We start from the raw sequence: 57671 nt of genomic DNA, 5'->3' as shown, positions 1-57671 counted from the left end.
ACAGTTTCAGTACGATTGGCACGTGTACGCCCTTTAACAAGCATCAGCATATAATCAAAACGACGATCTAAGGCTTGCTCATGCACATAGATGTTATCTAAGGCATCTGCCCCAAGCATACCACCTTGTTCCATGATTGGAATGCCCTCTGATGTTTCTCCTACTTTATGCCAACCTGTGAAGTAACCTTGTTCATTTTTTCTTCCGATAACGAATTTACCTTGGGTTCCATCTTTGTCAATGGCATGCCAACCACCAAAGTCATGAAGTTCTCTAATTTCACCCGGTTTAAGTGGTACACCCTCTGGATTCTCAGCGGTCTTATCAAATCGAAGTTCCTTTCCTAGAGTATCCATGTTTCTTAAATAAGAACGCTCGTTATTTTGGAAGTCATCCGGCATATGTTGGATAATTTTCCACATTTCTTCAACTGTAGCAGTATGACCAGGATCATCGAAACTTATGTGAGCATTCGGATCATGTGCTCCAGGCTCATTTCCTGTTGGTATAGATATCCCCGGTTGATCTGGTTGTACTGTAGACCCCTTACGTTCGGTTAGAGCGGAATTTAATGCTTCGTTATTTTCAGTTGAAGCTCCAGTTGGAGTCTCAGTTCCAGTAGAAGTATTAGAAGTTCCGTCAGCAGGAGGATTTCCTACATCTCTTTTTGAACGGCGACCTCTATTAGGCGTTGTTCCTGAATTTGATGGTGCAGATTCCTTTTTATAGTACACCAGCACTTCTTCAGATTCAGTTGACGATGTAACTTCTTTTGATTCTATAGTTGACTTGTCTGGCGCACCAAAACCATTTACTGTTGGTGAAGTTTGTGCTTCCCATTTCCCTGTTGACCACTCTTCTGTGCCTTGTTTACGTGTTAAGGTAACTGTTTGAATGACTGTAGCAGATACTTCTTTACTTTCATCAGAAGCATCTACATATTTAATGGTACGTGTAATCGTTTTCGTCTCTTCCTTAACAGAATGAACCGCTCCAGCTTGAAGCCCACCTGGATTTTGAGCAGCCACCGCCCCATAGCCATAGGAAGTCAGACCGTTAGGTCGGCTTGGCTCCGGGTCTGGAGACGGACTAGAGTGACTTGCACCTCCATCAGTATTAGTAGTATTCGTTTCCGCGTGTACCACACCTGCCCCCATGGCAAGGTAAAAAGCACCAATGACAACACTAGCTGCACCGACACTTACTTTTCGAATACTATATTTTAGTTGTTTATCAAATTTACCCATTTCAAACTCCATTTATATATATATATATATATTGTTATGCTATTTTCTGCATGATAGCATACAATCTCATCTAAATATTATACATCAAACAACTGTAAATTTCAAATTTTTTGATTGAAATGGAAGCTTAGCAGATAGACGATCTTTTTACCAAAACCAAAGATAGATTAGGAGTCCCTCATCAGTAAACCAACAGCAAAGATGAAGCCCCATCAGCCTTGCCCAGTCGTGTGCATCTAATGGGCTTGCTTCCTCCTATCAGAAAGCTCAGTCCTGTGCTTTGAGACCTTCCCAGCTTGCTTTAGGATTTTTACATTTATTTCTTTAAAAATGAGACAATTTGAGATTTTTTCTACCCTTTTTCTTATTTTTCCGAATAAATAGATAGAAGCATCAAATTTAGTAAAACTAGATTAAAAAATGTGCTATAATGAAAGGAGAGAAAGTATGACATTACGTCATCCGGGCATCAGCCCGACCAACGATTTGGTTGCTAAGAAAATCTTTAGCAACCCAGAAATCACTTGTCAATTTATTCGCGATATGCTGGACTTACCAGCTAAAAATGTAACTATTTTAGAGGGAAGCAATATTCACGTCTTGCCTTCTCTGCCCTATTCAGCACAAGATTTCTATACCAGTATAGATGTCTTGGCGGAGCTGGACAATGGGACACAAGTAATCATTGAGATTCAGGTACATCATCAGAATTTTTTCATCAATCGCCTATGGGCTTATCTATGTAGTCAGGTCAATCAAAATCTCGAAAAAATTCGCCAACAAGAAGGAAACACTCACCAGAGTTACAAACACATCGCACCAGTATACGCTATCGCAATCGTGGATAGCAACTACTTCTCAGATGACTTGGCTTTCCACAGTTTCAGCATGCGAGAGGACACGACGGGTGAAGTCTTAACCATCACAAACAATGGACAAGAAAACCATCTAGTCAAGATGGCATTCTTAGAACTAAAAAAGTACAGAGAAACCAGCAAAGACGAGGTTCGCAAACCGTGGTTGGAGTTTTTCGGCAACAAACCCTTTACCCAACAACCCGAGCGAGCCATCAGCCAAGCAGACCAACTGCTAGACTACAAGAGCTGGTCCGAGGAGGACAGGAAGATGTTTAGTCAATTACGTATGCGTGAAGAACAAGCCTTGTTAGCACAGGACTATGCCTTGGAACAAGCTGAGGAAAGAGGATTAGAACGTGGTCGCGCAGAGGGGATTGAACAAGGTTTAGAGCGTGGTCTTGAACGTGGTCGCGCAGAGGGGATTGAACAAGGACTTGAACGTGGACGAGCTGAAGGCATCGAACAGGGATTAAAAGTAGGTTTAGCAAATCTAGTTCGTCAAGGTATTCTGACTTCCGAGGTTGCCAGCCAGCAGTTAGGTATGACTGTCACTGAATTTGAGGCATTATTGTAAAATCATCACAATAATGAGTTCTTGGAACTAAAAAATACAGATAAACCAGCAAAGACAAGGTTCGCAAGCCATGGTTGGAGTTTTTCGGCAACAAGCCCTTTACCCAAGAACCCGAGCGAGCCATCAGCCAAGCAGACCAACTGCTGGACTACAAGAGCTGGTCCGAGGAGGACAGGAAGATGTTTAGTGAACAACGCAGACGCGAAGAACAAGCCTTGTTAGCACCGGACTATGCCTTGGAACAAGCTGAGGAAAGAGGATTAGAACGTGGAAAACTCTTTGCCTTCCTAGATATGGTCCGCCAAGGTCTTCTGACTTCTGAGATTGCCAGTCAGCAATTAGGTATGTCAGTATCCGAGTTTGAAGCATTGTTGGAAAAACATGAGTGAGAAATCTTTAAGCGTTATGCAATCTTAAAACAAACTAAAAGATAGCTAAATTTCTTGATGTAAAGAGTTTGGCTATCTTTTTTTACTTAATGTATTGTTATTTTCAAGAAAATTTGAACTTTTCCCTTTCTTTTCCGAATAAATAGATAGAAGCATCAAATCTAGCAAATTAGATTTAAAAATGTGCTATAATGAGAGGAGAAGAAATATGACTGTACGTCATCCGGGCATCAGCCCAACTAATGATTTGGTTGCTAAGAAGATTTTTAGCAACCCAGAAATCACTTGCCAATTTATCCGCGATATGCTGGACTTGCCAGCTAAAAATGTGACGATTTTGGAAGGGAGCAATATTCATGTCTTGCCTTCCCTGCCGTACTCGGCCCAGGATTTCTATACCAGTATAGACGTCTTAGCGGAATTGGATAATGGAACGCAAGTAATTATTGAGATTCAAGTGCATCATCAGAATTTTTTCATTAATCGCCTGTGGGCTTACTTGTGCAGTCAGGTTAATCAAAACCTCGAAAAAATTCGCCAACAAGAAGGAAACACTCACCAGAGTTACAAACACATCGCACCTGTTTACGCAATCGCAATTGTAGATAGCAACTACTTCTCAGATGACTTGGCTTTTCACAGTTTCAGCATGCGCGAGGACACGACAGGTGAGGTTTTAACCATTACCAATAACGGACAAGAAAACCATCTAGTCAAGATGGCGTTCTTGGAACTAAAAAAATATAGAGAAACCAGCAAAGATAGTATTCGCAAACCATGGTTAGAGTTTTTCGGGAATAAACCCTTTACTCAACAACCCGAGCGAGCCATCAGCCAAGCAGACCAACTGCTGGACTACAAGAGCTGGTCCGAGGAGGACAGAAAAATGTTTAGTCAACTACGTATGCGCGAAGAACAGGCCTTGTTGGCACAGGACTATGCCTTGGAACAAGCTGAGGAAAAAGGATTAGAACGTGGTCGTGCAGAAGGTATTGAACAAGGTTTAGAGCGTGGACGAGCTGAAGGCATCGAACAGGGATTAAAAGTAGGTTTAGCAAATCTAGTTCGTCAAGGTATTCTGACTTCCGAGGTTGCCAGCCAGCAGTTAGGTATGTCAGTATCTGAGTTTGAAGCCTTGCTGGAAGATTATCACCAATAACGGTCAAGAAAAACATCTAGTCAAGATGGCATTCTTGGAACTAAACATCTAGTCACAGATTACTCCAAACACTGTTTTGAGGTTGTGTATAAAGAGGCTGGGTAAAAGTCTTCTCATAATAAAACGTTTGGTATCAATGTTTTATTATGAGAAGACTTACTTTTTTACTGAGATTGAATTTTTCCTAGCCTCAACATCATATAAACCCAAAATTCAATCTGACCTGGTTTGAAGAGATTTTCGAAGCAGATAAGGTTTTACTAAAACTAAAAAAAATGATATAATCAAACTGATTAAATGTTTTAAAAATAAAGGAGAATTTTAATGTCTTACCAAGAAAATTACCAGAAATGGGTTGATTTTGCGGAGCTTCCTGACTACCTTCGTCAAGATTTGGAAAATATGGACGAAAAAACAAAGGAAGATGCCTTCTATACAAATCTTGAATTTGGTACTGCAGGTATGCGTGGCTTGATTGGCGCTGGTACAAACCGCATCAACATTTACGTTGTTCGCCAAGCTACTGAAGGATTGGCTCGTTTGATTGAGTCAAAAGGTGGAAACGAAAAAGAACGCGGTGTAGCAATCGCCTACGATAGTCGTCACTTCTCACCTGAGTTTGCCTTTGAATCTGCGGCAGTTCTTGCTAAACACGGTATCAAATCTTACGTATTTGAAAGCCTTCGTCCAACTCCAGAACTATCATTTGCAGTTCGTCATCTCAACTGCTTCGCAGGTATCATGGTTACAGCCAGCCACAACCCTGCTCCATTTAACGGTTACAAGGTTTACGGTGAAGACGGTGGACAAATGCCTCCACATGACGCGGACGCTTTGACTACTTATATCCGTGCAATCGAAAATCCATTTGCAGTTGAAGTTGCTGATGTGGAAACTGAAAAAGCTTCTGGCTTGATTGAAGTTATCGGTGAAGCTGTTGACGTAGAATACCTCAAAGAAGTGAAGGACGTTAACATCAACCCAGCCTTGATTGAAGAATTCGGTAAAGACATGAAGATTGTCTACACACCACTTCATGGTACTGGTGAAATGTTGGCTCGTCGTGCTCTTGCCCAAGCAGGATTTGACTCAGTTCAAGTTGTTGAAGCGCAAGCAACTGCTGATCCTGACTTCTCAACTGTAAAATCTCCGAACCCAGAAAGCCAAGCAGCCTTTGCCCTTGCTGAAGAACTTGGTCGTCAAGTTGGTGCAGATGTTCTTGTGGCAACTGACCCAGACGCTGACCGTGTTGGTGTTGAAGTTCTTCAAAAAGATGGTAGCTACCTCAACCTTTCAGGTAACCAAATCGGTGCTATCATGGCAAAATACATCTTGGAAGCCCACAAAAACGCTGGAACTCTTCCAGAAAACGCAGCCCTCTGCAAATCAATCGTATCAACTGACTTGGTAACGAAGATCGCTGAAAGCTACGGCGCAACTATGTTCAACGTCTTGACTGGTTTCAAATTTATTGCTGAAAAAATCCAAGAATTCGAAGAAAAACACAATCACACATACATGATGGGATTTGAAGAAAGCTTCGGTTACTTGATTAAACCATTCGTACGTGATAAAGATGCTATCCAAGCCGTTCTTGTCGTGGCTGAACTTGCTGCCTACTACCGTTCACGTGGTTTAACACTTGCAGACGGTATCGAAGAAATCTACAAAGAATACGGCTACTATGCAGAAAAGACAATCTCTGTTACTCTTTCTGGTGTTGACGGTGCTGAACAAATCAAAGCGATTATGGCTAAATTCCGTAACAATGCTCCAAAAGAATGGAATGCAACAGCTATCACGGTCGTAGAAGACTTCAAAGCTCAAACAGCTACTGCTGCTGACGGTACCGTTACAAACTTGACAACTCCTCCAAGTGATGTGTTGAAATACACACTTGCTGACGGTTCATGGATTGCCGTTCGCCCTTCAGGGACAGAACCAAAAATCAAGTTCTACATTGCAGTTGTAGGGGAAACCAACGAAGAATCACAAGCTAAGATTGCTAATATCGAAGCAGAAATCAATGCTTTTGTAAAATAAAGTCCTATAAAAGATGAGACAAACCAATCTCATCTTTTTTCGTATCAAATCTAAGCAATTTTAGAAACTTTATGGCATACTAGACTTATCAATGAAAGCGAGGTAATCTCATGGAACAATTTTTAGATAATATCAAAGACCTTGAAGTCACTACAGTTGCGCGTGCGCAAGAAGCTCTTGATAATAAAGAAACTGCAACTTTCTTTATCGGTCGCAAAACTTGCCCTTACTGCCGTAAATTTGCAGGTACATTGGCTGGTGTCATAGCTGAAACCAAAGCTCACATTTACTTCATCAATAGTGAAGAACCAAGCCAACTCAATGAGTTACAAGCATTCCGCTCACGCTACGGAATCCCAACTGTACCAGGCTTTGTTCACGTTGCAGATGGACAAATCAATGTCCGTTGCGACTCTTCAATGTCAGCACAAGAAATCAAGGACTTTGCTGGATTGTAAAAAATCAGCTAACAAGTCTTAAAATTACAAAAACGCATAATGTAAGGTGCAAAAACCTTGATATTATGCGTTTTATTGTATCAAGACTTGCTTGATTCCTCCTCAAATCAAGTTTTGTTTTGTCTCACCTTTATTATATTTTTTCAACTAAGTCTTTTATCATTCGATGTAATTCTTCTATCTTTTCAGATTGTTTCTCTAGTAATATTCTCTGACTAGACAATTCATCTTGAAGTTTATCAAGTTTTATCTGTTCATCTGGATTATCTTTTACAAAAAAGTTCGTCAAGGCACTTGTTAACATCCCTATTGTTCCAATACCGACAAGCATCAGTAAAACTGCTATCTATTTCCCAAAAAGGGAAACTGGAACAATATCACCATAACCAACAGTAGTTACTGTCACAAGAGCCCACCAAAGACTATCTGAGAATGATTTTTCTTCAACTACAGATAAAATTGAACTTCCTACTAGCGCGATAAATATATTAACATACAAGACATAAATCAGGCCATTTGTCCGTAAGAATCTACTAATTTTTCTTTCTAATTTACCTGTAAGTCCAATTATTCTAAGTAAACGAGTCAGTTTCAGTAATTTTGTCAGCCTTGCTAAGCGAAAGATACGCCCTAATCGAAACACTGTAAAAATAGCATTTAAAGGCAGGATAGCTAGCAGATCAAAGATATTTTCAATTATGAATCGCCATTTCCCTTTACTTAAAAAGAACCGCCAGCCATAATCTACCACAAAAACACCCCAGATTACTAAATCAATAATACTATAAGGCGGATTATCCAAATCAATCATCTCAGAAAATCCAAGTAATACCAGAATAACAGAGATTAAAGCAAGTAAAATAATCGTTGTGTCATAATAATCCTTAAATAACCATTTTCTTTTCACACTACTTCTCCTATGTTATTTTTGAACGTTATACCACAACAAATATCTACTAATTTATAAAAAGAAGGTCAATGCCTTCTTTTCTATATCTCTGTCAAGGGTGTTGCGGTATCTGGTGAGGTATCGTAAACCTTAAAGTCTACTCCAACTCCAAGATCAGCTTGTGCTAGCTGATTGACCATGGTCATGTGAGCCAGCTCCTTGATATTGTTTTCCTTGGATAGATGGCCAAGGTAGATTTTCTTAGTGCGGTTTCCCAAGGTACGAATCATTGCTTCAGCACCGTCCTCGTTAGAAAGGTGACCCAGATCCGATAGGATTCGTTGTTTGAGTCGCCAAGCGTAAGAACCTGCTCGTAAAATCTCTACATCATGGTTGGATTCGATAAGATAACCATCTGCATTTTCGACAATCCCTGCCATACGGTCACTAACATAACCTGTATCTGTCAAAAGGACAAAACTTTTATCATCTTTCATAAAGCGATAGAACTGCGGTGCGACTGCATCATGGCTTACACCGAAACTCTCGATGTCAATATCTCCAAAGGTTTTGGTTTTGCCCATCTCAAAGATATGCTTTTGCGAAGAATCCACCTTGCCAAGATATTTACTATTTTCCATAGCTTGCCAGGTCTTTTCATTGGCATAAAGATCCATACCATACTTGCGAGCCAAAACACCCACTCCATGGATATGGTCTGAATGCTCATGGGTAATCAAGATGGCATCCAGGTCTTCTGGTTTGCGGTTAATTTCAGCAAGTAGGCTAGTAATCTTTTTACCAGACAAGCCGGCATCCACTAAAAGCTTCTTTTTTGGGGTTTCCAGATAAAAGGAATTTCCACTGGAACCCGACGCTAAAATACTGTATTTAAAGCCTGTTTCACTCATTCTAGTCTTCTACTTCATCCTCCCATACTTCTTCTTTCACTGCATCCTTATCATAAGGGAGCACAATGGTAAAGGTCGATCCCTTACCGTATTCACTCTTAGCCCAAATAAAGCCCTTATGTTGTTTGATAATTTCTTTGGCAATAGACAGTCCTAGACCTGTACCACCTTGGGAACGACTTCTAGCACGATCTACACGATAGAAACGGTCAAAAATACGTGGCAAATCCTGCTTGGGAATCCCCAATCCCTGGTCTGAAATGGATAAAATCATCTGATCATCCGTTGTTTTCATGGTCACTGTGATTTTCCCACCATCTGGCGAATACTTGATGGCATTGTTGAGAATATTATCAATCACCTGTGTCATCTTATCTGTATCTATCTCTATCCAGACTGAGGTAATGGGGTAATCTCTCACCAGTTCGTATTTCTTCTCTTCATCCTGCCCTCTTATCTGATCAAAACGGTTGAGGATAAAGGTAATAAAGGCAGTGAAGTTAATCAGTTCCACATCCAAGTGACTGGTGGCGTTATCAATCCGTGAAAGATGAAGGAGGTCCGTCACCATACGCATCATACGGTTGGTTTCATCAAGAGAAACCTTGATAAAGTCTGGTGCTACAGTTTCACACAAAGCTCCCTCATCCAAGGCTTCAAGATAAGATTTAACACTGGTTAAGGGTGTCCGTAGCTCATGGCTAACATTGGAAACAAAGAGTCTTCGTTCGCGTTCTTCCTTTTCCTGCTCCGTCGTATCATGCAAAACAGCCACCAAACCTGAAATAAAGCCAGACTCTCTACGTATCAAGGCAAAGCGAACTCGAAGGTTCAAATATTCACCATTGATGTCTTGGGAATCTAGCAACAATTCTGGACTCTGGGTAATCAAATCACGCAATTCATAGTCTTCTTCTATCTTAAGTACTTCCAAAATGCTTCTATTCAGAACATCTTCTTTAACCAGCCCCAGTTGCTTCTTGGCTGTATCGTTAATCATGATAATCTGACCCCGACGATTGGTCGCAAGGACCCCATCTGTCATATAAAACAGAATACTATTTAGTCTCTTACTCTCTTGTTCTAGATTTTCCTGAGTGAGACGAATAACCTCCGACAAGTCATTCAAATTATTGGTAATATTGGTGATTTCAGACCCACCTTGCATATCAAGAACCTTTGAATAATCTCCTGCAATCAAATCTTTGACCTTTTGATTGATTTGCTTCAACCGAATATTATCACGTCTATTCTCCAGTAATAGGAGGGTCACAACAAGGATGAAACCTAACAAAATCAGGATAAAGATAAAATCTCTGGTAAAAATGGTTTGTTTCAGTAAATCAAGCATTATTTCTCATGTAATACCCTACACCACGGCGCGTCAAGATATACTCTGGTCGGCTAGGCGTATCTTCAATCTTCTCACGCAGACGTCGGACAGTCACATCAACTGTACGGACATCACCAAAATAGTCATAACCCCAGACAGTCTCAAGCAAGTGTTCGCGCGTAATGACTTGACCTGTATGCGATGCCAAATGATACAAAAGCTCAAACTCACGGTGGGTTAAGTCTAGTTCTTCGCCATATTTTTTAGCCACGTAGGCGTCTGGAATAATTTCTAAATCCCCAATTTGGATAGGCTGAGGTTTGCTATCTGCTTCCTGCCCATCTACTGGCATAGGTTGAGAACGACGCAGCAAAGCTTTAACACGCGCCTGCAACTCACGATTGGAGAAGGGTTTGGTTACATAGTCATCTGCACCAAGCTCTAAACCGATAACCTTATCAAATTCGCTATCCTTAGCTGACAGCATGATAATAGGCACACTACTAGTCTTCCGAATAGTCTTCGCAACTTCTAAGCCATCAATTTCTGGAAGCATCAAATCCAAAATAATAATATCTGGTTGCTCTGCTTCAAATTGCTCTAGCGCTTCACGACCGTTAAAAGCAGTTACAACCTCGTAACCTTCCTTGGTCATATTAAACTTGATAATATCCGAGATTGGTTTCTCATCATCTACAATTAGTATTTTTTTCATATGTTCACCTTTTTCTCTACTATTATACCAAAAAAATAACAAGAAGACACGATAGCTAGTCTTTGCTACTGTCTAAGTTGGCTTTTGCATAAGCCTGCCAGATTTTTTGTTGGGGTTTTGCAAGTGGGTAATTCTTAAACTCTTCTGGTGAAAGCCAGCGAACTTCCCTATCTGAAAAGTCATGGAAGTCACTTACCTGACCTGCTGCAATTTGAACATGCCATTTACGATGACTAAAGACATGCTTGACAGTCTCAAAATAAGTATCAAACCAATCAACATCTAGGTCATAGTCCTGCTGGAAACTCTCCTCTGGACTGGGGCCAAAGTTCACACTTTCTTCTGCAACCTGATGAAAGAGGTCAAACTGCTCTTCTTGCGAAAAGTTATCAACTTCTATCAAGGGGAAATGCCAAAAACCTGCCAAGAGCTTTTCACTTTCATTTTTTTCAAGTAAAAATTGTCCCTGAGAATTTTTCACAACTAAGGCTTTAAGATAAATGGGAACTGGCTTTTTCTTTGGTGCCTTAATTGGATAACGGTCCATGGTTCCATTCTGATATGCAGCACTAAAGTCCTTCACCGGACTCTCTTCTGGCCTAGGATTTACAGGAGCCTCAATATCAGACCCTAAATCCATCAAAGCTTGATTAAAGTCGCCTGGCCGTTCTGGGTCAATCAGGATTTCCATCATTGCCTGAAAAATTTTTCGATTACTTGGAATCCCAATATCGTGATTGACTTCAAACAGACGCGCCAAGACCCGCATAACATTACCATCTACAGCTGGCTCAGGCAAGTTAAAAGCAATACTGGAAATGGCTCCTGCAGTGTAAGGACCAATCCCTTTCAAGCTGGAAATTCCTTCATAGGTATTTGGAAATTGGCCACCAAAGTCAGTCATAATCTGCTGAGCTGCAGCCTGCATATTACGAACTCGAGAATAATATCCCAGTCCCTCCCAAGCCTTCAACAAACGCTCTTCAGGGGCAATTGCCAAACTTTCCACTGTTGGAAACCAGTCCAAGAAACGTTCGTAATAAGGAATAACCGTATCCACCCTAGTCTGCTGGAGCATAATTTCAGAAACCCAGATATGATAAGGATTTTTACTTCTACGCCACGGTAAATCTCTTTTGTTTTCATCATACCAAGTGAGGAGTTTCTGACGAAAAGAAACAATCTTCTCCTCCGGCCACATGGCAATACCATATTCTTTCAAATCTAACATATCTCTAGTATAACACAGAAGATTCTAACTGTCCTTTTCCTAGTATTAAAAAGCCTCTTCCCAAAGGAAAGAGGACTAAATCTTATTGATGAACAGCTTGGGCTGCTGTGATAAGGGTCAACTTGTAAACATCATCTGCATTACATCCACGAGAAAGGTCGTTAACTGGCTTGTTCAAACCTTGCAAAACAGGACCTACTGCCGCAAAGCCACCAAGACGTTCAGCCATCTTGTATCCGATATTTCCTGCCTCGATACCTGGGAAGATGAAGACATTTGCTTGACCAGCTACCGTACTTCCAGGAGCTTTCAAAGCTGCAGTTTCAGGAACAAAGGCTGCATCAAATTGCAACTCACCATCGATTTCAAGGTCAGGGCGCAAGTCGTGAGCAATTTTAGTTGCTTCAACGACCTTATCAACGCTTTCACCAAAACCTGAACCTTTAGTAGAATAGCTTAGCATAGCAATTTTAGGCTCGATTCCAAACATCTTAGCTGTGATTGCTGAGTTGATGGCAATTTCAGCCAAAGCTTCTGCATCTGGATTGATGTTGATAGCACAGTCTCCAAATAGGTAACGTTCAGAGCCACGAACCATGAGGAAGGCACCTGAAGTACGAGTTACATTTGGACGAGTTTTGATGATTTGAAGGGCTGGACGAACTGTTGAAGCAGTTGAATGAATCGCACCTGACACCATTCCATCAACCAAGCCCAAGTAAACCAACATAACACCAAAGTAGTTTACATCTTCAACCAAAACCTTGCGTGCCTCTTCTTCAGACATTTTGCCCTTGCGACGCTCCACTAGAGCAGCAACCATTTCTTCAAATTGAGGATAATGTTGAGGGTCAATAACTTCATAACCATCCATAATCCCTTCAATTTCAAGATAAATTTTAATTTTTTCAGGATTTCCAAGCAAAACAGGAATCACTTCTGTTTCTTTTACCAAGCGTTTAGTCGCTTGAAGAATACGTGGCTCTTCCCCTTCAGGGAGAACGATACGAGCATTTTTACCAACCAAGTTGGCTTTGAGACTTTCAAAAACTTCCATGAGTTTTCTCCTTTAAGATAATAATTATACTCTGAATCAGTTTTTATAGAGTATTAGTTGATAACTGGGTAATAAGGTTACTGAAATCATCCGGCAAGGGGCTTTCTAACTGCAAGTCTTGCTCTAAAAATGGATGATAAAAAGATAGGTAATGGCAATGCAGGGCCTGACGTTGGATGCCGTCGTCCAGACTACCACCGTACAAATCATCTCCCAACAAAGGAAAACCAATATGAGAAAAATGGACTCGGATTTGGTGGGTTCGTCCAGTGTGCAGGCGAATGTCTACCAAATGAATATTCCCATAAGATGCTACAATCTTGTAAGAAGTATGAGCATACTTTCCACCTTTAGCTACGCGTCTTGTAATAATGGAGTCTTCATCACGCGCAATCGGGGCAATAATTTCCCCCTCTGACTCCAAGTATCCATCTCCTTTAACCAAAGCAAAGTAACGTTTTTCAATGGACTTCTTCTGCAACTGCTTGTCTAATCGTGCATGGGCATAGCCATGCTTGGCAAAAAGCATCAAGCCAGAAGTGTCCCTATCAAGTCTGGTCACAATGTGAACCTGCTGATTTTCATAATTTTGCTTGACGTAGTAACCCTTGATAAAATTGGCAACGGTATTAGAGTGATTGACACTAGGAATAGAAGCCACTCCATAGGGTTTATTCAAGACTAGAAAATGATCATCCTCATAGAGAATATCCAGTGGGCGCTCGATAGCTTCCAGAGTTTCAAAGCCTTCCTCGGCGGGAATATCAATAGTAACACGGTCCCCGATATCTAATAGATAGGTTGCATTTTGCGGTTGGTCATTGACCAGAATAGCTCCACCTCGAAACTTAATCTTGGCCAGAAGTCCCTTAGAAACCTCGTGCTTTTTTAAGAAGGTCTTAACCTTGACATGTTCATCTGCGATAAATTCAAACCTCATTCGTCCACCTCGCCGATAAAGGCATCCTTAACGCGGTTCCAGAAACTGGTATGGCTAGGAGTCGCGACAAAGTGAATCTTATGATGATCAATTTGATACTCGATTCGCTCGATACTACGAAAAGAATAGACACTATTGTCAACCGAAATGGTGTGGTAATCATTTCTTGTTGGAATGAGTTCAATCTTATCCTTCTTAGGCACAATAATGGAAGAGCCCAGCGTTCGATAGACACGATTATTAAGGCTGGCAATCTCCGTTAATTGCAAAGCTTCAATGGTAGGGTGTAACACTGCACCACCAAGAGACTTGTTATAGGCAGTGCTACCAGTCGGTGTCGAAACTGTTAAGCCATCTCCGCGAAAACGTTCAAAGGGAACACCATTGATGACAATATCTGCCACCATGGTTCGATCGGACCTGCGGATGCTGGCTTCATTGAGGGCACGAAAAATCTTGACCTCTCCATTTCCAAGAAAAACCTTCACATTCAAAACCGGATAAGAAACCCTTGCTCCGGTATCCAACTGCAAATTGGTCATTAACTTATCCAACTCAAAATCACGATAATCGGTATAAAAGCCCAGATGTCCTGTATGAAGACCGATAAAGCGTACCTTATCAAGTTGGTCTTCGTACTTATGAAAGGCCGACAAGAGCATGCCATCTCCACCAATGGAAATGACAATGTCCGGACTGCTATCGTTGAGTATAAACTGATTTCTCTTCAAACGATCTCGCAATTCATACAAAACCCTTTGACTCTGCGGTTTTCTATTGGCTATCAGGTCAATTCGTTTACCTGTATTCTTCATCTGTATCGTCACTGTTTCCTACACCGTCATTTAATTTTCTACTCAAGGGATCAAAAAGTGCCTGAGCTTCTTGGATATCATCTCGAATTTTACCCATTTCTTCATCCAACTGATGGGCGATTCTAGCTGTAATTTCCAGTCGCTTCTTAATCTCCTCTGGGAAATCCCCTTGGTACTTGTAGTTGAGAGAATGTTCTATCGTTGCCCAAAAATTCATGGCCAAAGTACGAATTTGAATTTCTGCCAAAATAGTCTTAGCTCCATTGATGGTATCAACCGTATATTCTACTACCACATGATAGGAACGATAGCCTGATGCTTTTCTATGAGTAATGTAATCTCGCTCCTGTATGATTCGCATATCCTGACGCTTGTGCAAAATCTCCACTACTTCCTTGACGTCATCTACAAACTGAACCATCACACGTAAGCCAGCAATATCCTGCAAATCGTGTTCTAAGGTCGCATAAGTAATGCCACGACGAACCATTTTTTCTTTGATGCTCTCAATTGGCTTGACCCGACCTGTCACAAACTCAATCGGAGAATGCTTATTTTGCTTACGATATTGCTTCCGAATACCACGTAGTTTAATCTTTAACTCACCAACAGCTTGAATGTAAGGATCTAGAAATTCTTCCCATTCTAAGGTCATATATTCTCCCTTGTTCTCATATTATCCTTCAAAAATATCTTTGATTTTTTCTCCAGATTCATATACAATAAATACAATGCTTATTATACCATAAATCCGCTTTCAACGATAAAGAAAAGGTAAGAAAAATGAAACATTTAGAAATTGAATTGAAAACACTCTTGAAAAAAGATGAATACAATCGTCTAAAGGACCAGTTCACAGACGTCACTCCTGTTCTTCAAAAAAATTACTACATAGACACGCCTGATTTTGAACTGCGAGAAAAGAAAGTTGCTATGCGCATTCGAACCTTTGAAGACTGGGCAGAATTGACACTCAAAGTCCCACACAGTGTTGGAAACATGGAATACAATCAAAAATTGCAACTAAAAGATGCTGAAAACTATCTGAGCAAGAAAAAACTTCCTCAAGGGCTTGTGCTAGATGAATTGGCGAAACATGGTATTAAAACAAGTGAATGGCAGATCCTTGGTTGTCTAACGACACTTCGCTATGAAATGCAAACAGCTATTGGTCTCATGGCACTGGACGAGAGTCAGTACTTTGATATTACAGATTACGAATTAGAACTTGAAGTGGAAAATCATGAGCAAGGCAAACAGGATTTCCAACAATTTTTAGAGGAAAATCAGATTTCCTATCAAAAAGCTCCTTCAAAATTGGTTCGATTTGTCAAAAGCATGAAAAATAGCTGAAATAATCTCCATTTTTTGGTAAAATAGAAAAGATAAAAATACACACATCCTAGTTCATATATGTAAGGCAGATATAACTAGGTTTTATAAAGTTTACAGAGGACGGTCTACAATGTCAGATAGAAAAAACATGAAACTTTTCGCACTCAACTCTAACCAAGAGATTGCACAGAAAATTGCTCAAGCTGTTGGTGTCCCACTTGGAAAACTATCGTCACGTCAATTTTCAGACGGAGAAATCCAAGTGAATATCGAAGAAAGTGTCCGTGGTTATGATGTTTACATCATCCAATCAACAAGTTTCCCTGTTAACAACCACCTAATGGAATTGTTGATCATGGTTGATGCTTGTGTGCGTGCAAGTGCCCACAGTATCAACGTTGTCCTTCCATATTTTGGCTATGCACGTCAAGACCGCATTGCTTCACCACGTGAGCCACTTACAGCAAAACTAGTTGCCAATATGCTGGTTAAGGCTGGGGTTGATCGTATCCTGACTCTTGATTTACATGCCGTTCAGGTTCAAGGTTTCTTTGATATTCCTGTCGATAATCTTTTCACAGTGCCCCTATTCGCAAAACATTACTGCGATAAGGGTCTACTTGGGTCAGATGTTGTTGTCGTCAGCCCTAAAAATTCAGGTGTAAAGCGTGCTCGTAGCCTGGCTGAATATCTTGATGCTCCTATCGCCATTATCGATTACCCTCAAGACGATGCAACTCGCAACGAAGGTTATATTATCGGTGATGTTGAAGGTAAGAAAGCCATCTTAATTGACGATATTCTGAATACAGGACGTACCTTCTCTGAAGCTTCTAAAATCGTTGAACGTGAAGGAGCTACAGAAATTTATGCTGTTTCTAGCCACGGTCTCTTCGTTGAAGGTGCTGCTGAACTTCTTGATAATACTAATATTAAAGAAATTCTTGTGACTGATTCAGTAGCAACAAAAGAAAAAACTCCTAAAAACGTATGCTACATCACTGCTAGTGAGTTAATTGGTGATGCCATCGTCCGTATCCACGAAAGAAAACCAGTCAGCCCACTCTTTGCCTACAACAAAAAGAAATAAGGTGATTCTTTGATTTATTTGGACAATGCTGCAACGACTCCTATGTCAGCAGTTGCTATTTCAGCTATGACCAAGGTTTTACAAGAAACCCATGGCAATCCTTCTAGTATTCATGGTCATGGTCGTCAAGCTGGTAAACTCTTACGAGAAGCCCGTCAGGAACTGGCTCAGTTACTGGGGACAAAACCTCAACATATCTTTTTCACTTCTGGTGGGACTGAAGGCAACAATACTGCCATCATTGGCTACTGCCTTCGTCACCAAGAACAAGGAAAACATATCATCACAACTGCCATCGAGCACCATGCCGTCCTTGAAACCATTGATTACTTGGTTCAACACTTTGGTTTTGAAGCAACCATTATCCAACTAGAAAATCAAGAAATCACAGCCCAACAAATTCAAAAGGCTTTACGTGACGATACGATTTTGGTTTCTACCATGTTTGCCAATAATGAGACAGGAAACCTACTTCCCATTGCTGAAATTGGCCAAATACTCAAGCAACACCCTGCTGCATATCATGTCGACGCAGTTCAAGCTATTGGTAAAATACCAATTCACCCCGAAGAATTGGGCATTGATTTTATCACTGCTTCTGCCCATAAATTCCATGGTCCTAAGGGAATCGGCTTTCTCTACGCATCTAGCATGGATTTTGATTCCTATCTACATGGCGGAGACCAAGAACAAAAGAAACGTGCAGGGACTGAAAATCTGGCTGCCATCGTGGGTATGGTTGCAGCCCTAAAAGAAGACCTCGAAAAACAAGAAGAACATTTTCAACATGTACAAAATCTAGAGACTGCCTTTCTTGCAGAGCTAGAAGGAATTCAGTATTACCTGAATAGAGGACAACATCATCTCCCTTATGTTCTCAATATTGGATTTCCTGGTCAGAAAAATGACCTCTTACTCCTTCGTCTAGATTTAGCTGGAATTTCAATCTCTACTGGCTCAGCCTGTACGGCAGGCATTGTCCAATCCAGCCATGTTCTCGAAGCCATGTACGGGGCAAATTCAGAACGCTTGAAGGAATCCGTTCGTATCAGTTTGTCGCCACAAAATACTGTTGAAGAACTACAAACCCTCGCAAAAACCTTAAAAGAAATTATCGGAGGTTAGCCATATGGCATTTGAAAAAACCATTCAGTTAAAAAATTGTCGTTACGACTACACTCTTAGCCCTTCTGTTAAAAAATTTACCCTCAAGGACAACACCTTTTTTGAGACTAAGGTTGGTAACTATGAATTGACTCGCCTTTTGGAAAAAGTTCCAAACAGTGGTGAAGGCTTCCAACTCAAAATCATCATTAACAAGGAACTTACAGGGGCTAAAATCAATATCACTGACAAGTTTGGTCTTCGTCTAGTTGATATTTTCAAATCAGAAGACCACCACATTCATCAGGAAAAATTCTACTTCCTCATGGATAGCTTAGTAGAACGTGGTGTCTTTACAAAATCTGAAAGATAGGTCCCATATGTTTGAACTGACCTATAAGGACAACTATCATGTAGAGCGTACACTCAAGTATGAGGATTATGAGGCACTCATGCTGGCTTTGTCAGGATGTGTGACCCTACCAGATACACTTTATGTAACTTCTCTGACTTTTAATGGCCAGAAAGTTTATCAGGGTCTGGTCGGAGACCTCTACCGTTTTCTATCACATGCAGATTTTTTACATCAAAACTAAGATTTTTCTTAGTTTTTTCTTGTTTTTGTTGATTTTTTCACAATGTTTCTATAAAATAGAAGAATAGAAAGGTTGTGATTTTGTGAAAGATAAACAGTCTGCTATTCCAAAAGCTACAGCAAAAAGACTCTCCCTATACTATCGAATTTTTAAGAGATTTCATGCAGAAAAGATTGAACGTGCCAACTCTAAGCAAATTGCAGAGGCTATCGGTATTGATTCAGCGACCGTACGTCGTGATTTTTCCTATTTTGGTGAACTAGGTCGTCGTGGTTTTGGCTATGATGTCAAAAAACTCATGACATTTTTTGCCGATTTGCTCAATGATAACTCCATTACCAATGTCATGCTGGTAGGTATTGGAAATATGGGTCATGCCCTTCTTCACTATCGCTTCCATGAGCGCAACAAGATGAAGATTATCATGGCCTTTGACCTTGATGACCATCCTGAAGTTGGTAGCCAAACTCCTGATGGGATTCCCATTTACGGAATTTCTCAAATCAAGGATAAAATCAAGGATGCCGATGTCAAGACTGCTATCCTGACCGTTCCCAGCGTTAAATCACAAGAGGTCGCTAATCTCTTGGTGGATGCTGGCGTGAAAGGAATTCTCAGTTTTTCACCAGTCCATCTGCATTTACCAAAAGACGTGGTCGTTCAGTATGTCGATTTGACAAGTGAACTCCAAACCCTCCTCTATTTCATGCGAAAAGAGGATTAGAAAGCGAAAATCATTTTATGAAAAAACCAGTTATAGGGATTACAGGAAACGAAAAAACTCATCCAGATGATGACATCATGATGAGCTACGCAGCAAAAGGCTTTGTTGAAGGCGTTAAAGACGCTGGAGGGATTCCCATCATCCTACCGATTGGTAATCAAGAAATGGCCTGCCACTATATCAGTATGATTGACAAGCTCATCTTGACAGGTGGGCAAAATGTTGATCCAAAATTCTATGGTGAACCAAAAGCGATCGATAGCGATGACTTCCACCTTCAAAGGGATATCTTTGAACTGGCCCTCATCAAGGAAGCTATTAAACAGAAAAAGCCAATTTTTTCTGTCTGCCGTGGAACTCAACTCTTTAACGTTGCCATGGGTGGAACTTTGTACCAAGATATCGAAGACCATTGGCAGGATTGTTCTGCTGAGTACACAACTCAACGCTTGGTGACAGAACCTGATACTGTTCTTCGAGAAATCTATGGAGAAATCTCCCATATCAACTCCTTCCACCATCAGAGCATTAAGGATTTAGCACCAAATTTAAAGATTGCGGCTCATGATCCTAAAGATGGTATCATTGAGGCTGTCATGAGTACGGATGATGTTGCCTTTCTCGGTGTCCAATGGCACCCAGAATTTCTATTTGAAAATCGTCCCAAAGATAAAAACCTCTTTGACTATGTCGTTAATGAACTTTAGATTAAATCTGTTTTTTCACGGTAACTAAAGTAACTAGAATGTGAGACAATCAAATGGTCCAAGAGGACAATTCCCATCAGATCGCAGGCTTCTTTAACAAGTTTAGTGACATGATCATCATTTCGACTGGGCGCTACCGCTCCTGAAGGATGATTGTGAACCAAGATGAGAGAAGTCGCCATATGCTTGATAGCATAGTGAAGGATCTCTCGCGGTTCAGCGATACTACGAGTTGCAGAACCGATAAAAATGGTCTGTTGATGGATGATTTGATTTTGAGTATTGAGATAGAGCGCCACCAGGTGCTCTTGTTTTTTATCCCCCAATTCCTGTTGCATCTTCTTGGCCAACTTTTGACTGCTGAGAATACTTTCCATCTCAATAGTCTCATGCTTGTGAATACGATGGCCCAGTTCAATCATAGCTTGTAATTCTATGGCCTTAACACGGCCGATACCAGACAGACTCTGCAATTCCTGCAGGGTCATTTTTTTCAAATCCGTTAGGCTTGAAAGATTGCTCAAGACTTTCTGGGCAATTTCAAAAACGCTAGCTTGACGTGTTCCTGTCCTGAGTAAAATAGCTAGCAACTCTTGATTACTGAGCGCTTCAACTCCTTCCTTGGCCAGTCTTTCTCTTGGTAATAGTGAATCTTCTTGGAATGAAATACTATACATAAAAATCCTCCTCACTTTATTATTCGTGAGAAGGATGGAAAATTAGATTTTTTTCTCAATTGGAGCCACACTGGCTAAAAGTTTTTTCAGGCCAACTTCTGGGAAATTGATTTTCAATTCCTGCGTAGCACCGCTACCTGAAACTTCCAGAACGGTTCCCTCCCCCCACTTCTTGTGGAGGGCAATATCACCAATAGACCAAATTGCCTCACTAGACGCTGATTTTGCACCAGCTGTAAATTGACCAAATGGGAGACCGCTTGACTGGATAGATTTTGGGGCTGCACTGCGTTTACGATCTTGAAGAGCCTGGGCAAGACTCATACCTTGACCGAAGGCAAGACCACCACTACTATAAGACGCCTTAAAGCTTGTATTTGCTGGGCGCGCCAATCCTTGATACTCAAGCAAGTCTGAACTGATTTCGTTAATAAAACGAGTCGGACGGTTGTAGTTGGTACGACCGAAAAGCAGGCGCGAGTTGGCATTGGTCAGATAGAGAATTTTCTCTGCACGCGTAATTCCTACATAGGCTAGACGGCGCTCTTCTTCTAGTTCATCTTGATCTTCAGCTGCACGGCTAAGCGGAAAGACATTTTCTTCCATCCCAATCAAAAAGACAACTGGAAACTCGAGACCTTTGGCAGCATGCAGGGTCATCAAGATCACTTCTGATGTCTCCTGACTACCTGAATCTGTGTCGGCAATCAAGGCCAAGTCATTTAAGAAACGACTCAGTTTGTCCAGACCAGTTTCCTCTTCTGACACATCAGAGGTGTCATCAAAGTTCTTCGTCACAGAGAGGAACTCCTCGATGTTTTCTACCCGAGCCTTGCTTTCTAAGGTCGCTTGGGCATTAAGAATATCGACGTATCCTGTTTTTTCAAGGACAGACTCAACCAACTCAGTAATGCTTAAATGGTCCAGTTGCTCCCGCAAATCCAGAATCATATTGGCAAAATCCCAGATAGATTGAGCTGCCTTACCCTTGATTCCAGACAACATAATATTTGCAGAAGCATCTAGCATGGACATATTTTGCATATTGGCAAAATCACGGATTTTCTCAACTGTACCTGGCCCAATTCCACGTTTCGGTTCGTTGATAATACGTTCAAAACTAATATTGTCACTCAAATTGGCAATAAGGTTGAGGTAGGCAATAATATCACGAATTTCCTTACGGCTGTAGAACTTAGTTCCTCCGACCATTGTATAAGGGATGTTGGACTTGAGAAGGGCTTCTTCAATAGTACGGGACTGGGCATTAGTCCGATAGAGAACTGCAAAATCCTTGTGAAGGAAGTTTTGACTGCGACCAAGTTCATCAATAGTTTTAGCCACAAATACAGCCTCATCCAGCTCATCATCGGCACGATAGTAAACGATTTGCTCCCCATCAGCGTTTTGGGTCCAGAGATTCTTAGGACGGCGGTTTTTATTATTTTTAATAACCTCATTGGCCGCTTGGAGAATGGTTTTGGTTGAACGATAATTCTCCTCCAACAAAACAACCTTGGCTTGGGGATAATCTTTCTCGAAATCCAAAATATTCTGCATATCAGCACCACGCCAACCGTAGATAGACTGGTCCGCATCCCCAACCACACAGATGTTTTTAAAGCGGGAAGCTAAGAGTTTGACCAGTTGGTACTGGGCATGGTTGGTATCTTGGTATTCATCAACGTGAATGTATTGAAACTTCTGCTGGTAGTAGGTCAAGACATCAGGATTTTGATCAAAGAGACGCAGGGTCAGCATAATCAAATCATCAAAGTCAACTGACTCTGACTGACGAAGCTCTTTTTGATAAGACGTGTAACACTGGGCCACGATTTGCGTATACATATCGCCAGCTTGGGCAGCATAGGCAACATCATCAATCAAATCATTCTTAGCATTGGAAATGGTCCCCAAAATAGTTCGTTCATTCCATTTTTTAGGATCCAAGTTCAACTGCTTGAGAATGCGTTTCATGAGAGTTCGCTGTTCACCGGGATCCACAATAGTAAAATTACGGTTGTAGCCAATATGATCCGCATCACGACGCAAAATACGCACACACATGGAGTGGAAGGTCGCAATCAGACAGTCCTGAGTGGCTGGATTAAGGTTATAAGCACGCTCTTTCATCTCACGCGCAGCCTTATTTGTAAAGGTAATAGCCAAGATATTCCAAGGATTAACCAGCTTTTCATCAATCAAATAAGCGATACGGTGGGTCAAAACACGAGTCTTTCCAGAACCAGCCCCTGCCATGATCAACAAGGGACCTTCTGTCGTTTGCACCGCCTCAGCCTGACGGTCATTCATTCCATTTAATAATGCGTTCATCTTCTCTTCCTTACTCTTGAAGTCAATATTTCTATTATATCAGAATTCAAGGAAAATATCTTTACCTAGACTGGTTACGTGTAGAAGGTAACTCCTTATATCTAGATAAAAATGAGCTTGGATATTATTTCCAAACTCATTTGAATTCAATTTAACTATTAGAACAAGCCTAATACTGTTCCATCGCTTTCAACATCCATGTTGAGGGCTGCTGGTCGTTTTGGAAGTCCTGGCATGGTCATGACATCACCAGTTAAGGCAACGATGAAGCCTGCACCTAATTTTGGCACCAATTCACGAATGGTAATTTCAAAGTTTTCAGGTGCTCCAAGTGCATTTGGATTGTCTGAGAAGCTATACTGGGTCTTAGCCATACAGATTGGCAATTTGTCCCAACCGTTTTGAACGATTTGAGCGATTTGTGTTTGAGCTTTCTTCTCAAAGTTCACTTTGCTACCACGGTAGATTTCAGTAACAATCTTTTCAATCTTTTCTTGGACAGAAAGGCCATTGTCATACAAACGTTTATAGTTAGCTGGGGTTTCAGCGATAGTTTTGACAACTGTTTCGGCAAGTGCTACTCCACCTTCTGCACCATCAGCCCAGACACTAGCCAATTCAACTGGTACATCGATTGAGGCACAGAGCTCTTTCAAGGCTGCGATTTCAGCTTCTGTATCAGAGACAAATTCGTTAATAGCTACGACTGCAGGTACTCCAAATTTACGGATATTTTCAACATGGCGTTTCAAGTTAGCAAAACCAGCACGAACTGCCTCCACATTTTCCTCTGTCAGAGCATCTTTAGCCACGCCACCATTCATCTTAAGGGCACGAAGGGTTGCGACGATAACTACTGCATCTGGAGATGTTGGCAAGTTTGGTGTCTTGATATCAAGGAATTTCTCAGCACCAAGGTCTGCACCAAAACCAGCTTCAGTAACTGTGTAATCAGCCAAGTGAAGGGCTGTAGTCGTTGCCAAGACAGAGTTACATCCGTGAGCAATATTGGCAAATGGACCACCATGTACAAAGGCAGGTGTACCGTAAATTGTCTGAACCAGGTTCGGTTTAATAGCATCCTTCAAAATCAAAGCCAAGGCACCTTCAACCTGCAAATCACCTACAGAAACTGGTGTACGGTCGTAACGATAACCAATAACGATATTCGCCAAACGGCGTTTCAAATCTTCAATATCAGTCGCCAAGCAAAGAATAGCCATGATTTCAGAAGCGACGGTAATGTCAAAGCCATCCTCACGTGGAATACCATTTAGAGGGCCACCAAGTCCAACGGTCACATGGCGAAGAGCACGGTCGTTCAAGTCCACAACACGTTTCCAGAGTATACGACGTTGGTCAATTCCCAACTCATTTCCTTGGTGTAAGTGGTTGTCAATCAAAGCAGAAAGAGCATTGTTGGCAGTCGTAATGGCATGCATGTCCCCAGTAAAGTGAAGGTTAATGTCTTCCATTGGCAGAACTTGAGCGTAACCACCACCAGCGGCACCACCCTTAATCCCCATTACTGGACCAAGAGATGGTTCGCGGATTGCAATCATAGTTTTCTTGCCGATTTTGTTTAATGCATCTGCAAGACCAATGGTAATGGTTGATTTTCCTTCACCTGCAGGTGTTGGGTTGATGGCAGTAACCAGAATCAATTTCCCAACTGGATTGCTCTCAACTGCACGAATTTTATCAAAGCTAAGCTTAGCCTTGTACTTTCCATACAACTCCAAATCATCGTAAGAAATGCCCAGTTTCTCTACAACATCAACGATTGGCTTCAACTCAATACTCTGTGCGATTTCAATATCTGTTTTCATTCAAAACTCCTCTAACCTCTTTTATGATAATTCATTATAACACAAAACAAGATTTTTAACATCCGAAAACTCTCTAAACGTTCGTAAATATCCCTGTTTTTAAGGTTTTTAGAGCCCTTTCTTAAATTTTATATGGCTTTATAGTTTGAAACTATAGAATAATGAAAAAATAATTTAGTCAAGAAAATAGCTGTCAATTTCAGATAAATTATGTAAAATTCTTGTGTTTTCAATTTCTAGTTTTTCTGCCAACTCAATAGAATATTCAAAACTAAGTTTAGTGTTTAACGATAAATCAAACGAGTAATCTTGTAATTCACCCAGTTTTTTATATTTTTCTATGATTTCATTATAAATAGCAAGATAATGCTTATCTAATATTTTTATGTAATTATTCAGATTTTCCTGGTAGTCTTGAATGATTTTTTGTTCGCTATCATTTAATATTCCCTTCCCTATTTCCCAAATGATTGAGCTGGCTATTGAACCTACTACAGAACCTAGAACTGGTATAGGAATCATTGCTTGACCAATACAAGCACCAATTGTTGCAAAGGAAGCATCCATTACATTTAATGTCAAAAGATTCATAAATTCATCTTGGGTTATTTCTGTAGATCTATACTTTAGAACAATGTCTATCATTCCATAAGTTGCCGTAACTAAAGCACTAGCATTTGGAGCACTAATTCCCAAGACATTTGTTAATCCGTAAATGGAATACCCAGATATTGCACCCTTTACAACTCCTTCAACTGTATGCAATCCACAATCTAACCAATCTGATTGTTCGAATTCAAAAATACTTTTTCCTTCTTTATGTTTTCCATACACGCTCGACATCAAAGCTAAACCACCCTGTAAAAAAGCTGCGTTTCTTGCAATCTTATTAGCTTCTTTTAAATTTGGTAATGCATGTTTTTGGGCTACTAATCTTTTTTTATTTAATTCTTGTTGTTTCAGTTTGACTGTTTTATAAATATTTTTCTGTTCAGAGTCCAATAGAGAGTTAATTGAATTCTTTTGAGCGTCTTTATAATCTAGAGCAGAGGATTTCATCCAAGATTTGTATGAAGTAAGTCCCTTGCTTTCAGTGATATCATTAATCATTTGGCGTATATCCGTAATTTGTTTAATAGATAATCTCTTGCCATTAAATTCGACTTCTTTTGCTCCAGCCATTATTTTTTCAAATACTTGAACGTGATCTTTTGGAAACATCATTTTCATTTTTGTATTGTAAAAAAATGATTGTTCTAATTCATCACGTAAATTATTATAAAACTTCATTTGAATGGTATTTCTACCAATTAATAAATCGGCTGGTCCATTGTCATTCAATACTTTAACTATTGGTTTTAATCCCTCAATTGCTCTCCTTGCATTTACAATTCCTGCTTCTGCAAACTCTGCTATAAAACCATGTACCCCACGATCACCGCCACGATTTTTAACAATAACATCTTCTATATTATCTTTAGCATAATCTAAAATTTTAGAGGCATTATCCTTGTTTAAGATGACATTGCGAGCTTCATCTTCTATCATTTTCATAGCAATTTGTAAGTCTTGAATTCTTAAATTATTTAAGCAATTGACATATGCTCCAATACCTTGGTTAAATGCTTGATTAAAAATTTGATTAACCATTTATTTTAATTTCCTTATTTATCATAGCTGTCAGTGATAGTGTTGAATTCACTAAATTACCTGCTTTATATTTTTCATCTTCAGTAAATAAGCTATAGTCCATTCCAGTTAAAGATAAATTGGCTAAATAAATTCCTTCTGTTTGTTTTTCAGTTAATTCTATTAATTCCGTAACTTCTATTACTTTTTCTTTAAGTTGTCTAGCCAACAATTCTACCTTTTTCTGTTCCTCTATAGCCTCTTTTGCAACTTCTTCATTTTTCCTATTAGCTACTACACCAGCGCCTACAGAAGCGGTCAACATAACGCCTGCAATTCCCCAACCGACAGGACCAGCCAAAGCTAAAAATGCGTTACCTGCGGCCACTCCACCGCCACCGGCTGCTACACTTCCACCACCTAACCAAGCCAGAGCAGCGCTATTTGCTGCAGCACCTGTCAAACTTGAAATTGCAGTACCTGTTGATGCAACACCAAATGTAGTTGCAACACCCATAGCGGCAGTAGGACCTAAAGTTGCAACTGTTACTCCTAATGCACTAAGAGAAGCCGTAGCCGCTGTACTACCACTTGCTAATTCAGCTTCCTTAATTGACTGTGAAATAGCAATTTGCTTATCTTCAAAATTCTGAATTTCAACATCAATTTCTTCTAATTTTGTTTCAAACTCTTTTGGCTTATTTGCTAGCTTACTAATTCTTTCTTCAATAATTTTTACAACTTTGACCGCTTTTTCCCTAACCTGATAGAGTTCTGTTGATTTATTAGCCAAATTATCAGCTTCATCGTTATACAATCTTATAGATTCTTTATATCCCTCGACAGCTTCTTGTCTAAGTTTAGAATTAAAGAGGTCAACAGCATCAATTTGTTCTTTCGTATTATTCGCTATTTTACCTGCTTCATTAAAAGTTTCCGATGAAGCTTTAGTTACATGTTCTACCACATCACTAGCTACCCCAATAGCTTTTTCAGAAACATCTGTGATAACATCGCCAACCTGACTTGAAACATCTTCTATAACTTTTACAGACTCTGTAATAGCTTCTCCAGTATATTTACCTGCTTCATTTAATACTTTACTGGTAGCAGATCCAGCATCATTCAATACCTTACTAGCTTCTTTTGCAAAATTGTCAGCAAATTTAAAAAAATTCATTCAGCATTCTCCTTATTGCATATATTTCTATTATCCTATAAACAGGAGAGATTGTCAAAATCGACCATATATTAATTTACTCAATTTTTATCGCTTTCATTTTACTTACCGTTTATTTTTGTGTACAATAGTGCTATGAAAATTTTAGTTACATCGGGCGGTACCAGTGAAGCTATCGATAGCGTCCGCTCTATCACTAACCATTCTACAGGTCACTTGGGGAAAATCATCACAGAAACCTTGCTTGCTGCAGGACATGAAGTTTGTTTAATGACTACAAAACGAGCTGTGAAGCCAGAACCCCATCCCAACCTAAGTATTCGAGAAATTAACAATACCAAGGACCTTCTACTGGAATTGCAAGAACGTATTCAGGATTATCAGATTTTGATTCACTCAATGGCTGTTTCTGACTACACTCCTGTTTATATGACGGGGCTTGAGGAGATTCAGGCTAGCTCTAATTTGGAAGAATTTTTAAGCAAGCAGAATCATCAAGCTAAGATTTCTTCAACTGACGAGGTTCAGGTTTTATTCCTAAAAAAGACTCCAAAAATCATCTCTCTAGTCAAGGAATGGAATCCTGCTATTCATCTGATTGGTTTCAAACTGCTGGTTGATGTTAACGAAGATCATCTGGTTGACATTGCTAGAAAAAGTCTTATCAAGAACCAAGCAGACTTGATTATCGCAAATGACCTGACTCAAATCTCAGCGAACCAGCATCGTGCTATCTTTGTTGAGAAAGATTATCTTCAAATGGTTAACACTAAAGAAGAAATTGCAGAACTCCTCCTTGAAAAAATTCAAGCCTACCATTCATAGAAAGGAAAGCTATGGCACATATTCTCTTGGCTGTAACGGGCTCAATCGCCTCTTATAAGTCGGCAGATTTAGTCAGTTCTCTAAAAAAACAAGGCCATCAAGTCACTGTTTTAATGACTCAGGCTGCTACAGAGTTTATCCAACCTTTGACACTACAGGTACTCTCACAGAATCCTGTCCATCTAGATGTCATGAAGGAACCCTATCCTGATCAAGTCAATCATATCGAACTTGGAAAAAAGGCAGATTTATTTATCGTGGCCCCTGCAACTGCTAACACTATCGCAAAACTAGCCCTTGGTTTTGCGGACAACATGGTGACCAGTACAGCTTTAGCCTTGCCAAGTCATATTCCCAAACTAATAGCTCCTGCTATGAATACAAAAATGTATGACCATCCTGCAACTCAGGCTAATCTGAAAACATTAGAAGCCTACGGCTATCAGCTGATTGCTCCAAAGGAATCCCTACTAGCTTGTGGAGACCACGGACGAGGAGCTTTAGCCGACCTCACAATTATTTTAGAAAGAATAAAGGAAACTCTCGATGAAAAAACGCTCTAATATTGCACCCATTGCTATCTTTTTTGCAACCATGCTCGTGATACACTTTCTGAGCTCACTTATCTTTAACCTTTTTCCATTCCCAATCAAACCGACTATCGTTCATATTCCTGTCATTATTGCCAGTATTATTTACGGTCCACGCGTTGGGGTTACACTTGGATTTTTGATGGGGCTACTTAGTTTGACGGTTAATACAATTACTATCCTTCCAACAAGTTATCTCTTCTCTCCTTTCGTTCCAAACGGAAACATCTACTCAGCTATCATAGCTATCGTCCCACGTATTTTGATTGGTTTAACCCCTTATCTAGTCTATAAACTGATGAAAAATAAAACTGGTCTTATTTTAGCTGGTGCCCTTGGTTCACTTACCAACACAGTCTTTGTACTTGGTGGCATTTTCTACCTTTTTGGAAATGTTTTTGATGGTAATATCCAAAAACTCCTAGCAACTGTTATCTCAACAAATTCGATTGCTGAATTAGTTATTTCCGCAGTTCTGACCTTAGCTATTGTTCCAAGATTACAAACATTGAAGAAATAAAAATAATCTCCGCTTTCAACCCTGAAGGTGGAGATTTTGTTTGAAGTAGTTTCTTTTTAGTAAAATCTTTAGCAATATTTATCTTAAAGGCCCTATAAACCTAAGTAAATCCTTGCTTTATTGTCTTGTTTATTGTACTATACTAGTGTATATACAATTAAAAGGAGATTCTTATGAATACACGGAAAAAGACACAATTTATGACAATGACTGCCCTCTTAACGGCTATTGCAATTTTGATTCCGATTGTGATGCCTTTTAAGATTGTCATTCCACCTGCTTCTTACACTTTGGGAAGTCACATCGCTATTTTTATTGCCATGTTCTTGTCGCCCTTGATGGCAGTTTTTGTCATCTTAGCCTCTAGTTTTGGTTTTTTGATGGCTGGCTATCCCATGGTGATTGTTTTTCGAGCTTTTTCCCATATCTTTTTTGGGACTTTGGGAGCTCTTTACCTACAAAAATTCCCCGATACTCTTGATAAACCAAAATCTTCCTGGATTTTTAACTTTGTTTTAGCGCTTATCCATGCTCTTGCTGAAGTATTAGCCTGTGTCGTTTTTTACGCTACTTCTGGTACCAATGTAGAAAATATGTTTTATGTCCTATTTGTACTAGTTGGATTTGGCACAATTATCCATAGTATGGTAGACTATACATTAGCACTAGCTGTCTATAAAGTGCTTCGAAAACGCCGTTAAGTTAAAGGGAAGAACTATGACAAAAGATCGCAAACAAGCCCTGCTCCAACTCTTGAAAGAAGCTCCTAAAGCCCTCAATGGCCAAAGTTTAGCTGAACATTTTCATGTTACACGCCAGGTCATTGTACAGGACATTGCAATTTTGAGAGCCGATGGCGCTCCTATCCTATCCACTAATCGTGGCTACGTCTATAAGCAAATTGATACCAATCCTTATGTTCACAAACTTTTCAAAGTGAAACATGAAGTTGAAGAAATCGGTCAAGAACTTCTAGCTATCGTAGATAATGGTGGACGTGTTCAAAATACCTTAATTGACCATCCCGTTTATGGAGAAATTGAAACCTTGCTTAAATTGTCTTGTCGCCGAGATGTCCAACATTTTCTAGAACAAGTCGAGCGTTCAGACTTTAGACCTCTGTCTGAATTGACAGATGGCATCCATTACCACCTAGTCGAAGCCGAAACACAACAAGACCTCCACTATATCGAGGAGGCCTTGGATCAGCTCGGTTATTTGGTAAAGGATTAGAAAATTTTCTTGACCCAGCCATCTTCTGTACGGTGGTGATAGAAAAACTCTGATTTGTCAGGAGCTTTCATCATTTCCATCAAGGGAAACATATCATAGAAGATGGGGAAAGTATTTAAAATTAAATTGACTTTCTTAACAGATTTGTTCACATCTTATTTCAATATATTATAAAAACAAAATCTCCACTTTCAAACCTGAAGGTGGAGATTTTGTTTTAAGATAATTATTCGATTATTACAAATCTGATAGCTGTTTCAATTATCAAGTAAATATACCGCTTAGCCCTCTTTATCCTCTTTACGACGACCTCCTACAAGACCTAAGCTAAGTAAAGCACTTGTAATTGCAACTGGAATAGCTAACGTTGATTTTGCTGTACCAGTATTAGGCAATGCTTTGGCTGTCGCTTTAACATCGTCTAGATTTCCAACAGTGTGCACCGCTTTGATAGCCGCTACTCCAGCTGTTTTGGCTGCTTCTACTTTATCCGCATCATCTGCTGCTGTAATCTTAGCCTCTTCTGCTGCTTTCGTAGTATCAACGGCTTTTTCTTTCTCTGCACGTTGGGCTGCGGTTAAGCTCTTATCACCTGCGATTTCCGCTTTTTCTGCTTTCGCTGCCGATTCTAGTGATGCTTTTGCTGCTGCCTTGACATCATCTAGGCTTCCAACTGTATGCACTGCTTTAATAGCCGCTACCCCAGCTGTTTTGGCTGTTGATACTTTGTCCGCATCATCCGCTGCTGTAATCTTAGCTTCTTCTGCTGCTTTCGTATCATCAACGGCTTTTTCTTTCTCTGCACGTTGGGCTGCTGTTAAGCTCTTATCACCTGCGATTTCTGCTTTTTCTTCTGCCGCTGCCGACTCTAGTGATGCTTTTGCTGCGTTTTTAACTGCATTTAAATCACCTGCTGTATGAACTGCTTTAATAGCTGCCACTCCAGCTGTTTTGGCTGTTGATACTTTGTCCGCATCATCCGCTGCTGTAATCTTAGCTTCTTCTGCTGCTTTCGTATCATCAACGGCTTTTTCTTTCTCTGCACGTTGGGCTGCTGTTAAGCTCTTATCGCCTGCGATTTCTGCTTTTTCTTCTGCCGCTGCTGTCGCTAACTCTGCTTTCGCTGCTGCCTTGACATCATCTAGACTTCCAACTGTATGCACTGCTTTAATAGCTGCCACTCCAGCTGTTTTGGCTGTTGATACTTTGTCCGCATCATCCGCTGCTGTAATCTTAGCTTCTTCTGCTGCTTTCGTATCATCAACGGCTTTTTCTTTCTCTGCACGTTGGGCTGCTGTTAAGCTCTTATCGCCTGCGATTTCTGCTTTTTCTTCTGCCGCTGCGGTCGCTAAGTCTGCTTTCGCTGCGTTTTTAACTGCATTTAAATCGCCTGCTGTATGTACTGCTTTAATAGCTGTCACTCCAGCTGTTTTGGCTGCTTCTACTTTGTCCGCATCATCTGCTGCTGTAATCTTAGCCTCTTCTGCTGCTTTCGTATCATCAACGGCTTTTTCTTTCTCTGCACGTTGGGCTGCTGTTAAGCTCTTATCGCCTGCGATTTCTGCTTTTTCTTCTGCCGCTGCAGATTCTAGTGATGCTTTTGCTGCTGCCTTGACATCATCTAGACTTCCAACTGTATGAACTGCTTTTATAGCTGTCACTCCAGCTGTTTTGGCTGCTTCTACCTTGTCCGCATCATCTGCTGCTGTGATTTTTGCTTCTTCTGCTGCTTTCGTAGTATCAACGGCCTTTTCTTTCTCTGCACGTTGGGCTGCTGTTAAGCTCTTATCGCCTGCGATTTCTGCTTTTTCTTCTGCCGCTGCCGATTCTAGTGATGCTTTGGCTGCTGCTTTAAGGTCATCTAGGCTTCCAACTGTATGAACTGCTTTTATAGCTGCCACTCCAGCTGTTTTGGCTGCTTCTACTTTGTCCGCATCATCTGCTGCTGTGATTTTTACTTCTTCTTCTGCTTTCTTATCATCAACGGCTTTTTCTTTCTCTGCACGTTGGGCTGTTGTTAAGCTCTTATCGCCTGCGATTTCTGCTTTTTCTTCTGCCGCTGCCGATTCTAGTGATGCTTTTGCTGCTGCCTTGACATCATCTAGACTTCCAACTGTATGCACTGCTTTAATAGCTGTCACTCCAGCTGTTTTGGCTGCTTCTACTTTGTCCGCATCATCTGCTGCTGTAATTTTAGCCTCTTCTGCTGCTTTCGTATCATCAACGGCTTTTTCTTTCTCTGCACGTTGGGCTGCTGTTAAGCTCTTATCTCCTGCGATTTCTGCTTTTTCTTCTGCCGCTGCTGTCGCTAACTCTGCTTTCGCTTGACGTTTCACTTCTGCTAGATCGCCTGGTGTATGTACACCTTCAATTGCTGTCTTCGCAGTTTCTTTCGCTTGTGCGACTTTATCTGCGTTATCTACTGACGCTTCATCGATAGCTTGTTCACCTTGAGTTTTCTTAGTATTAACATCTTGTACTTTTACTGTTTTCTCTGTAGCTGTTAAACTGTTATCTCCGTTAATAGCGTCGATTTCTGCTTGAGCAATTCTTCCTAGCTCTGCTTTGGCATTAGATTTTACAGTTGCTAGATTTCCTGGTGTATGTACACCTTCAATTGCTGTCTTCGCAGTTTCTTTCGCTTGTGCGACTTTATCTGCGTTATCTACTGACGCTTCATCGATAGCTTGTTCACCTTGAGTTTTCTTAGTATTAACATCTTGTACCTTAGCTGTCTTCTCTGTAGCTGTTAAACTGTTATCTCCGTTAATAGCGTCGATTTCTGCTTGAGCAATTCTTCCTAGCTCTGCTTTGGCATTAGATTTTACAGTTGCTAAGTCACCTGGGGTGTGGACACCTTCAATGGCTGTCTTCGCAGCTTCTTTCGCTTGTGCGACTTTATCTGCGTTATCTACTGACGCTTCATCGATGGCTTGTTCTCCTTGAGTTTTCTTAGCATTAACATCTTGTACCTTAGCTGTCTTCTCTGTAGTTGTTAAACTGTTATCTCCGTTAATAGCGGCGATCTCTGCTTGAGCAATTCTACCTAATTCAGCTTTGGCATTAGATTTTACAGTTGCTAAGTCACCTGGGGTGTGGACACCTTCAATGGCTGTCTTCGCAGCTTCTTTCGCTTGTGCGACTTTATCTGAGTTATCTACTGACGCTTCATCGATAGCTTGTTCACCTTGAGTTTTCTTAGTATTAACATCTTGTACCTTAGCTGTCTTCTCTGTAGCTGTTAAACTGTTATCTCCGTTAATAGCGGCGATCTCTGCTTGAGCAATTCTACCTAATTCAGCTTTGGCATTAGATTTTTCTGCACCAAGATCAAATGCTGGTTTAGGGGCTTTAGGTATTATTACTGCATCACTCATATCCGACGACACTTCACTTACTGTAAAAGTGTTACCATAAGCATCTCTAGGAGGTATACCTCCTTTAGCAATATTTTTAACAGTAATTATATCATGTTCTCTTAATGGAGCTGTTGGAGTCCAAGTTGCAATACCTCTCGTAGCTTCTACAGTAGCTTGTTTTTGATTGTTAAGATAAAATTCTGCTTTACTTACAGTTGCATCAGCTACTCTTGCTGTAACAACTGGGCTCTTTCCTTCAGCATGTTCTAAATCAGCAACACTTACTGTAGGTTTTTTAGGTTTTACAGTTATTGGAATTTTTAAAGTTGCTCTTTCCGAATTATTATTTTTATTATTTAAAATATGTACATGTAAATCATACGTCCCAATCATATCATTAGGTATTATTCCTACTAATTTTAGATTAAGACCACCTTCAAAAGGTCCGATTCCATCACTTGCTTTTCTGGTATAATCAAGCCTAGGACCAACATTAGGCGTTGAAGTAAATCCTATATCTCTTCTATTAATAGCATTAGTATCATATTTTACTTTGATGATAACGTTTTTCCCGTATCCTAATTCGTCTCCAGCTACTAAACTAGACAAACTTGTGCCGCTTGTTTCATAGCTGAAATTTGCATTGTTTGGAGCTGCCCTAAACCCACTACCTTCAGGCAGCGTAGTCCCGTTCAAACTATGATTATGCCCTGCAATATTTGTGCCATTTGGTTCAGTATTTTCCGCCTTTATTCCTACTGTTGCTTTACCATTTGTTGTATCTTGTTTAGGAGTGAGTTCTCCTTTTGGTTTAGGTACACGTTTTAAACCAGCGTTTTTATATCCAACCAAGGCATTATAAGCAAGATCAATTTCTTTTTGAGTTTTTGCATTAACAAGTACTTCTTTTGCTTTCGCAACTTTTTCTTGCAATACTTTAACAGTATCTTCTGTATAGTCCTTTAAGTTTAATTGATCAATTTCTTTTAGAAGAGATTCCAATTTATCTTTATTAACAACCACTTCCTCTTCTTTGCCATTTGTTTCGACTTTATTGATTTCCTCCGTCTGATTAGCAGGAATCATATCTTTATCAGATACTTTAATCTCATTTGCACCTTGAGCATTAGAGCCAGCTCCATCTTCCTTGTTAGATGTTTCCGCTGCAGGCTCAGGAGCTACGATTTCCTTATTCCCCTCAGTTTCTAGAGATTTCTCTAGAGGAACTCCCTCTGTCAAATCCGTAACACCAGCATTTACCTTTTCAGTATTAGCCGTAGCAGGTGATACTGGTAAAGTGTCTGCCTTAACCGCACCATTAGCAAAAAACATTAATGCTGCAACGGCAACACTTGCTGCACCAAAATGGTACTTACGAATAGAATAACGGAATACCTTTTCTCCGTTCACTTCTCGATTTGATTTTCTCATCTAATCGCCTCTTTCTTATTTTTATTTTTGAGGTACTAAAAAATACCCCCCCTTAAATATTTTAGCAATTTAAAGAAAGGATACATTTTTTAATTTTGGGTACCACACTGTTTTAAAAACATAGTACACTTTCTATTTTACATCTTTCTCAGAAAAATTAACAGCATAAGCATATATTTTGTCTAATTCAATTAGCATTTAATTTTAGCGAGTATAGATATTTTTTCGGCTCTATAATATTTGTAGTGGGTAAATCCCTATAGATATTATGGAGCCTATTTTAGGGTAGAAAAAAAGTCCCATATGACCTATAATGAAAAGCGATCAAACAACTCATTAGAAAGAATCATATGGAACAATTACATTTTATCACAAAACTACTAGACATTAAAGACCCTAATATTCAAATTATAGATATCATCAATAGGGATACACACAAAGAAATCATCGCTAAACTGGACTACGATGCTCCATCTTGTCCTTATTGTGGAAGTCAAATGAAAAAATATGACTTTCAAAAACCTTCTAAGATTCCTTACCTCAAAACGACTGGTATGCCTACTAGAATTCTCCTTAGAAAACGCCGTTTTAAGTGCTATCAGTGCTCGAAAATGATGGTCGCCGAGACCTCACTCGTCAAGAAGAATCATCAAATTCCTCGTATTATCAACCAAAAAATTGCGCAAAAATTGATTGAAAAGTCTTCTATGACCGATATTGCTCATCAGCTGGCTATTTCAACTTCAACTGTCATTCGAAAGCTCAATGATTTCCACTTTAAGCATGATTTTTCTCGTCTTCCTGAGATTATGTCCTGGGACGAGTATGCCTTTACTAAGGGAAAGATGAGTTTTATTGCACAAGATTTTGATAATCTCAACATCATCACTGTTCTTGAGGGTAGAACACAAGCTGTCATTCGTGATCACTTTCTTAAATATGATAGAGCCGTCCGATGTCGAGTGAAAATCATTACTATGGATCTGTTTAGTCCCTACTATGCCTTAGCTAAACAGCTTTTCCCATGTGCTAAAATCGTTCTAGATCGTTTCCATATTATCCAACATCTCAGCCGTGCTATAAGTCGTGTCCGTGTTCAAATCATGAATCAGTTCGATCGAAAATCCCATGAATACAAAGCCATCAAACGTTACTGGAAGCTCATTCAACAAGATAGTCGTAAACTCAGTGATAAGCGATTTTATCGCCCTACTTTTCGTATGCACTTAACCAATAAAGAGATTCTTGACAAGCTTTTGAGCTATTCAGAAGACTTGAAACACCACTATAATCTCTATCAGCTCTTGCTTTTTCACTTTCAGAATAAGGAACCAGAGAAATTTTTCGGACTCATTGAGGACAATCTTAAGCTGGCTCATCCTCTTTTTCAGACTGTTTTTAAAACCTTTATCAAGGACAAAGAGAAAATTGTCAACGCTCTTCAACTACCCTATTCTAACGCAAAATTGGAAGCCACTAATAATCTCATCAAGCTTATCAAGCGCAATGCCTTTGGTTTTCGGAACTTTGAAAACTTCAAAAAACGGATTTTTATCGCTCTGAACATCAAAAAAGAAAGGACGAAATTTGTCCTTTCTCGAGCTTAGCTTTTCTTCAACCCACTACAGTTGACAAAGAGCCATTTTTTCCTAATCTTCTACTACTATTAGACAGGAAACACAACAAGACCTCCGCTATATCGAGGAGGCCTTGAATCAACTTGGTTATTTGGTAAAGGATTAGAAAATTTTCTTTTCCCAATCGTCTTCTGTACGGCGAGGGTAGAAAAATTCAGATTTGTCCGGAGCTTCCATCATCTCCATCAAAGGTAGCATATCATAGGCCAGATCCAAGTTTGGAATCTGGTCTTTTTGCACCCAAGAAACTTCTCCCTCTTCTGAAGAGCGAAGGGTACCTGAGAACTCAGTCGCCTTATAACAAACGACAATATAGCGCCCACCTGTATCTAGTGGCCAATTTTTAATGCCGACAAGTTGAGGATTTTGGATAGTCAACCCTGTTTCTTCATAGATTTCACGAATGACAGACTCCGCGAAAGACTCGCCGTTTTCTACATGACCTCCTGGAAAGGCATAACCTGACCAGCGATTGGTTTCAGGAGAGCGATACTGCATAACCACGCGCTGAGTTTCGAGGTCTTCAATCAGACAGATATTTGTTAAAATCGTTAATTGGGAACGGGACATAAATTTACTCGCTTTCTAATTTATTACATTTTCAGACTTGTACCAGTGCCATTAGCTTCTACTTTTTAAAATTATTTAGAGATAGAATACCATCCGTTTTTCCTTTATAGGCTTTCCAAGTTCAAGGATTTTTTCTTGGCCATCAAAAGTAAAACCCATTTTTTGATAGAAAGCAATGGCGCGCTTATTATCTTTCAATACCCATAAGAAAATTTCAGAAAAATGATTAAGAGCAGTCAAAGCTGCTTTCACTAACTTTTGTGCGATACCTTTTCCATAATAGTCTTTTAAAACATATAAAGCAATAATTTCACCAGCTTGAATAGTCTCATCACGAAAGTTGCCATAACTTATAAAACCAACTACCTTCACACCATCCATCGCAATCAATGTATTTTCTGGATACTTTTGACTAAAGAATCGACATCTTTCTAATGTCATTGTCTCCTGAAATTCTACAGGCAAAAGGTCCTCATAAGCTTCTCTCCACGCTTTCCAGTGAACATGGGATTTACCTTCTATCTCTTCAGGAGTTTCCATTGATTTGATAACAACCGTCATTTACTTTCTTCTCCTTAATTCAATGCCTTGACTTCCAGCATCATATCACGGATCTGAGCTGCTAGTTCAAAGTCAAGCACTTCAACGGCTTCTTGCATTTGTTTTTCTAGTTTCTTGACGAGTTCTTTGCGCTCTTGTTTGTTGAGGCTATTGATGTCGACTTCCTTGTCCTCTTCCTTAGCAACTGCCTTGGTCACAGCGATCAGATCACGTATTTCTTTCTTAATGGTTTGTGGAACGATACCATGTTCTTCATTATAAGCCATCTGAATTTTCCGACGGCGGGCAGTTTCATCGATGGCACGTTGCATAGACTGGGTAACCGTGTCCGCATACATGATGACATGACCTTCACTGTTACGGGCGGCACGTCCAATGGTCTGGATGAGTCCACGTTCGTTACGAAGGAAACCTTCCTTGTCAGCATCGAGAATAGCTACGAGGCTCACTTCGGGAACGTCAATCCCTTCACGGAGGAGATTGATTCCGACCAAGACATCAAAGACACCCAAACGCAGGTCACGGATAATCTCTGTCCGCTCTAAAGTCTTGATATCCGAGTGCATGTACTTGACCTTAATGCCCATTTCCTTGAAGTAGTCGGTTAAATCCTCTGCCATTTTCTTGGTCAAAGTGGTGATAAAGGTTCGTTCATTTTTTTCAACACGGGCATTGATTTCACCCAAAAGGTCATCAATCTGTCCCATAGTTGGACGGACTTCTACCTCAGGATCCAATAGTCCTGTTGGACGAATGATTTGCTCAATCACTGTCTGAGTCTGTTCATTTTCATAGTCGCCTGGTGTCGCTGAAACGTAAACAATCTGATGCACATGGCTTTCAAACTCCTCCCGACGGAGAGGACGATTATCCAAGGCTGATGGCAAACGGAAGCCATAATTTACTAGCATCTCTTTACGAGAGCGGTCTCCATTGTACATGCCTTTGATTTGTCCCATGGTCATGTGGCTCTCATCAATCATGATCAAGAAATCATCTGGGAAGAAGTCGAGAAGGGTATAAGGAGGCTCACCCTCACTCCGCCCATCCATGTGGCGAGAATAGTTCTCAACCCCGTTGGTATAGCCCATCTCTCGCAGCATTTCGATATCGTACTCTGTCCGTTGTTTCAAGCGCTGGGCTTCAAGCAGTTTGCCTTCCTTCTCAAAGACAGCTAACTGCTCTTCCAACTCTGCCTGAATTTTAGCAATAGCAACTTCCATGTGGTCATCATTGGTCACAAAGTGAGTCGCAGGGAAAATCGCTAAATGATCCACTTCTCCCAATACCTGACCAGTCAGGGCCTCAACCTCACGAATACGGTCAATTTCGTCTCCAAAAAATTCTACTCGAAAAGCGTGTTCATCACGGGAAGCTGGGAAAATCTCTACCACATCCCCACGAACGCGAAATCTTCCCCGTTGGAAATCAATATCATTTCGCTCAAACTGAATATCGACCAAGTCATTTAAGAGTTTATCACGAGAAATTTCAAGACCTGGACGGAGACTTACAACACTGTCAGCGTATTCCTTGGGCGAACCCAAACCATAGATACAAGAGACTGAGGCCACGACAATAACATCATTACGCTCCAAAAGGGCTGAAGTCGCTGAGTGACGGAGCTTGTCAATCTCGTCATTGACAGAACTATCCTTCTCAATATAGGTATCGCTTGAAGGTACATAGGCCTCTGGCTGGTAATAATCATAGTAGGATACGAAGTACTCAACAGCATTTTCAGGGAAAAATTCCTTAAACTCCCCATAGAGCTGTCCTGCTAGAGTTTTATTGTGGGCAATAACCAGAGTTGGTTTATTGACTTTGGAAATGACTTGACTCATAGTATAGGTCTTCCCTGTACCAGTCGCCCCCATCAGAATCTGAGCTTTTTCTCCACCCTCGATATTATCAACCAACTGCTCGATAGCTTGGGGTTGATCTCCTGATGGTTGATATTTTGATACTAGTTTAAATTGATTATCTGTAATGCGATTGATCATAAGAATCCTCTCTCAATGTGCTATTTCTATTTTAGCATACTTGTAGCATTTTCACGAAGAAAAGGACGGACCGAAGTCACATCCTTTCATTTTCTTTCTTTAATTGATAAGCGAGATAAAGAATCAGCAGAAATAAAATAATACTGGACACGATGGAACCCTCAATACCAAAAGACCCACCAGATAGCCAGTCTTGATTGCCTTGTGGAGTAAATTTCATGATTGAGGTTCCTGAAGACTGACCACTAACTAATACTCCAAAGAGGTTTCCCTGTGCGAAATTCCAAGCTCCATGAATACCACCTATACCCCATATAGTATCTGTTTTAAGAAGATATAGGGACATGGCAACTCCGAATAAAAAGAGATCAATTGCAGATAAGAAAGTTATGCCTGGATTTCCTAAATGAAGTAAGGTAAAGAGACTACTAGATATGATAATAGCGACTTTAAGATTGGTTCTCTTAGCCAATTGTGGAATCAACCAAGCACGAGTAACCAATTCTTCTGCTATCCCCTGTAAAATCCAAAATGGGATAGTAAAGACAACAAAGGCAAGCGAATAAGGATCCAAGTGAATGGAGTCAAATTGATACTGCCCCAACACTACTAGTCCAGCCAAAGCAAGTATAAAGAGGGATAGACCAAGACCGTATCCTTTAAATAAAGCACTTAAAAAATTTTCTTTATAGAATCCCAAGGTTCGAATCGGTCTTTTCTCTACTTTTCTAGTCCATCTAAACACAGTTAAGATGATAAAACCAAAGGACAATAATTCAAATATTAAATGGATGTCACTTGTTTTATCAGATAAATTCTGAAATAACATTTGAAGGAAATCTGCAATTCTTTGACCACCCATACCAAGATTGCTAAATAGCCCGATCAATGCTAAAAAACTAAGGCCAAAAAATAGAGAAGATATGAACTCAGATATATAGACGAAAAATAGAGCTAACAAGGGGCTTGTGTAAATGTTTAAACTCATTTTAGAAGTTTCAAAGTCTTTTAAGATTCTTTTGTCTTTCATAACTTTATCCTCTTTTACTATATGATATACCTTTATTATAGCACTTCTGTTGTGTGATTCAAGACAAAACAAGAATTATGGATGTTATATTTTCTGACACAGAAATATAAAAATTTGCCTTTTTTTACTTTTTCTGATATAATGGGAAAATATTCGGAAAAGGAGACTAAAAATGAAGAAAAAATTTCTAGCATTTTTGCTAATTTTATTCCCAATTTTCTCATTAGGTATTGCCAAAGCAGAGACGATTAAGATTGTGTCTGATACTGCCTATGCGCCTTTTGAGTTTAAAGATTCAGATCAAACTTATAAAGGAATTGATGTTGACATTATTAACAAAGTCGCTGAGATTAAAGGATGGAACATTCAGATGTCCTATCCTGGATTTGACGCAGCAGTCAATGCGGTTCAAGCTGGTCAAGCTGACGCTATCATGGCAGGGATGACAAAGACTAAAGAACGTGAAAAAGTTTTCACCATGTCTGATACTTACTATGATACAAAAGTTGTCATCGCAACTACAAAGGCACACAAGATTAGCAAGTACGACCAATTGTCTGGTAAAACTGTTGGTGTTAAAAACGGAACTGCTGCTCAACGTTTTCTTGAAACAATCAAAGATAAATACGGCTTTACTATTAAAACATTTGACACTAGTGATTTGATGAACAACAGCTTGAGTGCTGGTGCCATCGATGCCATGATGGATGACAAACCTGTTATCGAGTATGCTATTAACCAAGGTCAAGACCTTCATATTGAAATGGATGGGGAAGCTGTGGGAAGTTTTGCTTTCGGTGTGAAAAAAGGAAGCAAATACGAGCACCTGGTTACTGAATTTAACCAAGCCTTGGCTGAAATGAAAAAAGATGGTAGTCTTGATAAAATCATCAAGAAATGGACTGCTTCATCATCTTCAGCAGTGCCAACTACAACTACTCTAGCGGGCTTAAAAGCTATTCCTGTTAAAGCTAAATACATTATTGCCAGCGATTCTTCTTTTGCACCTTTTGTTTTCCAAAATTCAAGCAACCAATACACTGGTATTGATATGGAATTGATTAAGGCAATCGCTAAAGACCAAGGTTTTGAAATTGAAATCACCAACCCTGGTTTCGATGCTGCTATCAGTGCTGTCCAAGCTGGTCAAGCAGATGGTATCATTGCTGGTATGTCTGTCACTGATGCTCGTAAGGCAACTTTTGATTTCTCAGAATCCTACTACACTGCCAATACTATCCTTGGTGTCAAAGAATCAAGTACCATTGCTTCTTATGAAGACTTGAAAGGGAAGACGGTCGGTGTTAAAAACGGAACTGCTTCTCAAACCTTCCTAACAGAAAATCAAAGCAAATACGGTTACAAAATCAAAACCTTCGCTGATGGTTCATCAATGTATGACAGTTTAAACACTGGTGCCATTGATGCCGTTATGGATGATGAGCCTGTCCTCAAATATTCTATCAGCCAAGGACAAAAATTGAAAACACCAATCGCTGGAACTCCAATCGGTGAAACAGCCTTTGCCGTTAAAAAAGGAGCAAATCCAGAATTGATTGAAATGTTCAATAACGGACTTGCAAACCTTAAAGCAAACGGAGAATTCCAAAAGATTCTTGATAAATACCTAGCTAGCGAATCTTCAACTGCTTCAACAAGTACTGTTGACGAAACAACGCTCTGGGGCTTGCTTCAAAACAACTACAAACAACTCCTTAGCGGTCTTGGTATCACTCTTGCTCTAGCCCTTATCTCATTTGCTATTGCTATTGTTATCGGGATTATCTTCGGTATGTTTAGCGTTAGCCCCTACAAATCTCTTCGTGTGATTTCTGAGATTTTCGTTGACGTTATCCGTGGTATTCCATTGATGATTCTTGCAGCCTTCATCTTCTGGGGTATTCCAAACTTCATCGAGTCTATCACAGGCCAACAAAGTCCAATTAACGACTTTGTAGCTGGTACTATTGCCCTCTCACTCAATGCAGCCGCTTATATCGCTGAAATCGTTCGTGGTGGTATTCAGGCCGTTCCAGTTGGACAAATGGAAGCCAGCCGAAGCTTGGGTATCTCTTATGGAAAAACCATGCGTAAGATTATCTTGCCACAAGCAACTAAATTGATGTTGCCAAACTTTGTTAACCAATTCGTTATCGCTCTTAAAGATACAACCATCGTATCTGCTATCGGTTTGGTGGAACTCTTCCAAACTGGTAAGATTATCATCGCCCGTAACTACCAAAGTTTCAAGATGTATGCAATCCTTGCTATCTTCTATCTTGTAATTATCACACTTTTGACTAAACTAGCGAAACGCTTAGAAAAGAGGATTCGTTAATGGCAAAATTAAAAATTGATGTAAATGATTTACACAAAAGCTACGGAAAAAATGAGGTTTTAAAAGGAATTACGACTAAGTTCTATGAAGGAGATGTTGTTTGTATCATCGGTCCTTCAGGTTCTGGTAAGTCAACTTTCCTTCGTAGCCTAAATCTTTTGGAAGAAGTTACTAGCGGTCACATCACTGTTAACGGTTATGACTTAACTGAAAAAACAACTAATGTTGACCACGTCCGTGAAAATATCGGAATGGTGTTCCAACACTTCAATCTCTTCCCACACATGTCTGTTTTGGACAACATCACCTTTGCTCCTATTGAGCACAAGTTGATGACTAAGGAAGAAGCTGAAAAATTGGGAATGGAGTTGCTTGACAAGGTTGGGCTAGCAGATAAGGCTAAGGCCTGTCCAGATAGTCTATCAGGTGGTCAAAAACAACGTGTGGCCATCGCTCGTGGACTTGCAATGAATCCAGACATCATGCTCTTTGATGAACCAACTTCTGCCCTTGACCCTGAGATGGTCGGAGACGTACTAAACGTTATGAAGGAATTGGCTAAGCAAGGTATGACCATGATTATCGTAACCCATGAGATGGGATTTGCTCGTCAGGTTGCTAACCGCGTTATCTTTACTGCAGATGGTGAATTCCTTGAAGACGGGACACCTGATCAAATCTTTGATAACCCACAACACCCACGTCTGAAAGATTTCTTGGACAAGGTCTTAAACGTTTAAACGCAAACTGTAAGGATTTCCTTGCAGTTTTTTTCTATCTCGTATTGGAATTTTTGATTTTTCGGAAAATTATGTTAGAATTAAGTTTATGAAATGAGGTTTCCTCATACCTAGCAAAACTAGGAATAAAAATAGAAATTAGGTAGCTAGATGTCATCTAAGGTTATTGTTACAATTTTCGGTGCGAGTGGAGACCTGGCTAAACGCAAGCTCTACCCTTCCCTATTTAGACTATATAAATCCGGCAATCTTTCCAAGCACTTTGCAGTTATTGGAACTGCCCGTCGTCCTTGGAGCAAGGAATATTTTGAATCTGTTGTAGTCGAATCCATCCTTGATTTGGCAGATAGTACCGAACAAGCTCAGGAGTTCGCTAGTCACTTCTACTATCAAAGTCATGATGTCAACGATACAGAACACTACATTGCTTTGCGTCAATTGCAGGCTGAACTAAATGACAAGTACCAAGCTGAACACAACAAGCTCTTCTTCTTGTCGATGGCGCCTCAGTTCTTTGGAACCATTGCCAAACATCTCAAGTCTGAAAACATTGTGGATGGTAAAGGTTTTGAGCGCTTAATCGTTGAAAAACCATTTGGTACAGATTACGCAACTGCAAGCAAGTTGAATGATGAACTCCTAGCAACATTTGACGAAGAACAAATTTTCCGTATTGACCATTATCTTGGTAAGGAAATGATCCAAAGTATCTTTGCAGTTCGCTTTGCAAACTTGATTTTTGAAAACGTTTGGAACAAGGACTTTATCGACAATGTTCAAATTACCTTTGCGGAGCGCTTGGGTGTAGAAGAACGTGGTGGCTACTATGACCAATCTGGTGCCCTCCGCGACATGGTACAAAACCATACACTACAACTTCTTTCTCTCCTTGCTATGGACAAGCCAGCAAGCTTCACAAAAGATGAGATTCGTGCTGAAAAGATTAAGGTCTTTAAAAACCTCTATCATCCAACTGATGAAGAACTTAAAGAACACTTTATCCGTGGGCAATACCGTTCTGGTAAGATTGATGGCATGAAATACATCTCTTATCGTAGCGAGCCAAATGTGAATCCAGAATCTACAACTGAAACCTTTGCATCTGGTGCCTTCTTTGTAGACAGCGATCGCTTCCGTGGCGTTCCTTTCTTCTTCCGTACTGGTAAACGACTGACTGAAAAAGGAACTCATGTCAACATCGTCTTTAAACAAATGGATTCTATCTTTGGTGAGCCACTTGCTCCAAACATTTTGACCATCTATATCCAACCAACAGAAGGCTTCTCTCTTAGCCTAAATGGGAAGCAAGTAGGAGAAGAATTTAACTTGGCTCCTAACTCACTTGATTACCGTACAGATGCGACCGCAACTGGTGCTTCTCCAGAACCATACGAGAAATTGATTTATGATGTCCTAAACAACAACTCAACTAACTTTAGCCACTGGGATGAAGTGGGTGCGTCATGGAAGTTGATTGACCGTATCGAAGAGCTATGGGCTGAAAATGGTGCCCCACTTCATGACTATAAAGCTGGAAGCATGGGACCTCAAGCAAGCTTTGACTTACTTGAAAAATTCGGTGCCAAATGGACTTGGCAACCAGACATCGCCTATCGTCAAGATGGTCGTTTAGAATAAAAAAAATCCTGCAAGTTTGTACCTTGCAGGATTTTTGCTTCTGATTAGATTAAGCCTTCTAAGAGCCCCTTCATAAAGTTTTCTGAGTTAAATTCTCCAATATCATCGATTTTTTCACCAAAACCAATCAATTTTACAGGAATATTGAGTTCTTCACGGATTGCTAGAACAACACCTCCTCGAGCAGTTCCATCAATCTTAGTCAAGACTATTCCAGTTAATGGCGTGATTTTCGAAAATTCTTTGGCCTGTACCAGGGCGTTTTGACCAGTTGATGCATCAAGAGCCAAGAAGGTTTCATGCGGAGCTTCTGGCACAACACGTTTGATGATACGACCAATCTTTTCCAACTCAGCCATGAGGTTGTCCTTGTTTTGCAAACGACCTGCAGTATCAATCATGAGAATATCGATACCTTCAGCTACAGCACGTTCCATACCATCAAAGACCACGCTGGCTGGGTCAGCTTTTTCAGGTCCAGTCACAACTGGAACGTCAACACGACGGCCCCATTCAGCAAGCTGGGCTACTGCTCCTGCACGGAAGGTATCTGCCGCAACCAGCATGACCTTTTTACCAGCTTGTTTGTAGCGGTGAGCTAGTTTCCCAATAGAAGTTGTTTTCCCAACACCATTAACACCAACAAAGAGCATGACTGTCAAGCCATCTTGGAAGTGGATGCTTTCATCGTAGTTACCATCCTTTTCATAAAGCTCAACCAATTTCTCAATGATGACACGGCGAAGTGCATCAGGTTTCTTGGCGTTTTCAAGCTTGGCTTCGTAGCGTAACTCCTCTGTTAAGTTAGAAGCGACCTGTACACCAACGTCACTCATGATCAGCAGTTCTTCCAGTTCCTCGAAAAATTCTTCATCAACAGAGCGGAAATTTGCAAAGAAGGCATTCAAGCGGGCTCCGAAGCCTGTACGAGTTTTCTTAAGACTGCGGTCATATTTTTCCTGAACAGTTTCTTCTGCTTGAGGCGTTTCTGCTTCAAGAACTTCAGAACTATTTTCTTCTACAGTTCCTTCGTGCTCAGAATTCTCTTCCTTTGTGACTTCTTCTGAGTTTGGAAATTCTTCTATTTCTTCTTGATGAACCTCTACAACTGGCTCTGAATCCGTACTTTCTTCAACTGTGACTTGGATTTTTTCTTCTTGGAGCTCAGCTTGTTCAGAACTTTCAACTTCTGCTTCTTCTTGAGAAACTTCCTCAACTTCTGTTAAGGCAGGCTCAGTAGCTTCAGACAAATCAAGATTTTCCAGAGCTTCTTTTACAACTTCTTCGATTTTAGGTTCTTCTTTTTTTCCGAATAGACGGTCAAACAATCCCATATCTTATTTCTCCTTTAGCACATATTCTTCGATAGCCCAGGCGACAGCCTCTTCATCGTTGGTCATTGGCGTCACTACATTTGCGACTGCCTTGACTTCAGGAACAGCGTTTTGCATGGCAACACCAAGCCCTGCCCACTCAATCATAGAGAGGTCATTGGCTTCGTCACCACAGGCCATAACTTGACTTTGGTTGATTCCAAGATGGCTGATTAGTTTTGCCAAACCTGTTGCTTTATGGACATTTTTAGGAGACCACTCTAATAACATCTCACGTGATTTGAAGATTTCATATTGGTCAAACAATTCTGGAGAAATCTTCTGAATGGCTGCATCCAAGGGTTCTTGAGCAAAGGCAGTCACGCACTTATTGTAGGTCATCTGACTAGACAAGTCTTCAAAGTCCACTGGAACAAAGGTCAAAGCTGGATTAAATTTGGCATAAAGACTTTCTTGGTCAGATTGGATTTGATAAACAGTTCCTTCTGAGATAGCATCAAGAGGCAGTGATAATTTCTCTGTTTCTTCATACAAGCGTGCTACATCATCATATGAAAAGACTGTCTTATCAAGGATTTCACCTGTATTTTTCTGTACTAAACCACCATTAAAGGTAATGGTATACTCATCTTCGTGGCCGTCAGTCCCCAGCTCATGGAGAAAGAAATCCATAGCTTTTAAAGGACGACCAGTTGTCAATACGACCTTGATACCACGATCACGCGCAGCTTTCAAGGTTGCCTTAGTGCGATCCGTCAGCCTTTTATCAGTAGTCAGCAAGGTCCCGTCCAAGTCCAATGCAATCAATTTTATATCTGCCATTATAAGCCCTCCATATAAGCGATAACCGACTGGTCCTTATGGTGACCAATCACAGTCTCTGCTAATTCTAAAATTTCTGGCCGTGCATTTTCAGGAGCCACAGGATGTCCCACAACCTGCATCATATGCAAGTCATTTAGATTGTCTCCAAAAGCCATAACCTGATCCATTGTGATGCCAAGTTTTTTAGCCAATTCAACAATGGCCACTCCCTTATCGACATAGTCCAGAACGATGTCAATGGATTCAAAACCAGTTGTCATGGCCTTAACACCAGGAATATTTTCGTTTACCCAAGATTCACCAGCTTCTAACGTTTCTTCTGTGAAGTTGGTCGTAAATTTGAAAATGTCATCTGTGATATCTTCCAAACTCGCTACTTTTTGGATATTTTCATTATAGTGCTGACTCACTTTTAAATAGGTCTCATCAACCGTATCTAGCACATAAGAGCCTTTCTTACCAGTCAAAAGTAGCTTATTGATATCTACATAAGGTGACGTTTTCAGCTTTTCAAAAGTTGCCAGATAAAAGTCACGAGACATGGTCGCTTCATACAAGTCTTGACCTTGATATTCTACCAAACTGCCATTTTCCGCGATGAAAATAATGTCATCACGAACATCAGCAAATAATTTTTCTAGAGACAGAAATCCGCGCCCTGAAGCTACCGCAAAGTAAATCCCTTTTTCCTTGTAGGAAACCAAGAGAGACTTGAGGCGGTCCATATCAAAGCGCCCATTCCCATCTAGGAAGGTTCCGTCCATATCCGTTGCTACTAGTTTAATCATAAATTCTTCATACTCCAATTAATAAATCCACCTTCTATTATACCATAGAAAAAGCAAATAGCGCCTAATCCATTTGAGATTAGACGCTTGATAAACTCCCGACTTTATCACTTAATTTTTATCCAATATTACTTAACCCTTTAGTATAACTGGATTTTTTCTAAATTCCCAAACTAACTTCCAATGCCAATAAAATTTGAAATTAATCTGATAAGAATCGAAAAAACAAGGACGAGATACCCATCTTTCAGAATTGTCTTAAAGGTTTCTTCATAATTTATAAGTGGTTGGATTTAATTCATAAGTAATAAACTTTCTGTTTTTCTTAAAAGCACACAAAGATGTAGTTGCTTGCCTCATAAACGGATCCAACACAACATCACCTTCCAGAGAATAAATATCAATAAGTTGATTGACAATTTGTTCTGAAAAAGCTGGTGGTCTTGTAGAATAATCCCAAGGTATATTCCAAATGCAGTCAATAAATTTAGTTCCCTCAATGTTTCTACCCCACACTATAAATTCTGACTTTTTCTTAAAAATCAATATGTATTCATAGTTATTTAGAATCAAAGACTCATTATTCGAATAACTTGAAGGATATTTTTCAACTTGATTTTTGATATATGAAGTATTATTCAAATTACATATTATTGTCCCTTCAATATAGAAATTATGCTCCGCAAAGAATTTTTCAATTTCATGTTTGATATCGTAATACATATTTTGATTTTTCTGCTAATTTCTACAGAACTGCAAATATTGATGCAAATTGTTCCTGTTTCTTTTAATATTTTACTACATCTTTCCCAAACATTATTTAGACTCTAAATATCTCCTTTATATGTTTCTGTTAACCCAATCTAATTATCATGTTGATAATCAACTAAATTAAAATATGGTGGAGAAGTGATTATTAAATCAACAGAATCATTTTCGACATCTTCCATAGCTCTGGAATCACCTAAATAAGCCTTATTCTCTGTTTTCATCTTTTTTACTCCCTTTAGTTTTTTCTATTAACATATACGAGATTAACATCATTATAATTATAAAACAAGAAATCAATAAGATCGTTGTTCTCATATTAAAAACTTGAATTCCTACACTAATTATCGGATTTACCAACATTGTAACAAGACTAATTGAAAAGGATAGTCCTGATATAACTGTTGCTCTTGAATTGTCATCAACCCAAAGATGTAACATCTCCATGATGATAGGATCAAGAATATCTATGATAATGTACAACAGTAGAAGACTAAATATAAATGTGGTATTGAAAGGCAAAATTTGTAAAATAATGGAAATCATTAGTATCAATGATAGCAGCATAATTAATTTAGAAACTCTTATTTTTGATATTTTATAAGCTTGAGTTGCTACTATGCCACCAATGATACTATAAATCATAAACATAGCTCCATTAATAGATGTAGAAAATCCTATTTTAGAAAAATAATCTGGTAATAAAGCAAACATTACGTTAATTGCTGAGACAATAACCGTAGTAAAAGCGAACATGAAAAGAATTTTAGTAGATTCTAGCAACCTATGAAAAACTGAAAATAATTCTTTAAATTTCGGAACACCATTTTGATTAAGATCTTCTATAGCGTTTTTCTGATTATCTGGAATAGATATGATGATTATCATTGAACCTATAAGTGTAAAAGACTGAATAAAATATGGTAAATATCTTGTAATGCTATACAAACCACCTCCTATAAATGTAGCAATCCCCAAAGTCAGAGCACTGATTAATTGTAACTTTCCTCTTATTTTCCCATAACTCTCCTCCTTGCCTTCACTTCTTAGAGATTCAAAAAACAAGGCATCATCAGCTCCACTTAATAAAGCATTTCCTACTCCTTCTAAAACAAATGCCCCTAGAATAACATAGTAAACATAGTCCTTCATTAGCAAGATTGATGAAAGAGTTAATAATGGAGTAATTGATAACAGAACTAGTCCCAATAGAACGATTTTCTTCTTACTAAATCTATCTCCTAAAATTCCGGAGGGAATCTCTGAAACTAATTGAGAAAATAGAAAAATAGATTGAAAAAATGCAAATTGTACTAAAGATAATCCCAAAAACTGGACAATAAAGATAATATTTACTATTCTAGTAAATCGTAAATTTGTAAAAATGATATATAGATAATATTTTAACTCTGATGAAATTTTATTGCTGATCATACCACATTCCTTCTAATTCATCTTTTACTAACCAAAAATTATGATAATATCCATCACCAAAACCAAAATCGGCAAAAATTTTGAAATTTTCTTCATACTCGGACTTCCTTTCCGTTTTTATTTATTGTACAATAAATAAAAACGGATTTAATTTTTGTTGGGAAAATGGGAAATTATGAAATCAAAACTTGGCATCACACTTAGAAAAGTTCGTAAAGGAAAACAAATTAGTCTATGCTCTGTAGCAGATGAACATCTTTCAAAATCTCAAATATCTAGATTCGAACGTGGGGAATCAGAGATATCTTGTATTCGACTTATCAATATTTTAGACAAATTACACATTTCTTTAGACGAGTTTCTTGTATTACATGATGAAGATTATACCAATACTGAACTATTCGCTAATTTGGTTCAATATATTCGTAAGCAATATTCATCACAAAATATCAAAAATATAGCAACTCTACTTTCTGACTCATCACATTACACTTTAAATTCTTTCGAGAAAACAATGATAAAATCCATTCTACACACAATGGATTCCAGTATTATTCCATCAAATAAAGAATTACTTCAATTGACAGATTATCTCTTCAAAGTTGAAAAATGGGGTTACTATGAAATCACTTTATTAGGTAACTGTGTACGAACAATAAACTACAACTCCTACTTCCTATTAACAAAGGAAATGTTGAACAATTACATCTACTCTTCATTGAATAAAACAAATAAGCGAATTGTCACTCAATTGGCCATCAATTGTCTAATTCTGAGCGTAGATAAGGAAGAATTTTCAAACTGTACTTGTCTAATCAACGAAATAAAAGCATTATTAGATAATGAATTAAACTTTTATGAACAGACAGTTTTTCTCTATGCAACTGGTTACTTTGAATTTAAGCGTCATTCAGATAGCGGAATTGAAAAAATGAAACAGGCCATACAAGTCCTTGATATTTTAGGAGAAGACAAGTTAAAATTACACTATACTAGCCATTTCGATAAACTGTTAAACAAAGAATAGATGAAATGATTCTCTACCATTTAACATTTTACAAATCAAGGGTGTCTCCATAAACTCACAACATCTCTAATGATTTTTCCCTGATAGCAATAGACAGTTAAAAAGCCCTGAAATCAGCTAAATTTCAAGGCTTTCTTTATATGCTATTGTATCAATTTACTTATTCCGATTTCTGTTGCTACTAGTTTAATTGTCATCCTTCAATACTTTCTAAATCTTTTAACTTAACTGAAACAATTTTTGAGACACCTGATTCTTGCATGGTCACTCCATAGATGGAATCAGCCGCAGCCATGGTTCCCTTACGGTGGGTCACAACGATAAACTGGCTGTCCTTGTCAAATCGATTGAGGTAATCCCCAAAACGTTTAACATTGGCTTCATCCAGCGCAGCTTCCACCTCATCCAAGATGACAAATGGGATAGTCTTAACTCGAATGATAGAGAAAAGCAAAGCTAGAGCCGATAAGGCTTTTTCACCACCACTCATGAGGTTAAGAGACTGAATTTTCTTACCTGGCGGTTGGACAGAAATCTCAACCCCAGCTGTCAGCAAGTCTCCCTCAGTCAATATCAAGTCTGCCTGACCTCCGCCAAACATCTGCTTGAAGGTTACTTTAAAGGACTCACGAATAGCTTCAAAGGTTGATTTAAAGCGTTCCTTAACCTCATCATTCATTTCTGTAATGGTTTCAAGGAGCAAATTTTTCGCTGACAAAATATCATCTCGTTGGCTATTTAGGAAATCCAGACGGTTGTGCACTTCTTCGTACTGTTCAATAGCATCCAAATTGACAGGACCCAGTGAGCGAATAGCCTTCTCTAAATCCTGCACCTCTTGCTCTGCCAGATTGAGATTTTCCAACTCATGAGACTTTTCTAAAGCTTCTGTATAGCTAATCTGGTATTGGTCTGTTAATTGACTTTGTAAATAACGCAAGCGCTCGCTGACCTTTTCTTTCTTAGCTTCAGCACGTGTTTGCTTGCGAATCCACTCTTCATTCTGCTGGCGAGCCTGATCCAAATGACTAGCAATATCATCCAGCTGACCTTCAATATCATCCAACTCAAACTGCTTGCGAATCAAATCTTGTTGGAGATTTGTTTTCTGATTTTTGGCTTCTTCAACCTGTTGACTGAGCAATTCTGTATCAACTTTCTCAAGATTGTCAACCTTTTCTTGAAGAAGGCGCTGGATTTCCTCTTGCTCGATATTCAGATTATCCAATTCCTTGCCTAAACGTTCAATATCAGCTACTTCATAACGTTTTTGCCCTTGTAGTTCTGTCTTAAGCAGGCGAGCTTGCGCTACCTGTTCTTGCAAGTTCTGATAACGTTCTTGAATGGCATTTTTGTTAGACTTAATCTCTTCAATCTCAGCTTCCAGATTTTTCTTGTCACTGGCGATTGCAGCAAGGCACTCTTGGCATTTTTCCTTATCCGCTTGCCAATCTCCCTCAGAAAGACGATCTAATTCCTCTTCTTGGAGTTTCCAAAGAGTTTCTAGCTCTTCAACTTGCTGACTAGTTTGCTGATAAGCGAGGGACAAGCCTTGCTCCTGAATACGAGCCTGCTCACCCTGAGATTTGATGGCTTCTAATGATTCGGTCAATCTAGCCATCTTGTCTTGTAAGGTCTTCAAAGCCACTTCTTCTGAACGAAGACTTGCTTCTTCTTTAGCAATTTCTTTTTGTAATTGCTCCAGTTCTGGCTTGATGAAAATGCTGTTATTCTGGCGATTAGCTCCACCTGCATAGGAACCACCTGTGCGCAACTCTGTGCCGTCCAAAGTCACCATACGAACCTGATAACGAACCTGGCGAGCAGCTGCACGAGCATGTTCTACGGTATCAAAGATAGCCGTCGTAGCTAGCAAGTTCTTGAAAATGGCTTCCAGTCTAGTATCGAATGTCACCAACTCATCTGCCATGCCCAGAAATCCTGAACTTGCAGCAATAGCATCTTGGTTCTGACTAGAAATCGTACGCGCCTTGATCGTTGTCAAAGGAAGGAAGGTTGCACGACCTGCTCTGTTTCGTTTGAGGAAATCAATAGCTTTGGTTGCCGACACTTCATCTTTTACGATGATATGCTGGCTACTTGCCCCTAAGGCAATCTCCAGAGCAGTTTGATAATGCACATCAAAAGTCAGGTGCTCACTGACTGCACCAATAATCCCACCAAGGCGATCTTTTTCTTGGAGAACACTCTTAACACCTGCATAAAAGTTACTATGATTTCTCAGGATATTTTCCAAACTCCGAGCTCTCGCCTGCTTGTTTTTGAGATTATCCAGACGGTCAAAGAGTTGACTTTGTTGAACTTGATAGGAAGTTTTCTGTTCCTCTTGCTCCTTGGCAATAGCTTGGTAGTCGGCCAATAATTTTTGAACCTGCTCCTTAGCAGTTTCAAGCTCCGCCTTTTGCTGACTAGCCTTCTCTTTAACTGTAGCCAGTTGTTCTTTCAGCTTTTCTAGTTGATCTGCTTGTTTTTGAGAAAGCTGACGACTATTTTCCAACTCGTTTTCGATACGGGTCAACTGGTTTGAGACATCGACTTCTTCCTGTAAAAGCGCCACAAAGCGTTCACGTAAAAGCTCAATCATCTGATCAGGATCATCTGAAAAAGCTAGCAATTCAGCCTCTAAACGATTGAGTTTTTGATTATTTTGGACTAGATTTTCTTCTAAGAGGGCTAAAGAGCTTTCTTTTTCAGCCTTTTCCTGACTTAGAGCATTTCTCTTATCCTCCAAAGCAGCCAAACGAGCTTGTGCTTCCTGTTGATTCAGGGCTACTTGCTCAGATTCTAATTTCGATAGGGCTAATTTTCTCTCTAAGTCACTAATTAGACTGGTCAAATCCATCAAACTGCCTTGGTCTTTGGCCATTTCAGCCTGTAAATCTTGGCGTTGCTTCTTGAGATTCTGATTTTCCTCTTCTAATTTTTCACGCTTTTGGTAGTAGCTCGTCAAGAGTTCCTGAACCTGTTCTAACTCTTCTTCTGTCAACTCTAGTTCTGCCTTATTTTCCTTGATTTGAGCAACCAGAACGTCTAAATAAATAGCCTTACGTTGACCTTCCAAGTCTAAAAACTTACGAGCATTTGCAGCTTGCTTCTCAAGAGGCTTGATTTGATTATCCAACTCGTAGATAATGTCTTCAAGACGGTCCAGATTATCCTGGGTTTGCTGCAGTTTACTCTCAGTTTCTTTTCTACGAGTCTTGTATTTCAAAACTCCTGCAGCTTCTTCGAAAATAGCACGACGTTCTTCAGGCTTGGAATTGAAAATCTCCTCAACCTTCCCTTGAGAAATAATAGAGAAGGAATCTCGTCCCAAGCCAGTATCCAAGAAAAGATCATGAATATCACGCAGACGGACTTTCTTGCCGTCAATCTTATATTCGCTATCTCCACTACGATAGATATGGCGCTCTACCCTGATTTCTTGACCAGCATCCTTGATAAATCCGTCATGATTATCCAGAGTCACAACTACAGATGCATAATTGAGCGGTTTGCGACTTTCTGTTCCAGCAAAGATAACATCCGGCATCTTACCGCCACGGAGACTCTTAACACTTGACTCCCCCAAGGCCCAACGCAGACTTTCTGTAATATTCGACTTTCCAGATCCATTGGGTCCAACAACTGCCGTCACACCTTGGTCAAAGACAACCTTGGTCTTATCAGCAAAAGACTTGAATCCCTGAATTTCGATTTCCTTTAAATACATGAATCCAGCCCTTTCTCGACGGCATTTTTGGCAGCTTCCTGCTCTGCTAATTTCTTAGAACGACCTTGACCTTGACCAATGCTCTTGCCTTCCACCAGAACTTCTACATCAAAGACCTTATCGTGAGCAGGACCCGTTTCAGAAATCACCTGATAACGAATAGCCACATCGCCATTGACCTGAAGTAACTCTTGGAGATGGGTTTTGTAGTCTGTAATCATCTCAAACTCTCCTGCTTCAACCTTAGGAATCATGACTTGATAGATAAATTCCTTAACCTTGGCCACATCCTTGTCCAAAAGGAGGGCACCAAGAAAGGCTTCAAAGGCATCACCAAGAATGGTATCACGATTGCGCCCACCAGACTTTTCTTCCCCTTTACCAAGTTTGATAAACTGATCAAACTGGCAATCACGCGCAAAACCAGCCAAACTCTCCTCGCGAACAATCATGGCACGGAGTTTGGACAAATCACCCTCAGGCTTTTTAGGATATTTTTTATACAGATATTCTGAAATCAATAACTGTAGAACAGCGTCTCCTAAAAATTCCAAGCGCTCATTGTGTGAAATTTTTAAGAGGCGGTGCTCATTGGCATAACTCGTATGAGTAAAAGCAGTCTCCAGTAAGTTTTTGTCTGCAAATTCGATTGCAAAATGGTTTTTAAGTACAGTTTGTAATTCTTTCATACCAACCTCTTTCTAACTGATAACAGTCCTTTTTATTATATCAAAAAAAGCCCCCTGAGTCACTTTAAAATGGGACTGGAAAGCATTTGGGTATTCTTTAAAATGAGATTTTCAGTTTTTGGGTTAAACTTGGGGCGGTATAAAGCAAAAAAGCCCTATTAAAGGCTTTCTTAGGATGTTTACATCCACCCTGAGGGAATCGAACCCCCATCTCAAGAACCGGAATCTTACGTGATATCCATTACACTAAGGGTGGAAACTTGTTTTATTATAACAGAAATTTGCTCTAATAACAAGTTTTTTTCTAGACGGATAGCCCGTCTTAGTGGGAAGCATCCCCATTCCAGATTGAGTTTTTCACGATAACATAATCAACGTGTTTAAGGTCAGCAACCTGACGTCCACCTGCATACGAAATAGCACTTTGAAGGTCTTGTTCCATCTCAGTTAAAGTGTCTTGCAGATGACCTTTGGCAGGAAGCAAGATGCGTTTGCCTTCCACATTTTTGTAAGCACCTTTTTGGTATTGAGAAGCTGAACCGTAGTATTCTTTGAACTGTTCACCATCGACTTCAATCGTTTTCCCTGGACTTTCGATGTGTCCTGCAAAGAGGGAACCAATCATAACCATGCTGGCACCGAAACGGATAGACTTGGCAATATCGCCGTGAGTACGAATTCCTCCATCAGCGATAATCGGTTTACGGGCAGCCTTGGCACACCAACGGAGAGCAGCCAACTGCCAACCACCTGTACCAAAACCTGTCTTGACCTT

Annotated in this window: 49 protein-coding genes, 1 tRNA gene and 5 pseudogenes (1 of these 55 only partly in view); 23 read left to right on the top strand and 32 right to left on the bottom strand. The window is 39.8% G+C overall.

Going from position 1 to position 57671, the window contains the following annotated elements; all coding sequences use genetic code 11:
• Positions 1-728: 728 nt before the first annotated feature.
• Positions 729-1247: pseudogene (locus tag HMPREF9957_RS13770) on the bottom strand (YSIRK-type signal peptide-containing protein); the annotation flags it as partial.
• Positions 1248-1694: 447 nt separating this feature from the next.
• Here HMPREF9957_RS13770 and HMPREF9957_RS06825 point away from each other — a divergent pair.
• The 5 genes and pseudogenes from HMPREF9957_RS06825 to HMPREF9957_RS06810 all read left to right on the top strand — a co-directional run bounded on the left by HMPREF9957_RS06825 (position 1695) and on the right by HMPREF9957_RS06810 (position 6727).
• Positions 1695-2678: an Rpn family recombination-promoting nuclease/putative transposase gene (locus HMPREF9957_RS06825; RefSeq protein WP_000175243.1), complete on the top strand. Its 984-nt coding sequence runs from the start codon at positions 1695-1697 to the stop codon at positions 2676-2678.
• Between the two features lie 44 nt (positions 2679-2722).
• Positions 2723-3067 (top strand): annotated as a pseudogene (locus tag HMPREF9957_RS0102365) (Rpn family recombination-promoting nuclease/putative transposase); the annotation flags it as partial.
• Between the two features lie 208 nt (positions 3068-3275).
• On the top strand, positions 3276-4226 hold the full coding sequence (locus tag HMPREF9957_RS06820) for an Rpn family recombination-promoting nuclease/putative transposase (RefSeq protein WP_000218318.1): 951 nt from the start codon (positions 3276-3278) through the stop codon (positions 4224-4226).
• Between the two features lie 324 nt (positions 4227-4550).
• On the top strand, positions 4551-6269 hold the full coding sequence (locus HMPREF9957_RS06815) for a phospho-sugar mutase (RefSeq protein ID WP_000121692.1): 1719 nt from the start codon (positions 4551-4553) through the stop codon (positions 6267-6269).
• Between the two features lie 110 nt (positions 6270-6379).
• On the top strand, positions 6380-6727 hold the full coding sequence (locus tag HMPREF9957_RS06810; protein ID WP_000434639.1) for a DUF6568 family protein: 348 nt from the start codon (positions 6380-6382) through the stop codon (positions 6725-6727).
• Positions 6728-6860: 133 nt separating this feature from the next.
• Here HMPREF9957_RS06810 and HMPREF9957_RS06805 read toward each other — a convergent pair.
• From HMPREF9957_RS06805 to yjbM, 9 genes and pseudogenes are all read right to left on the bottom strand, one after another.
• Positions 6861-7634: pseudogene (locus HMPREF9957_RS06805) on the bottom strand (potassium channel family protein).
• An 83-nt stretch (positions 7635-7717) separates the two neighbouring features.
• Positions 7718-8527, bottom strand: a complete 810-nt coding sequence (locus HMPREF9957_RS06800) for an MBL fold metallo-hydrolase (protein WP_000004962.1) — start codon at positions 8525-8527, stop codon at positions 7718-7720.
• A 1-nt stretch (position 8528) separates the two neighbouring features.
• Positions 8529-9878 (bottom strand): cell wall metabolism sensor histidine kinase VicK, encoded by a 1350-nt coding sequence (gene vicK, locus HMPREF9957_RS06795; protein ID WP_000886220.1) that lies wholly within the window; start codon positions 9876-9878, stop codon positions 8529-8531.
• Positions 9871-10575: a response regulator YycF gene (gene yycF / locus HMPREF9957_RS06790; protein WP_000722068.1), complete on the bottom strand. Its 705-nt coding sequence runs from the start codon at positions 10573-10575 to the stop codon at positions 9871-9873. The genes vicK and yycF overlap by 8 nt, the downstream gene beginning before the upstream one ends.
• Positions 10576-10630: 55 nt before the next feature.
• A complete protein-coding gene (mutY, locus tag HMPREF9957_RS06785) occupies positions 10631-11806 on the bottom strand; it encodes an A/G-specific adenine glycosylase (RefSeq protein WP_000886127.1) in 1176 nt (391 codons plus the stop codon).
• Positions 11807-11888: 82 nt separating this feature from the next.
• A complete protein-coding gene (gene pta / locus HMPREF9957_RS06780; RefSeq protein ID WP_000451582.1) occupies positions 11889-12863 on the bottom strand; it encodes a phosphate acetyltransferase in 975 nt (324 codons plus the stop codon).
• Between the two features lie 43 nt (positions 12864-12906).
• Complete coding sequence (locus HMPREF9957_RS06775) at positions 12907-13803, bottom strand: RluA family pseudouridine synthase (protein WP_001209991.1); 897 nt, start codon at positions 13801-13803, stop codon at positions 12907-12909.
• Positions 13800-14618, bottom strand: a complete 819-nt coding sequence (locus HMPREF9957_RS06770) for an NAD kinase (protein ID WP_000799049.1) — start codon at positions 14616-14618, stop codon at positions 13800-13802. The genes HMPREF9957_RS06775 and HMPREF9957_RS06770 overlap by 4 nt, the downstream gene beginning before the upstream one ends.
• On the bottom strand, positions 14602-15273 hold the full coding sequence (yjbM, locus tag HMPREF9957_RS06765; protein WP_000171690.1) for a GTP diphosphokinase: 672 nt from the start codon (positions 15271-15273) through the stop codon (positions 14602-14604). Before yjbM ends, HMPREF9957_RS06770 begins: the two co-directional genes overlap by 17 nt.
• A 128-nt stretch (positions 15274-15401) precedes the next feature.
• Between yjbM and HMPREF9957_RS06760 the strand changes: the two genes are divergently transcribed.
• From HMPREF9957_RS06760 to HMPREF9957_RS06730, 7 genes are all read left to right on the top strand, one after another.
• On the top strand, positions 15402-15971 hold the full coding sequence (locus tag HMPREF9957_RS06760) for a CYTH domain-containing protein (protein WP_000681278.1): 570 nt from the start codon (positions 15402-15404) through the stop codon (positions 15969-15971).
• 112 nt (positions 15972-16083) lie between these two features.
• Positions 16084-17043: a ribose-phosphate diphosphokinase gene (locus HMPREF9957_RS06755; RefSeq protein WP_001283820.1), complete on the top strand. Its 960-nt coding sequence runs from the start codon at positions 16084-16086 to the stop codon at positions 17041-17043.
• 9 nt (positions 17044-17052) lie between these two features.
• Positions 17053-18168 (top strand): cysteine desulfurase family protein, encoded by a 1116-nt coding sequence (locus HMPREF9957_RS06750; protein ID WP_000639648.1) that lies wholly within the window; start codon positions 17053-17055, stop codon positions 18166-18168.
• 4 nt (positions 18169-18172) lie between these two features.
• Positions 18173-18520, top strand: coding sequence for a DUF1831 domain-containing protein (locus HMPREF9957_RS06745; protein WP_000863540.1), 348 nt, complete (start codon positions 18173-18175; stop codon positions 18518-18520).
• 7 nt (positions 18521-18527) lie between these two features.
• Positions 18528-18743, top strand: coding sequence for a DUF4649 family protein (locus tag HMPREF9957_RS06740; protein ID WP_000462489.1), 216 nt, complete (start codon positions 18528-18530; stop codon positions 18741-18743).
• Between the two features lie 82 nt (positions 18744-18825).
• A complete protein-coding gene (locus HMPREF9957_RS06735; protein ID WP_000653414.1) occupies positions 18826-19467 on the top strand; it encodes a redox-sensing transcriptional repressor Rex in 642 nt (213 codons plus the stop codon).
• A 17-nt stretch (positions 19468-19484) separates the two neighbouring features.
• Entirely contained in the window at positions 19485-20174 is a 690-nt protein-coding gene (locus HMPREF9957_RS06730) for a gamma-glutamyl-gamma-aminobutyrate hydrolase family protein (protein ID WP_000743344.1), read from the top strand.
• On the opposite strand, the gene radC is transcribed toward HMPREF9957_RS06730, so the two are convergent.
• The 5 genes from radC to HMPREF9957_RS06705 form a co-directional block, all read right to left on the bottom strand.
• Positions 20171-20851: a RadC family protein gene (radC, locus tag HMPREF9957_RS06725; RefSeq protein ID WP_000286926.1), complete on the bottom strand. Its 681-nt coding sequence runs from the start codon at positions 20849-20851 to the stop codon at positions 20171-20173. The genes HMPREF9957_RS06730 and radC overlap by 4 nt on opposite strands.
• Positions 20852-20893: 42 nt before the next feature.
• On the bottom strand, positions 20894-23185 hold the full coding sequence (pcrA, locus tag HMPREF9957_RS06720; protein ID WP_000992843.1) for a DNA helicase PcrA: 2292 nt from the start codon (positions 23183-23185) through the stop codon (positions 20894-20896).
• Between the two features lie 158 nt (positions 23186-23343).
• Positions 23344-25014 (bottom strand): formate--tetrahydrofolate ligase, encoded by a 1671-nt coding sequence (locus HMPREF9957_RS06715; protein ID WP_000845261.1) that lies wholly within the window; start codon positions 25012-25014, stop codon positions 23344-23346.
• Positions 25015-25188: 174 nt separating this feature from the next.
• A complete protein-coding gene (locus HMPREF9957_RS06710) occupies positions 25189-26664 on the bottom strand; it encodes a hypothetical protein (RefSeq protein ID WP_000248004.1) in 1476 nt (491 codons plus the stop codon).
• Positions 26657-27823, bottom strand: a complete 1167-nt coding sequence (locus tag HMPREF9957_RS06705; protein WP_001008806.1) for a hypothetical protein — start codon at positions 27821-27823, stop codon at positions 26657-26659. Before HMPREF9957_RS06705 ends, HMPREF9957_RS06710 begins: the two co-directional genes overlap by 8 nt.
• 135 nt (positions 27824-27958) lie before the next feature.
• Between HMPREF9957_RS06705 and coaB the strand changes: the two genes are divergently transcribed.
• The 5 genes from coaB to HMPREF9957_RS06680 all read left to right on the top strand — a co-directional run bounded on the left by coaB (position 27959) and on the right by HMPREF9957_RS06680 (position 30991).
• Positions 27959-28648 carry a phosphopantothenate--cysteine ligase gene (coaB, locus tag HMPREF9957_RS06700; protein WP_000699487.1) on the top strand — a complete coding sequence of 230 codons (690 nt, stop codon included), beginning with the start codon at positions 27959-27961 and terminating at the stop codon, positions 28646-28648.
• Positions 28649-28659: 11 nt separating this feature from the next.
• A complete protein-coding gene (gene coaC / locus HMPREF9957_RS06695) occupies positions 28660-29211 on the top strand; it encodes a phosphopantothenoylcysteine decarboxylase (protein ID WP_000940140.1) in 552 nt (183 codons plus the stop codon).
• Positions 29195-29758: an ECF transporter S component gene (locus HMPREF9957_RS06690; RefSeq protein ID WP_000747412.1), complete on the top strand. Its 564-nt coding sequence runs from the start codon at positions 29195-29197 to the stop codon at positions 29756-29758. Before coaC ends, HMPREF9957_RS06690 begins: the two co-directional genes overlap by 17 nt.
• Positions 29759-29931: 173 nt before the next feature.
• Positions 29932-30459, top strand: a complete 528-nt coding sequence (locus tag HMPREF9957_RS06685) for an ECF transporter S component (protein WP_001097396.1) — start codon at positions 29932-29934, stop codon at positions 30457-30459.
• Between the two features lie 16 nt (positions 30460-30475).
• Positions 30476-30991 carry a transcription repressor NadR gene (locus HMPREF9957_RS06680; protein WP_000159187.1) on the top strand — a complete coding sequence of 172 codons (516 nt, stop codon included), beginning with the start codon at positions 30476-30478 and terminating at the stop codon, positions 30989-30991.
• Here HMPREF9957_RS06680 and HMPREF9957_RS12595 read toward each other — a convergent pair.
• Both HMPREF9957_RS12595 and HMPREF9957_RS06675 read right to left on the bottom strand, forming a co-directional pair.
• A pseudogene (locus tag HMPREF9957_RS12595) lies at positions 30988-31089 on the bottom strand (DNA mismatch repair protein MutT); the annotation flags it as partial. The gene HMPREF9957_RS06680 and the pseudogene HMPREF9957_RS12595 sit on opposite strands and share 4 nt — an antisense overlap.
• Before the next feature lie 183 nt (positions 31090-31272).
• On the bottom strand, positions 31273-35781 hold the full coding sequence (locus HMPREF9957_RS06675) for a DUF1542 domain-containing protein (RefSeq protein WP_001232322.1): 4509 nt from the start codon (positions 35779-35781) through the stop codon (positions 31273-31275).
• A 350-nt stretch (positions 35782-36131) separates the two neighbouring features.
• On the opposite strand from HMPREF9957_RS06675, the gene HMPREF9957_RS06670 reads away from it, so the two are divergent.
• Together HMPREF9957_RS06670 and HMPREF9957_RS13070 are read left to right on the top strand one after the other, a co-directional pair.
• Positions 36132-37388, top strand: a complete 1257-nt coding sequence (locus HMPREF9957_RS06670; protein WP_000436309.1) for an ISL3 family transposase — start codon at positions 36132-36134, stop codon at positions 37386-37388.
• Positions 37389-37446: 58 nt separating this feature from the next.
• Positions 37447-37524 (top strand): annotated as a pseudogene (locus HMPREF9957_RS13070) (DNA-binding transcriptional regulator); the annotation flags it as partial.
• On the opposite strand, the gene HMPREF9957_RS06665 reads toward HMPREF9957_RS13070, so the two are convergent.
• From HMPREF9957_RS06665 to HMPREF9957_RS06650, 4 genes are all read right to left on the bottom strand, one after another.
• Positions 37521-37988, bottom strand: coding sequence for an 8-oxo-dGTP diphosphatase (locus tag HMPREF9957_RS06665; protein WP_000091553.1), 468 nt, complete (start codon positions 37986-37988; stop codon positions 37521-37523). The pseudogene HMPREF9957_RS13070 and the gene HMPREF9957_RS06665 sit on opposite strands and share 4 nt — an antisense overlap.
• A 75-nt stretch (positions 37989-38063) precedes the next feature.
• A complete protein-coding gene (locus tag HMPREF9957_RS06660; RefSeq protein WP_000219329.1) occupies positions 38064-38549 on the bottom strand; it encodes a GNAT family N-acetyltransferase in 486 nt (161 codons plus the stop codon).
• Between the two features lie 14 nt (positions 38550-38563).
• Positions 38564-40552, bottom strand: coding sequence for an excinuclease ABC subunit UvrB (gene uvrB / locus HMPREF9957_RS06655; RefSeq protein WP_000610429.1), 1989 nt, complete (start codon positions 40550-40552; stop codon positions 38564-38566).
• 76 nt (positions 40553-40628) lie between these two features.
• Positions 40629-41582 (bottom strand): CPBP family intramembrane glutamic endopeptidase, encoded by a 954-nt coding sequence (locus HMPREF9957_RS06650; protein WP_000653469.1) that lies wholly within the window; start codon positions 41580-41582, stop codon positions 40629-40631.
• Positions 41583-41754: 172 nt separating this feature from the next.
• Between HMPREF9957_RS06650 and HMPREF9957_RS06645 the strand changes: the two genes are divergently transcribed.
• The 3 genes from HMPREF9957_RS06645 to zwf all read left to right on the top strand — a co-directional run bounded on the left by HMPREF9957_RS06645 (position 41755) and on the right by zwf (position 46298).
• Positions 41755-43920, top strand: coding sequence for an ABC transporter substrate-binding protein/permease (locus HMPREF9957_RS06645; RefSeq protein WP_000726246.1), 2166 nt, complete (start codon positions 41755-41757; stop codon positions 43918-43920).
• Complete coding sequence (locus HMPREF9957_RS06640) at positions 43920-44660, top strand: amino acid ABC transporter ATP-binding protein (protein WP_001096327.1); 741 nt, start codon at positions 43920-43922, stop codon at positions 44658-44660. Before HMPREF9957_RS06645 ends, HMPREF9957_RS06640 begins: the two co-directional genes overlap by 1 nt.
• A gap of 150 nt (positions 44661-44810) precedes the next feature.
• Positions 44811-46298: a glucose-6-phosphate dehydrogenase gene (gene zwf / locus HMPREF9957_RS06635; RefSeq protein WP_000096150.1), complete on the top strand. Its 1488-nt coding sequence runs from the start codon at positions 44811-44813 to the stop codon at positions 46296-46298.
• Between the two features lie 44 nt (positions 46299-46342).
• On the opposite strand, the gene ftsY is transcribed toward zwf, so the two are convergent.
• From ftsY to HMPREF9957_RS13065, 7 genes are all read right to left on the bottom strand, one after another.
• Complete coding sequence (ftsY, locus tag HMPREF9957_RS06630) at positions 46343-47632, bottom strand: signal recognition particle-docking protein FtsY (protein ID WP_000522297.1); 1290 nt, start codon at positions 47630-47632, stop codon at positions 46343-46345.
• Between the two features lie 3 nt (positions 47633-47635).
• Positions 47636-48454, bottom strand: coding sequence for a Cof-type HAD-IIB family hydrolase (locus tag HMPREF9957_RS06625; protein ID WP_000763439.1), 819 nt, complete (start codon positions 48452-48454; stop codon positions 47636-47638).
• Positions 48454-49245, bottom strand: a complete 792-nt coding sequence (locus tag HMPREF9957_RS06620) for a Cof-type HAD-IIB family hydrolase (protein ID WP_025170698.1) — start codon at positions 49243-49245, stop codon at positions 48454-48456. The genes HMPREF9957_RS06625 and HMPREF9957_RS06620 overlap by 1 nt, the downstream gene beginning before the upstream one ends.
• Positions 49246-49515: 270 nt before the next feature.
• Complete coding sequence (locus HMPREF9957_RS13570; protein WP_004242346.1) at positions 49516-49968, bottom strand: DNA methyltransferase; 453 nt, start codon at positions 49966-49968, stop codon at positions 49516-49518.
• 140 nt (positions 49969-50108) lie between these two features.
• Entirely contained in the window at positions 50109-50237 is a 129-nt protein-coding gene (locus HMPREF9957_RS13565) for a site-specific DNA-methyltransferase (protein ID WP_004242334.1), read from the bottom strand.
• Positions 50221-51447, bottom strand: coding sequence for an MFS transporter (locus tag HMPREF9957_RS06610; protein ID WP_000625042.1), 1227 nt, complete (start codon positions 51445-51447; stop codon positions 50221-50223). Before HMPREF9957_RS06610 ends, HMPREF9957_RS13565 begins: the two co-directional genes overlap by 17 nt.
• A gap of 27 nt (positions 51448-51474) precedes the next feature.
• Entirely contained in the window at positions 51475-51543 is a 69-nt protein-coding gene (locus HMPREF9957_RS13065) for an SHP2/SHP3 family peptide pheromone (protein WP_133302227.1), read from the bottom strand.
• A gap of 79 nt (positions 51544-51622) precedes the next feature.
• On the opposite strand from HMPREF9957_RS13065, the gene HMPREF9957_RS06605 reads away from it, so the two are divergent.
• Entirely contained in the window at positions 51623-52474 is an 852-nt protein-coding gene (locus HMPREF9957_RS06605; RefSeq protein ID WP_000837483.1) for a helix-turn-helix domain-containing protein, read from the top strand.
• Between the two features lie 193 nt (positions 52475-52667).
• Here the strand turns inward: HMPREF9957_RS06605 and smc are convergent, their stop codons facing one another.
• From smc to HMPREF9957_RS06585, 4 genes are all read right to left on the bottom strand, one after another.
• Positions 52668-56207, bottom strand: coding sequence for a chromosome segregation protein SMC (smc, locus tag HMPREF9957_RS06600; RefSeq protein ID WP_000280911.1), 3540 nt, complete (start codon positions 56205-56207; stop codon positions 52668-52670).
• Positions 56198-56896 carry a ribonuclease III gene (gene rnc / locus HMPREF9957_RS06595; protein ID WP_000661487.1) on the bottom strand — a complete coding sequence of 233 codons (699 nt, stop codon included), beginning with the start codon at positions 56894-56896 and terminating at the stop codon, positions 56198-56200. Before rnc ends, smc begins: the two co-directional genes overlap by 10 nt.
• 184 nt (positions 56897-57080) lie before the next feature.
• Positions 57081-57152: transfer RNA gene (locus HMPREF9957_RS06590), tRNA-Arg, on the bottom strand.
• 66 nt (positions 57153-57218) lie between these two features.
• Positions 57219-57671 carry the end of a GMP reductase gene (locus HMPREF9957_RS06585; protein ID WP_000931164.1) on the bottom strand. 534 nt of this gene lie beyond the right edge of the window, so only the last 453 of its 987 coding nucleotides appear in the window; its start codon lies beyond the right edge, outside the window; it ends in the stop codon at positions 57219-57221.

The sequence above is a fragment of the Streptococcus mitis SK1080 genome (genome assembly GCF_000220085.1).
In the GTDB taxonomy this organism is placed as follows: Bacteria; Bacillota; Bacilli; order Lactobacillales; family Streptococcaceae; genus Streptococcus; species Streptococcus mitis_K.
Note: the sequence above shows the minus strand (reverse complement) of the source record. Positions and strands in the feature narration are given on the sequence as shown.

What these genes read in the sequence shown, in the direction of transcription:
- HMPREF9957_RS06730 (WP_000743344.1), top strand. Translation starts at nt 19,485, where the DNA reads ATGAAAAAACCAGTTATAGGGATTACAGGAAACGAAAAAACTCATCCA.
- rnc (WP_000661487.1), bottom strand. Translation starts at nt 56,896, where the DNA reads ATGAAAGAATTACAAACTGTACTTAAAAACCATTTTGCAATCGAATTT.
- HMPREF9957_RS06705 (WP_001008806.1), bottom strand. Translation starts at nt 27,823, where the DNA reads ATGAATTTTTTTAAATTTGCTGACAATTTTGCAAAAGAAGCTAGTAAG.
- HMPREF9957_RS13565 (WP_004242334.1), bottom strand. Translation starts at nt 50,237, where the DNA reads ATGAAAACAGAGAATAAGGCTTATTTAGGTGATTCCAGAGCTATGGAA.
- HMPREF9957_RS06625 (WP_000763439.1), bottom strand. Translation starts at nt 48,454, where the DNA reads ATGGCAGATATAAAATTGATTGCATTGGACTTGGACGGGACCTTGCTG.
- vicK (WP_000886220.1), bottom strand. Translation starts at nt 9,878, where the DNA reads ATGCTTGATTTACTGAAACAAACCATTTTTACCAGAGATTTTATCTTT.
- HMPREF9957_RS06610 (WP_000625042.1), bottom strand. Translation starts at nt 51,447, where the DNA reads ATGATCAGCAATAAAATTTCATCAGAGTTAAAATATTATCTATATATC.
- coaB (WP_000699487.1), top strand. Translation starts at nt 27,959, where the DNA reads ATGAAAATTTTAGTTACATCGGGCGGTACCAGTGAAGCTATCGATAGC.
- HMPREF9957_RS06675 (WP_001232322.1), bottom strand. Translation starts at nt 35,781, where the DNA reads ATGAGAAAATCAAATCGAGAAGTGAACGGAGAAAAGGTATTCCGTTAT.
- HMPREF9957_RS06650 (WP_000653469.1), bottom strand. Translation starts at nt 41,582, where the DNA reads ATGAAAGACAAAAGAATCTTAAAAGACTTTGAAACTTCTAAAATGAGT.
- ftsY (WP_000522297.1), bottom strand. Translation starts at nt 47,632, where the DNA reads ATGGGATTGTTTGACCGTCTATTCGGAAAAAAAGAAGAACCTAAAATC.
- HMPREF9957_RS06670 (WP_000436309.1), top strand. Translation starts at nt 36,132, where the DNA reads ATGGAACAATTACATTTTATCACAAAACTACTAGACATTAAAGACCCT.
- pta (WP_000451582.1), bottom strand. Translation starts at nt 12,863, where the DNA reads ATGGAAGTTTTTGAAAGTCTCAAAGCCAACTTGGTTGGTAAAAATGCT.
- HMPREF9957_RS06640 (WP_001096327.1), top strand. Translation starts at nt 43,920, where the DNA reads ATGGCAAAATTAAAAATTGATGTAAATGATTTACACAAAAGCTACGGA.
- coaC (WP_000940140.1), top strand. Translation starts at nt 28,660, where the DNA reads ATGGCACATATTCTCTTGGCTGTAACGGGCTCAATCGCCTCTTATAAG.
- HMPREF9957_RS06605 (WP_000837483.1), top strand. Translation starts at nt 51,623, where the DNA reads ATGAAATCAAAACTTGGCATCACACTTAGAAAAGTTCGTAAAGGAAAA.
- uvrB (WP_000610429.1), bottom strand. Translation starts at nt 40,552, where the DNA reads ATGATCAATCGCATTACAGATAATCAATTTAAACTAGTATCAAAATAT.
- HMPREF9957_RS06745 (WP_000863540.1), top strand. Translation starts at nt 18,173, where the DNA reads ATGGCATTTGAAAAAACCATTCAGTTAAAAAATTGTCGTTACGACTAC.
- HMPREF9957_RS06775 (WP_001209991.1), bottom strand. Translation starts at nt 13,803, where the DNA reads ATGAGGTTTGAATTTATCGCAGATGAACATGTCAAGGTTAAGACCTTC.
- HMPREF9957_RS06710 (WP_000248004.1), bottom strand. Translation starts at nt 26,664, where the DNA reads ATGGTTAATCAAATTTTTAATCAAGCATTTAACCAAGGTATTGGAGCA.
- HMPREF9957_RS06740 (WP_000462489.1), top strand. Translation starts at nt 18,528, where the DNA reads ATGTTTGAACTGACCTATAAGGACAACTATCATGTAGAGCGTACACTC.
- HMPREF9957_RS13570 (WP_004242346.1), bottom strand. Translation starts at nt 49,968, where the DNA reads ATGTATTACGATATCAAACATGAAATTGAAAAATTCTTTGCGGAGCAT.
- HMPREF9957_RS06645 (WP_000726246.1), top strand. Translation starts at nt 41,755, where the DNA reads ATGAAGAAAAAATTTCTAGCATTTTTGCTAATTTTATTCCCAATTTTC.
- HMPREF9957_RS06815 (WP_000121692.1), top strand. Translation starts at nt 4,551, where the DNA reads ATGTCTTACCAAGAAAATTACCAGAAATGGGTTGATTTTGCGGAGCTT.
- HMPREF9957_RS06770 (WP_000799049.1), bottom strand. Translation starts at nt 14,618, where the DNA reads ATGAAGAATACAGGTAAACGAATTGACCTGATAGCCAATAGAAAACCG.
- mutY (WP_000886127.1), bottom strand. Translation starts at nt 11,806, where the DNA reads ATGTTAGATTTGAAAGAATATGGTATTGCCATGTGGCCGGAGGAGAAG.
- HMPREF9957_RS06800 (WP_000004962.1), bottom strand. Translation starts at nt 8,527, where the DNA reads ATGAGTGAAACAGGCTTTAAATACAGTATTTTAGCGTCGGGTTCCAGT.
- HMPREF9957_RS06660 (WP_000219329.1), bottom strand. Translation starts at nt 38,549, where the DNA reads ATGACGGTTGTTATCAAATCAATGGAAACTCCTGAAGAGATAGAAGGT.
- yycF (WP_000722068.1), bottom strand. Translation starts at nt 10,575, where the DNA reads ATGAAAAAAATACTAATTGTAGATGATGAGAAACCAATCTCGGATATT.
- zwf (WP_000096150.1), top strand. Translation starts at nt 44,811, where the DNA reads ATGTCATCTAAGGTTATTGTTACAATTTTCGGTGCGAGTGGAGACCTG.
- HMPREF9957_RS06715 (WP_000845261.1), bottom strand. Translation starts at nt 25,014, where the DNA reads ATGAAAACAGATATTGAAATCGCACAGAGTATTGAGTTGAAGCCAATC.
- HMPREF9957_RS06685 (WP_001097396.1), top strand. Translation starts at nt 29,932, where the DNA reads ATGAATACACGGAAAAAGACACAATTTATGACAATGACTGCCCTCTTA.
- smc (WP_000280911.1), bottom strand. Translation starts at nt 56,207, where the DNA reads ATGTATTTAAAGGAAATCGAAATTCAGGGATTCAAGTCTTTTGCTGAT.
- yjbM (WP_000171690.1), bottom strand. Translation starts at nt 15,273, where the DNA reads ATGACCTTAGAATGGGAAGAATTTCTAGATCCTTACATTCAAGCTGTT.
- HMPREF9957_RS06755 (WP_001283820.1), top strand. Translation starts at nt 16,084, where the DNA reads ATGTCAGATAGAAAAAACATGAAACTTTTCGCACTCAACTCTAACCAA.
- HMPREF9957_RS06690 (WP_000747412.1), top strand. Translation starts at nt 29,195, where the DNA reads ATGAAAAAACGCTCTAATATTGCACCCATTGCTATCTTTTTTGCAACC.
- HMPREF9957_RS06825 (WP_000175243.1), top strand. Translation starts at nt 1,695, where the DNA reads ATGACATTACGTCATCCGGGCATCAGCCCGACCAACGATTTGGTTGCT.
- HMPREF9957_RS06760 (WP_000681278.1), top strand. Translation starts at nt 15,402, where the DNA reads ATGAAACATTTAGAAATTGAATTGAAAACACTCTTGAAAAAAGATGAA.
- HMPREF9957_RS06820 (WP_000218318.1), top strand. Translation starts at nt 3,276, where the DNA reads ATGACTGTACGTCATCCGGGCATCAGCCCAACTAATGATTTGGTTGCT.
- HMPREF9957_RS06665 (WP_000091553.1), bottom strand. Translation starts at nt 37,988, where the DNA reads ATGTCCCGTTCCCAATTAACGATTTTAACAAATATCTGTCTGATTGAA.
- radC (WP_000286926.1), bottom strand. Translation starts at nt 20,851, where the DNA reads ATGTATAGTATTTCATTCCAAGAAGATTCACTATTACCAAGAGAAAGA.
- pcrA (WP_000992843.1), bottom strand. Translation starts at nt 23,185, where the DNA reads ATGAACGCATTATTAAATGGAATGAATGACCGTCAGGCTGAGGCGGTG.
- HMPREF9957_RS06810 (WP_000434639.1), top strand. Translation starts at nt 6,380, where the DNA reads ATGGAACAATTTTTAGATAATATCAAAGACCTTGAAGTCACTACAGTT.
- HMPREF9957_RS06680 (WP_000159187.1), top strand. Translation starts at nt 30,476, where the DNA reads ATGACAAAAGATCGCAAACAAGCCCTGCTCCAACTCTTGAAAGAAGCT.
- HMPREF9957_RS06620 (WP_025170698.1), bottom strand. Translation starts at nt 49,245, where the DNA reads ATGATTAAACTAGTAGCAACGGATATGGACGGAACCTTCCTAGATGGG.